A 57671-nucleotide genomic window follows, 5' to 3' on the forward strand; every position below is an offset into this window, starting at 1 on the left:
AATCCCTGCCATTAACAATTTATTAACAATAATTTGATCTTTTTCGCTACGTATCGCTGTCAGTTAATCTGTCTTACATGCAGAACCGCATAACTAAATGGACGAACATTACTACCGATTAATAGCGCATTACAGCAAGAAAACCATTGGCACAGAAGATTTAACTGATTTATTGACCTGGGTAGAAAGTAGCCGGAAGAATCAGCAGATTTTCATCGAAACCTTAAATGTATTTGAAGTAGCAGATCATTCCCTGAACAAGCCTGTAAATCAGCAAAAAAGCTGGTCGGCCATTCAACAACATATCGAAAATAACACGGAACCATCTCCGGTGATAAAAAAAATCAACTATCGCAGCTACCTTTCAATAGCTGCCGCAATTTTGGTGATTACTTTATTGCCAATATTATATTTCAACAATTTTCGCCCGAAAAAAACGGAAGCTGCCGCTTACCATGAAATTTATAATCCCCGCGGACAGAAAAGACTGGTTACCTTGCCCGACGGCTCCAACATCTATTTAAACGGCGATAGTAAAATCCGGTATGCATTAAATTTTAATACCGGTAAACGTATCGTTTATTTAGCAGGTGAAGCTTTTTTTGATGTACAGCACCGCAGCAGACAGCCTTTTATTGTACACACAGGAAAAGTAAGCACTACTGTTCTGGGTACCTCATTTAACATTAATGCTTACCCGTCTTTAAAAAATATCGCCATCACCGTGCAAACGGGCAAGGTAGGGGTAGTGTTTAAAAGTGAAGGTAAAATTGCACCTGTGCAGTTCCTTTTACCAAATCAACAACTCAGTATTAGTAAAAACAATGGACAGGCTTCTAAAAAGCAGGTAAATGCAGTTGATTTTGATAGCTGGAGGGAATATAAAATCTTTTTTTACGATAAACCCCTGAACGAAATCACCGAGGTAATAGCCCGTGAGTATGATCTTGATATTGAAATCAAAACCGAAGCTTTAAGAAAGGTTAAGCTCACCGCAAAATTTGATAAATGCCCGGCTAAGCAGATTATGGATGTAATTGCCAAGCTATCGGGTTCAAAATATACCATCTATGGAAATAAAGTAATCATTTATTAACGATAAACCGGAAACATAGCTATGATATAAAATTACTAAACCGAAAGATGGCTCGAAATGGACACATTGCAAGCCCTGAAAACTGTATACTCATTTGACAAAGTAAAACTTAGTAAAGATATGAAAATTAATATCCGGTGGATTAAAATCTTCCATCAGTATCCCTCAAAAATTATGGTAATCATGGCCATAACGATGTTGAATCTGCTCTCTTTCTCTTTATATACCCATGCACAAAGTGATAAAAAATTTTTATTTGAAGCGGATGGCATCACCCTAAAAAAGGCATTTGAAACTTTAGAAAAGCTGAGCGGTAATCATATTGCTTATAACAATAGCCAGCTCAATGATCAGAAAAAGGTTTATGTTTCCAGAGGAACAAGATCAGTATCTGAAATACTGGATCTGCTTTTGAAAGGAATGCCTTTTACCTATAAAGCCAGCGGTACAGGTAATATCCTGATTACCGCAAAAAACACCAATATAGGTCGGATTAGCGGAAGGGTTGTGGATGAAAACAATGAACCCATTCCGGCTGCAACCATTAAAATTGTTGAACTGAATACCATTGGGCAAACCAATAACAATGGCGAATATAATCTAAATGCTGCCCAAGGCATTTATACTGTTGAGGCCAGATTTATTTCTTACGAAATTGCCAGAAAGCAACAGGTAAAGGTTAATGTGGGTGCAACCACTAATGTTAACTTTAAACTGGTACAAGCGGACAACTCACTAAATGAAGTGGTGGTAACTGCTTTAGGTATTAAAAGACAGGAGAAAGCTTTGGGTTACTCTACTACTACGGTAAAAGGAGAGGATTTAACCAGCGCATTATCTAACAACTGGACCGATGCTTTATCTGGTAAGGTTGCCGGCTTAAATTTAGTCAGATCTAATGGCGGGCCTGGAGGCTCTAACAAAATAATTTTACGTGGTGAAAATAATCTGGGTGGCGGAAACGATGCATTAATTGTAGTAGATGGCGTTGTAATTAACCAGGGAAGCGGTAGAACAACCGGTTATGGCGGCTCCGGCTATCTTGCTGATGAGACACCAGTGGATTATGGAAGTGGTTTGGGTGACATCAATCCAGAGGATATTGAAGATGTTACTGTATTAAAAGGGCCTGGAGCTGCGGCTTTATATGGACAGAGAGGCGCAAACGGAGCCATCGTAATTACCACAAAATCGGGCAGGAAAACTCAAAAGGGGATTGGTGTCACGATTAATTCCAATACCATGATGGAAACGATTAATAGATGGCCTGATTTACAATATGAGTATGGTCAAGGTGTTGACGGCGATAATTATTATTCTTACAATGCGTCTGCAGATGGCCCGAGTACTCGCAGTACAAGCTCTGCCTGGGGGCCAAAATTTAATGGCCAATCTTATTTCCAGTATGATCCGGTAACCCATACACAGGCTACTACAAGGACACCATGGATACCTTATGTAAACGACTCTAGAAAATTTTTCGAAACAGGCAGGACTTACACCAATAGTGTTACCCTTTCTGGAGGTAATGATAAAACAACAGCCAGATTTTCTGCAACAAATGTAAATAATAGCTGGATTATACCTAACACTGGCTACGAAAGAACTTCAATAGCACTATCTGTTAATCAGAAGGTAACAGATAAGCTTCAAATTGCTGCTAAAGTTAATTACAATAATAAAACGAGTGATAACTTACCTTCTACAGGATACAATAATCAATCTATTATGTATTGGTATTTATTTTGGGAGCCAAATGCGACGATAGATTGGTTAAAAGATTATTGGTTACCCGGTAAAGAAAATATTTCACAGAGCTATCCTTTCAGCAGTTTTCCGGATAACCCATATTTGATCGCTAACGAGATGTTAAACGGATCAAGAAGAAATGGCTTGACCGGAAATATTTCTGCAACCTATAACTTTACGAAGAATTTTAGCTTTACAGTAAGAACATCTTTAGATTTATCTCAGGAGCAGCGTACGCAACAAAGACCTTTTGATACTGAAAAATATAAGAAAGGTATGTACCGTACCCAGAGCATCAATTCTCAGGAGATAAATAGCGATTTCTTGTTAAGGTACCAGAAAAAATTAGGGAAAGACTTTGAAGTTTCTGCCTCTGTGGGCGGAAGCATGTTAAAAAACCATTATAATAAAGATGAAAACAGAGCAGACTCTTTGCTTTATCCGGGTGTTTACTCGCTGGCAAATGCAGCCGGTGTAATTGTACCTTTTCCATTTAGGAGCCAGTATAATATCAATAGTTTTTACGGATTATTGACTGCAAGCTACAAAAACTTCTTGTATCTGGATGTTACCGGTCGTAACGATTGGAATAGTGTTTTAGCCTCGCCAACGTCGACAAAAAATGTCTCTTTCTTTTATCCATCAGTTAATTTAAGTTTTATTGCATCTGAAGTATTAAGGCTTCCAAAAGCGTTTTCATATGTAAAAATCAGGGGATCACTTGCTGGCGTAGGAAGTGGGGAAACTACACCTTACAAAACGTCATATACCTATATTCCGGTGCCTAACTATGCTGGTGGTTTAGCTAATCCAACAACTTTGCCCAATACTGATTTAAAATCATTGTTTACCACCAGCTACGAGGGAGGATTGGAAGTTAAAATGTTTAACAATAGATTAGGTTTTGATATAACTACCTACAAAGGGAAAACCAAAAACCAGATCCTGTCCTCAACGGTTGATGCTTCCTCTGGTGTAAGAAGTGTAATTGTAAATGCAGGTTTGGTTACCAACAGTGGTGTTGAAATTGCATTGGATGGAACACCTGTAAAAACCCGTAGCGGCTTTAGCTGGAATATTACAGGAACATTTGCAGCAAATAAAAACACCGTTGTAGAATTAACACCTGGATTAGATCAATACATCCTCCAAAACGGGCCAGGAAGCAGAGGCGCTATCATCGCATTTCCCGGAGGAAGTATGGGCGATTTATATGGCAGGGGTTACCAGAGATCTCCAGATGGGCAAATTGTTTATGATGGTAATGGCAACCCGATCATTACCACCGATATGCAATATATTGGTAATACCAATCCGAGATGGAAAGCCAGTATTGCCAATACTTTTAAATACAAACATTTCTCACTCAATTTCATGTTTGATACGCAATATGGCGCAGTAGGCTATTCTTTATCTGCTGCTGTATTAGCAGAACAAGGTAAAACGGTAAATACCTTGCCAGGACGTTACAATGGTATTATCGGAAACGGTGTTCAACGTAATCCTGACGGTTCTTTCCGCCCCAATGATGTGATCAGTAAAGACGCGACAACTTATTACACGGCACATTATGGTCGCGACAACGTAGAAGGGACTACGTATTCTACAGATTATTTAAAGCTAAGGGAAGCGCGTTTGGACTATACTTTTACGCCGAAGTTTTTAAGTAGAATTGGACTAACCAGAGCTGCGATAGGTATTTATGGCCGTGATTTATGGGTATTAACAAAATGGCCATTGTTCGACCCTGAATTTGGAACATTAGGAAACGGAGATATCAATAAAGGCTTTGAATATGGCCAATTCCCATCGACCAGATCATTCGGATTCAATTTAGTAATTGGCATTTAAATTTAAAACAATGAAAAGTAGAAGATACATATATCCAATAATCGTAGTTATTACAACTATATCTACGATGATGCCTTCGTGCAAAAAGGATTTTAGTAAAATAAATACTAACCCAAATACAAGCGCTTTTGCATTGCCACAGGCTTTACTGGCTCCAGCCATAACTGATGTTGTAGCTGCCAATATGAGCAGAAGCCAAAGAATTACCAATGAGTTAATGCAGGTTACTGTAAATATGGGCGATACCGAAGGAAAGATATTCAGGTACGAGGTTAGGACAGCGGAAGCAGATTATTTGTGGAACGCATGGTATACTGAATTAACGAATTTTAAAGATATCTATAAAGGTGGCGAAGATAATTTAAATACATCTTACCAGGCATTATCGCTGATATGGCAAGCCTATACTTACTCTTTATTAACTGATACCTATGGTGATATACCTTTTTTCAATGCTAATAAGGCTAAGGAGGGGATATATACACCAAACTTTGATCAACAGAAAGACATTTATCCTGCTTTATTTTTAATGCTTGAGCAGGCAAATGAATTTTTAAAAGTTGGAAATGCTACAGGGAATGCAATTACTTCAGCTAGTGATCCTATTTACGCCGGAAACAGGGATAAATGGAGAAGATTCGGAAATAGCCTTTACTTAAGGTTATTGTTAAGAGTCTCGGGAAAGGCCGAAACAAATGCAATAGCTAAAATTAAGGAAATTGTAGATACTAAAGCATCAAATTATCCGATTATGACCAGCAATGATGATTCGGCAGTTTTAAAGTGGAGTGGCACTGGAGCTTATGTATCGCCATTTGTTCCATGGAGGGATGGAGATTGGTATGGACCAAAATTAGCTAGCTTCTTTGTTGATAATTTAAATGAAAGAAGCGATCCCAGAATTCAAAAATGGGCAACTTTATATCAGGGAGATTATCAAGGGATACCTAGTGGCTACCCTCCAGGCCAGGCACCTGAAGGTAAATCTTCCTTTCCGGTTTCATTAAAAGCCGAACCGCTACTGGGTAATATCATGAATTATTCTGAGCTACAGTTTATTTTGGCAGAGGCTGCAGTTAAAGGTTGGATTACGGCAAAGACGCCACAGGCTTATTACGAGGCCGGTGCAGCCAGTGGAATAACTTTCTGGGGTTACACCTTACCTTCGAATTACCTAACATTTGAAAAAGTGAAATGGGATAACAACTATACATTAGATCAAAAAATGGAGTTGATCCATATTCAAAAATATTATTCTTTATTTTTTACTGATCTTCAACAGTGGTTCGAATTTAGAAGAACCGGCCATCCTGTATTGCCGAAAGGTGCCGGTTTAAATAATGGGGGTGTTATGCCTGCAAGGTTAAACTATCCGGTATATGTACAATCGGCCAATGGAGACAATTATAAAGCAGCTGTAGCTGTTCAGGGAGCCGATAACATTAATACTTTAGTTTGGTGGCAAAGGCCTTAAAGATTACATTTTAAAGAGATAATTTATGAAAACCAACTATTTATACATCTATTTAATCATTGCCAGTTTAGCCTTCGCCGGCTGTAAAAAGCATGATTTTGCTGCTGGAAAAGTTAGTACGATTACTTATATTGAAGAAATCAGAAGTTTGTACAAAGGATCTGACCTTATTATTCTAAAAGATGCACTTGCCGGAGCTGGCTCTATTACAGGAGTGGTAATTTCTAACATCGATTCGGGTAATGTTCCGCTAAACACAGTGGTTATACAGAGTACAAGAAAAGGAAGAACACGTGGACTTATACTTAATCTTGAGAATCCATCAGTTTATAAACCAGGCGATTCATTACTGATAAAAGTTGAAGGGAGTTCCCTTAAACGTGTTAAGGGAGCTTTACAGATTGTTGGACTTACCGATGCATCAATAGTTAAGATATCTGCCAACAACAAAATCAACGTTCAAACCGCATCCAGTTATAACATTTCGCTTAAGCCAGATGAATATGAGAGTACATTGGTACAGATTAAATCGGGTTTGATTAATCCTTTGCCAACTTTTGGTGATAATTTTATTGGAGATAAAAGTGTGGTGAACGGAGCCGATAGCCTAATCTTACATACTGAAGCAACGGCAAATTATGCAAAAACTGATCTTCCTGCCGGAGCTACATTCACCGGAATTGTATTTATTAATAACGAGATTCCAAACAGAACACCAATTCAGCTTTGGCCTAGGGTATCAACAGATATCACGGAGAGAGTGGCTCCACCAGATCCAAATGGCCCTGGTTTAGGAAAATTCCCAGTAGTGATAACCGGTATTGTTGCTGATGCCAAAGGTGGCGATGGTAATTATGAATATGTACAATTTAGAGCAACAAGGGATATAGATTTTACCAAAAACCCACTTTCGGTTATTACCTGTACCAATGGTGGTACTGCCGCTCCTTATGCGGGTACTGCGCCTGCAGGAGGTTGGGCTACAGGCGGAGGAAGAACTTATAAGTTTAATTTAACCAGCGGTACAGTAGCAAAAGGAGAATTTTTCTATGTTGGAGGCAGCAATCAACGCATTAACGGCGCAAACTCTACGTCACTGAGTACCTCAAAATGGATCAGGTCTATAGCGTATGTAACCAACGACGGCGATGGATTCGGATCTAAAAGTAGCGGTATATTTCCAAATAGTGGTAATGCTGGTGGGGTGGCTGTTTTTGAAGGAACAATTATAAATGAAACATCTGTACCTTTGGATGTGGTCTTTTTTGGCGGTTCTGGTAAAACAACGCTCTATAATGCAGTTAATAATTATGGTTATCGTGTTGTTAACAATGATCATTATAATACAATTGATCCCGCAACTGCTACAGATCAACCTTTCTTTTTCCAGGGTACTAATCAGTATATCATCCCTCATTCTGCCGTAGCAGATCTAGGTCTGTTCTTAAAGTTAGGGGGATCGTTTAATGCAACAACAAAAACCTGGACTACTGCCAGAGGAGGTATATATTATCAAATGTCGTTAACTACATCTGTAAGTGAAATCGAATCAGGAGCTGATGTTACTCAAATAACCAATTAACGCAATGGTTCTCTTGATTAGTAATTCATGAGAACCATTGATTTCAAATCCACATCGTTTAATACCATGAACAGAAGATCATTTATACAAAAATCAACTTTATTAACCTCTTCCTTATTCATTAGTTTAAAATCATTTCCTTCATCGTTGTTCGCTGTAGATGGTTTGGTAAGCGGCACCGTAACCAGCAAAGGCAAAGCCGTAGCCGGCGTTGTTATTTCTGACGGCTATAGCGTAGTGCAGACTGACAAAATCGGCAATTATGAACTGAAATTAAACGAACTGGCCCGCTTTGTGTGGATCAGTACACCATCGGGTTATGAATTTAAAACCGAAAGCAGCATTGCCCGTCACTACTATAAGCCAGATACAGCAGGTAAATTAAATTTCGATCTTAAACCACTCAAACAGAATGATAACAAGCATAATTTTATTATTTGGGCCGATCCACAGGTAAAAACCAAAAAAGATGTACAACAGATGATGGAAACTTCTGTGCCAGATACGCTTGAAGTGGTAAAAGCGATGGGTAAAACGCCCGTTCATGGTATTGGTGTCGGCGATCTGGTGTGGGACAACTTAGCTCTTTTTCCTGCCTATGATGAAGCTATTGCGCAAATCGGCATTCCTTTTTTCCAGTGTCTCGGCAATCATGACATGGATTACCGCATGGGTGATGATGACACCTCCGACCGCATTTTTCAAGCACATTATGGGCCAACATATTATTCTTTCAATAGGGGAAAGGCCCATTACGTGGTTTTGGATGATGTACGTTATTTAGGCGTAGAGCGAACTTATGATGGATACATTACGCCAACTCAGTTAGAATGGCTGGCCAAAGATTTACAGTTTGTACCAAAAGATGCACTGCTCATCATCTGTCTGCATATTCCGGTACACAACTCTGTAAAAAACAATGATGATTTTTATGCTGTTTTAAAAGATTTCAAAAACGTGCATATCATGTCTGGCCACACCCATTTTAATAAAAATGTAATTACAAATGGCATTTACGAGCATAATCATGGCACTGTATGTGGTGGCTGGTGGACGGGCCCTATTTGTGGCGACGGAACACCTCGCGGTTATGGGGTTTATGAGGTGAACGGAACAGATTTGAAATGGTACTATAAGTCAACCGGCGAAGATCGTAAAAAGCAGTTGAGTATTTATGTAGATATGCTAACCAACCAAAAAAGGCTGATCGCCAATGTTTGGAATTATGATCCGGAATGGAAAGTGGAATATTTTCTGGATGGAAAAGCAATGGGGACTTTGGCTATTCAGGACGGGTTCGATCCTTTATCGGTAAAACTTTATAAAGGTGATAAATTGCCCAACCCAAGGCCATTTGTTGAGCCGGTATCTACTGACCATCTATTTTTGGCCCATTTTGCTCCTTCTGTTAAAAAAGTAAAGGTCGTAGCCACCGATCGTTTCGGAGAAAAATTTGAAGCCGAAATTGATGCCTAATGAGGCTAAGCAATGATTGGATATTAACACTGAAGTTATTTACGCTTTGATCAAACGCGTCAGATGGAAACATCTGACGCTACAAAAAAATTGATTATCGTGCTGTAGGATGTCACCAATCTTACAGTTGACGAACGATGATTTCTAAAGACCTTTTTAAAATTAACTTTTGGATATGAAAATTAAAAAAACAGCCATAATTATTCTTTTGGTTTCATTAGCAATAAAATCGAATGCTCAGGAAATTAAATTCCCCGAATTCAGTGCCGAAGCGCACCGTGGCGGACGTGGTTTAATGCCTGAGAATAGCATTGAGGCCATGCTAAACGCCATGAAAATAGATGGAATTACTACCCTGGAAATGGATACACATATCTCAAAGGATGGCAAAGTGGTGGTTACTCATGATGATTACCTGAACCCGGTTTTTATGCTTACACCAGATGGAAAAGATATTCCGGAAACAGATAACAGGAAATACCGCATTTTCGGAATGAACTATGCCGACATTAAACAGTTTGACCTGGGCACTAAATATTACCCCCAATTTCCTCAACAGAAGAAAGAAAAAACGCATCTTCCTTTACTTTCTGATTTAATCGATGCCGTGCAGCGCGATATCAAAAATAATAAACGTAAACAGTTTTTCTATAATATCGAAACCAAGTGCAGTGAAAGTGGTGACGGGATCACCAATCCTAAACCTGAAGAATTTGTTCGGCTTTTGATGGATGTGATCATAAAGAAAAATATCTCCGATTTCGTGGTGATTCAATCTTTTGATAAAAGGACCATCCAGATCATCCATGAGAAATATCCGAAAGTAAAAACTTCTTTTTTGGTAGCCAACAAAAAAACTTACCAAGAAAATATGGCTGATCTGGGTTTCAAACCCTTTATCTTAAGTCCGGTGTGGCAAATGGTAAACGAAGAACTGGTTAAAAAGGCACATGCCGATGGTGTAAAAATTATTCCCTGGACAGCAAATACCTTAGCTGATATCCAAAAATTAAAATCGATAAATGTGGACGGTATCATTTCTGATTATCCGGATATTCTAGTACAGGCGAAATAATGGGTTATCGGAAAATGCAATCCTTTTTGTAGATCATAATTTTATCTGGTCGAGATCGCTGATCTCGACCAGCATTTATCATTTAAATTAATATGTTTTCTCCAAGTGAGGCAATATGCGTTTTATCAATCTGATTTAAGCTAGGTATATAACCTAACTTTTTTATTTTGGTATATTGAAGAATATATCTTTCGGTTTCGTTATTTTCAGTACCATTAAAAATGATTCCTTTAACCGGAATATTAAACTGTTTAAGCAGATTGACGGATAGTAGGGTGTGGTTAATACTACCCAAATAATTTTGAGAAACCAAGATCACTTCTACGCTTAATTTTTTTATCAGGTCTACAATCAGTTCGTTTTCGTTTAAAGGCACCATTAATCCACCAGCCCCTTCAATAATTAAGTTATTATCGGTTACCGGTATATTGATTTTGCGGAGATCAATTTCAATTCCATCCAGTTTGGCAGATAGATGTGGCGATAGGGGCTGCGTTAATCTGTAGCTTTCAGGGTGGATAACTGTTTCAGGATTACTGATTAAATTTTTAACCGTTAAACTGTCACTGGCCTCTAAATCTCCCGACTGGATCGGCTTCCAGTAATCGGCTTTTAGCTTCTCGGTAAGAATAGCACTTACCAATGTTTTTCCGATACCTGTTCCAATGCCTGTAATAAAATATTTATCCATCTAATTCCATTCTTTAAGGTGATTGACCAATGAGATCATTTCCTCATCGGTATTAAAAGTGTGCAGGCAAATTCTAAGTCTTTCTTTGCCTGGTGCAACTGTAGGGCTTAATATGGCCCGAACATCAAAACCTTTGCTCTGCAGGTTGGCAGCGGCCTGTTTAGTTGCTTCGTTTGATGAAAACAAAATACCCTGGATGGTACTTTCGCTATCAAGTGCTTTGATCTTCTGTTCTTTTAACGCTTTTCTGAATAACGCTATTTTTTGATTGATCAACTGATGATCAATTTTATATAAGTATTGATATGCACAGTTAACCGCAACCACATTATGGATGGGGGCGGCTGTGGTATAAATAAATGATCTGGCAAAATTAATAAGATAATGCCGGAGGTTTTTATTTCCCAAAACGATAGCCCCATGTACACCTATTGCCTTTCCAAAAGTTACAATACGTGCAAATACCCGTTCAGTTAAGTGAAGTTGATTGATTAATCCCTGGCCGTTTATACCAAAAATACCGGTAGCATGGGCTTCATCTACAATCAGGTTGGCTTCATAGCGCTCACAAAGATTTGAGATGGCCAATAATGGTGCCATGTCACCATCCATAGAATAAACGCTTTCTACCACTACAAACGTATTTCCTTTTGCCCGTTTCAGTTTGCCTTCGAGATCGTTTATATCATTATGATGAAATTTAAAACGCGTAGCATGGCTTAACCTACAGCCATCTATAATACTGGCATGAATCAACTCATCCGTAATAATGGTGTCACCCCGTTGAGGCAAGCTGGATAATAGCCCTACGTTGGCATCATAACCGGAGTTAAAAATTAATCCGCTTTCGGCCAGATGAAAATCCGCAATGAACTGCTCTGTCTCTTCGGTAAATCTGGTATTTCCGCTTAACAATCTTGAACCGCCAGCTCCATTCAGGTAATCAGGCATCGATGCCAGGCTACTATCGATCATTTTTTTTAATTCACCAGATCTGGCAAAACCTAAATAGTCGTTAGAGCAAAAATCAACAGGGGAGATGTTTGTCGATAAGTTCCTGATCGAAAGATTATCTTTCCGTTCCTGAAGCTTATCCCCAATAAACCGTTCAACTTTACGCATCGCCCAAAAGTAAAAAAGCGTCCCGAATAATCGAAACGCTTTCAAAAATATAATTAATTACTTTTTTACTATTTATCCTTGTGCAGGAGGATTAGAAACGACTGGTTCTTTATCTCTTTTACCTCTTGTGCCCATGCTTTTTCTCATTTTCTCACCTTTTTCTTTTGCCTCGGCACGGAAAGCGTCCATTTTAGTTTTTTGATCTGCAGTTAAAACCGCATCTATTTTAGCTTTTTGCTCATCCATTGCTGCTTTGCGCTCTTTCATCCTGCCTTTCATGTCGCCTTTATCAGCCGATCTCCAGGCTTCTACTTTCTTGGCATTTTCCAACTCAATGGCGTAAATCTTACTTTTTTGATCAGCAGTTAAGCTAAGCTGTTTCTCCAATCTGGAAGTTACCCTTTCTGCTCTTTGCTCAGCAGTCATTTTAGGCATTGCCCGTCTTACGTGTTTTGTTGTGTCTTGAGCAAATGCCGCAGTTAAACCCATTACTGCAATTGCTACTGTTAAAATTGCCTTTTTCATGTTACGTTTTTTTATGTGTTTGTTAAATCAATAGATATATAAAAACACAAACAGTTTAATCGGCACCTGTTAAAAAAATGTTAATTTTTAATTAGCTGAGAAATTGATTTCTGCATCTGCGCCATCATCTGTGTAAGCGTTTCCATTGTTGGATCTGGTGCAGGCTCTGGTAATGATGTAGAGATATAGGCTTTGGCTTTCCATATTTCAAGAATATCGTCTGCAGCAATGGTATAAGGATCATATACCTTATTATCTGAAATCAATTTTAAATCTTTATTTTCCCTAAAACGGTTGCCTGCTCTTTTATATACTACACCTTCATTTTTACTAATTACAATATAGGTTTCACCCGTTTTTACTTCATTCCAGTTATCCAGATATTCGCCGATAATGATACTTCCAGGCTGAACGGGCAACATACTATCGCCCATGATTTCAAAGGCCCTGAAAGTGCCCTGTCTTAATGCAGCTAACGGGAGTTGAAATTTAGGTAAATCGCTAATATATTGAGGATCTGAAAAACCGTTCAAATAACCCGCACTTGCTTTGACCGGAACCAGTTCGATGTTTTCCCGGTCATTCTGATCAACAGAAATACTCAGCACCCTCAGGTTAGATCCCTGGCTTTTTGGTTTAGGTTTCCAGCTGTCAGATATTTTTTCATTGATGAATTCGTCAATGGTTAGCTCAAAGTAGTCGGCTATTTTTTTTAGCAAATCATATTTAGGTTCCGCGCGGTCTTCCTCGTAAGCTCCGATAAGCGATCTCTTGATTTCCATGATATCAGCGAAATTCTGCTGCGTATGGCCTTTTTTCTTTCTGAGGTACTTTAAATTATTTGAAATATTTGACATAAAAATAAATTTTAAAATAAATTTGGAATTACTAAAATAGTTAGTAATTTTATGCTCATAAAGTTAGTAATATTATTTTGATTTGCAAGAAAGTATACTAAATAGTTTAGTTTTAAATTTTAAACATAAGATCATGAAAAAGTTTGTTTATATCGTTACCGACAGAAATCGTACAAGTATGCACGTAGGCATGAGTTCAGATTTGATAAAAACCCTTGATTTCTACAAACAGATGCCAAACTTGTTTTTTGATAACGGGCAGCAATTGACCCGCCTGGTTTATTTTGAAGAGTTTAAAACGGAAGCACAGGCTTTGGTACGGTTTAAATCAATTAGCCGCTTTACACGCATGCAAAAAGAACGTTTGGTCAGATCCTGTAATCCCGATTGGATTGATTTGACTATAGGCCTTGATTTCGAAAATATCCTGCTACACCGTAATATCAACAATCAGGTTAAATTATCGTTTACAAGCCTCTCTTAGTCAGTATAAGCTTTAGTGTTTACAGACTTAATATTAGAAATCATGATCTAGGAATATAAAAAAAAGCTTGAATGACGCCTGGTCATTCAAGCAATAATGGATATTTAATGATCAAAATGCTAATAGCTGTTTAATTGTTCGACCATTCAAGCAGTCTCGACACGACTCTTACCATCCTGGCGCAAATGTTAAACCGAATACTCCGGTTTTAACATCTTTTCTTTGAAAAGGTATCGCATAATAAGGTTCCAGCACAAAATAACCAAAAACGTTTACCCTTAAAGATATGCCGACACTCATTGCTGGTACACGTTCTGTTGTAGCCTGGTAGGTGACTGGGTTTCCCTTATCGTCAACAATCGGTTGTTTATTTGCATCTAAAACAGGCTGAGTGGTATAAGTGGGCTCACCTTTAAATTTTACCTGGGTATCGTTTGTCCAGGCTAATCCTGCATCGAAAAATAAATTCAGATCAGAAAATAAAAACTTAGAAGGTATAGCCGTTAATTTTTTAGGTCCTGTAAACGGCAAGCGAACTTCGAAATTGAAAACAGCTATTTTACTTCCTGTTAACTGGTTAATATCAAAAGATTCTGAAGACCGTGCGGAAGTGCTTTTGTAAATGGAGTTTGATTCATAACCCCTAATCAGATAAGGATAACCGAGATACATCGGGTAAAGTCTGTCAGCATCTTTACCAATTCTTAAGGTATTATAACTTCTCACCGCAAACGTTACCGGCTTAGCCCTCCAGTATTTACGAAGATCGGCTGTTACACCGGCAAAATTATATGTACCAAAATATTTTTCCCCGCTTACCCGGTATCTGAAACCATCGAGTGGGCCGGTAAGACCAAATATGGAGTTATCACCAATAAATCCGGCATTTAATTGATATAAGGTAAAAGAATTAAATGGAATACCATAATCATTAGATGCTACATCGTTAGAAATTCTGCTCCGGTCTGAACCGATGTAGTAACCGGCCGAATTATAATAATTGCTATATCGGTCAACCCTGTAACTATAATGTGAAAATGACCCCCCTAATTCAAAGCGGTGTATTTTACTAAATGGATAGGCCCCAAAAATCTGAAGCTGGTCTTCGAAGGTCCTGATAATGTCTGTTCGGTCTGCCAGGGCATTAATAGTAGTATTGTCTCCAGCAGGTATGTTTTGATAGCCAAACGACCTAAAACCAGATACATAAGGAATATGCGACACGGCAGCACCCCAGTTGATCCTGCTTTTCTGGTTGATATAACCAACCAACCCACCGGCATCGTAAATTTCACCATTCACAGAAATATTGGCAATAATTTGATTGGTACCTAATATATCGCTGAACATGCCTACAATACCACCGGCAACTCCAGTTCCAAAACGGCTGGTTGAAACACCCACACCACTATTTGCTAAATAATCCAACCTGAATTTGGGTTTGTAAGGTACCGTCTTCATCGAATCGGCCACTGTTTTTTCGAAACGGTCAAAATTATTTAAATTAGAATTGATGATATTCACACCAATATTTTCCATTGGCGGAAGGATAGCAGCATCAAAATTTTCCTCGTGATTACCAATTCTTTGTGCCTTAAAACTACTTAGCTTAGCATTGTATAAGGTATAACGTTGGTAGCGATAATAACTATAAACAATATCATCAGTTGTAGAAACTGAAATTGCAGGCGAAAATTCGGTAATTCCACTAATCCCCGTAAAATAATCAGTTAGCTGATCAACCGTATTATCAGCAAAGTTGTATTTATACAAATTCCTAAACCCATCTCTGTTTGACAGGAAATAGATATTTTGGCTATTGGAGGAGAACTGTGCATTCAGATTATTTGCCCCGGGAAAAACATCTAAATTGGTTATCGTTTTACTTGCAATATCATAAACAGCAAGGTTTATAGGCAACACGGCATTTATCACATTGGACTGAATGGCTGCTCTATCTGATGAAAATACCAGTTTTTTACCATCAGGCGAATAACTTGGCGCATAATCAGAGTATACATCGTCTGTAATCTGAGTAACTGTTTTGGTATCCAGATTATAAGAAAAGATATCACTCTGCCCTTCAACCATACCTGAAAAAGCAATATCTTTTCCATTTGGCGACCAGGTTAAATTACCAAACTGTTGTACCTGACCCATTGCTGTTTGAGAAACCGTTGTTCCGTTCGAAACGTTGATGATCATCATCTGGTTTTTACCATGACTAAAGATACTAAAGGCAAACTGTTTACTATCCGGCGACCATGCGCCGGCAGATTCTATAAAATTGAAATCATCAATGTGTCCATTGGAGATTTGGCTGGTGAGTTTCCTGATAATCCTACCGGTTTTAGCATCTGCCAGAAATAAATCTATACCAAAAAGGTCTTTTTCAGACATAAAGGCTACATATTTTCCATCCGGACTAAGGGCAGGGGCAACGTTCATATTACCGGCATTTTTATTATCGATAATTTTTGTACCGGTAATCTTGATCTGTGAACTATCCGCTTTTAACATCGGCTTATAATGTGCATCTATGGAATTTTTCCATAAACCCGACAATGTCTTATCATCATAGCCGAAGGTATACCTGATAGCGTTTTCATAACCATATTTTGCAGTATTCTTAAATAGCGGAACAATAGTGGTATCGCCGTATTGGGAACCGATGTAAGTCCAAAATGCCTGCCCATAACGGTAAGGAAAATATTTATTGGAATTGGTTAAATCTTTTAATGAAGGAATATCGCGGTTTAACATGGCATCGCGCATCCACATGGAAGTAAATGCATCTTTTTTTCCGATTGATAAATACTCGGCCATACCTTCAACCATCCATAGGGGTGTTTGCCCAACATTTTCTAAACTGATCGAATCTTTTTCCAGCAAAAGATGATATTGAAAAGCATGGACCAGCTCATGACCCAGAACATGTCTTGTTTGGCTATTTAATTCCATAACCGGCATAATCACCCGGTTTTTCAACGCCTCGGTAACCCCGCCTGTACCAATGCCAATTTCTCCATTAAGTACTGTTGTCTGCTGAAAATCGGGATGGTTATTGTATAGAATTATCGGATTTTTTTTCAAAAAGGTATCTCTAAAAACTTCCTGATGCATTTTATACCAGGTTTCGGCATCCTGCGAAAAGCGTTTTAAAAGTTTCTCATTTTTGATATAATAATAGATTTCAAAATGGGGCGTTTGCAACACTTTAAAATCAAGTTTCTTATATCTTACCTTATTTTGTCCGAAGTATTGGGCTTTAACCGAAAACGAAAGAATAAGCAGGAGCAATAAAGAAGAATATCGCCTTAGTAAAGTAGAGCCTATTTTCATATATGTGTGTTTAGTAATGATCAAATAATTTACGATAATGAACGGTTAGATTTCGGAAATAAAAATAGCAATTGTTTAAAAAAGTATCGAAATTTTAACAATTTTTAAATAATTGTGCTTTTTATCGGAAAAGATTGATCATATAATGGCTTAGTTGCCGGAATATAAACCTAAGGCTGATTATTCTCGTTCTTTTTTCGTTCTTTTTCTTCCCGACGCTGTTGTCTCTTTAATTCTCTTTCCTCTTTTTTGGTTAACGGAACGGTGGCTGCCTCTGGCGTTTGAACAGGATCAGCTTTCTTTTCTTCTTTTTTTACCTCAGGTTCGACAGTAACAGGTAAAGTGGTTTCTTCTGTTTCAGGTACGGCGAAGTCAGTAGAATCTACCACTGCACTATCTGTCGATGTTGTATCTCTGATAATTCTCGGGCTAGGGCAGTTGTAGGTCCTGGTAATATCGACCGTTGCTTTTGGAAATGGGCCATAAGTATAGCCTGAGTTGGGATCGAGGTAGACCTTTTCCATAAACTTTGCAAAAATGGGTAGTGCAGTTCTAGAGCCTTCTCCCTGTTCGCCATTTTTAAAGTGGGCCGTTCTTTCATCGCAACCCACCCAAACCCCGGTTACCAGGTCTTTGGTTAAGCCCATGTACCAGGCATCTACATAATCAGATGAGGTACCTGTTTTACCACCAATCTGGTTATTTTTTCTGAACAGATCCGGCCATTCCCATAATGCCTGTGAGGTACCTTCTGGTTCTTCCATACCGCCACGGAACATATAGGTCATTAACCAGGCGATTTCTTCTGTTAAAACCCTTTTTGTTTTAGGCTTAAACTCATCAATTAAATTGTTATCCTGATCGGTAATTTTTTCTACTAAAATAGGTTCTGTTTTAATTCCCTTATTCATGAAGGTAGCGTAAGCTTTTACCATTTCATAAACAGTAACATCATTTGAGCCTAAACTAACTGATGGTACAGATTCCAGGTGGCTATCAATTCCGCATTCATGTGCATATTTCACTACATTATCCCAGCCCACCTTTTCGGTTACCTGTGCAGTAATGGTATTTACCGATTTTGCCATTGCCCAGCGTAGGCTCATCTCACGGTAAGAAACACTATAATCGGCATTTTTAGGTTCCCAATATTTGGTTTCACCTTTGTCCTGATACGCAATCTTAACCGGTTTATCGGTAAACTTATCGCAAGGACTCATCCCTTGTTCCAAAGCTGTTAAATAAGCAAATGGTTTAAAGGTAGAACCTGCCTGACGTTTAGCCTGATTAACGTGATCGTATTTAAAAAACTTGTGATCAATACCACCAACCCAGACTTTAATTTTACCACTTGCAGGCTCCATCGTCATCATTCCGGTATTCATGATCTTGCCGTAATACCGGATTGAATCTAAAGTAGAGAATAAAGTATCGCGATCACCTTTATAGGTAAAAATCTGCATTCTTTTCTTTTTATTGAAATAGGCGGTAACAGAATCGGGATTGTTGGGAAACTTCTTTTGTAAAAGTGCATAAATGGGAAGGTTTTTCATTGCTCTGTCCGGATAATCAACCTTTTGTTTTTCCGAATCGTACCACGGATCTTCATTTCCCCATACGCTATAGAACCTGCGCTGCAAAATCCTCATCTGATCAGCAACCGCTTCTTCAGCATATTTTTGCAGTTTTGAATCAATAGTAGTGTAAATTTTTAATCCATCCTCGTAAAGGTCGTAACCATTATCAGTACACCATTTCTCTAAATATTTTGCCACAGCTGCCCTCAGATAAGAATCGCCGTCGCTGCCATCCTGCATTTTACCTTCTTTTAATTTAACAGGCTCCTTTGATAATTGAGTTAAGCTATCTTTGCTGAGGTAATTGTATTTGTTCATTTGCGCCAGCACCACATTTCTTCTTTCTAAAGCTTTTACAGGGTTTTTGGTTGGATTATACAAGGTTGTGCCCTTTAACATCCCAACAAGCATTGCGGCATCTGTAGTAGCCAGATCTTTTGTCTCTTTATCAAAGTAAATCCGACTGGCCGTTTTTATACCATAAGCATTGTTACCGAAAGATACGGTATTCAGATACATCGTGATGATATCATTTTTAGAATAGTTGGCTTCTAATTTTACCGCTGTCATCCATTCCTTCAACTTGATAATCAGCGTTCTTACCAAGGGTATTTTAATTAATAATCCCTGAGATTTGTTATAACGTATGCGGTAAAGGTTTTTGGCAAGCTGCTGTGTGATCGTACTGGCACCGCCATCTTTTCCTAAACCAATAACTGCACGGCCAACGGCTTGTATGTCAATACCCCAATGTTTATAAAAACGCACATCTTCGGTAGCAACCAGCGCATGTATTACACTTGGAGCGATATCATTATAATTTACGGGCGTTCTGTTTTCTTTAAAGTATCTACCAATCAGTTTACCATCTGCAGTGTAAAGTTCGGAACCTACACGCAGGGTAGGCGCTTTAATATCCCGAACGCTTGGCGAATAGCCAAATAACCATAAAAAGTTTAATTGCAGGGCGGAAAAGAAAATTATTATAAAAAATAAAAATATTGCAAAATAACGTAAGTACTTGTTTTTTATCTCTTTAAACATATTGGATAAGATAATCTTTAGGTAAAAGCTGTGGCGTTAAATATAAAAAACTCTATATGCAAATTAACGGATTTAATTTACTTATTTTTTAGTTCTATATTTAAATTATAGATGTACCTGTTTATCTGGAAATAATTTATTATGATGAAAAACGAATTTAAAGGATTAATTGTACGGGGAGACAAGAAATTTTCTTTAAAAGACCATAAAACTGATTTTACGGGCGGGTATAACAAAGAAAAAGCTAAAGATGCATTGGTAAATTCGAAAATAGCGCTCAGCCATTTACAGGAGAAATTATATGCTTCCCGGAAACATGCTGTTCTGATTATTTTCCAGGCGATGGACGCCGCTGGTAAAGACAGCGCGATTGAGCATGTAATGAGCGGACTAAATCCGCAGGGGTGCCAGGTTTATAGTTTCAAAACCCCTACACCAGAAGAATATGAACACGATTTTTTGTGGAGACATTATAAAGCATTGCCTGAACGCGGTAGGATAGGGATCCATAACCGTTCGCACTATGAAAACGTTTTGGTCTGTAAGGTGCATCCTGAATATGTTTTGAACGAAAATATTCCAGGCTTTAGTGATATTAAAAAAATAAATAAAAACTTTTGGGAACAGCGTTATCAAAGTATCAAAAATTTTGAAGACCATCTAACGGCTAATGGCACCGTTATTTTAAAGTTCTTTTTAAATGTGAGCCGGGAAGAACAAAAAAAACGCTTTTTAGAACGAATTGATGATCCGACCAAGAATTGGAAATTTTCTTCCGGAGACATTAAAGAGCGGGCGTTGTGGGATAAATATATGGATGCTTACGAACATGCTATTAATGAAACCAGTACAGTGGCATCACCATGGCACATTATTCCTGCTGATAAAAAATGGTTTGCAAGACTGGCCATAAGTGAAATTATTGAAGACAAGTTAAAAAGTCTTGACCTGAAATTTCCTGAATTAGACGAGGAAGAAGATGCTAAACTTAATGAAACCAAGCGTATTTTATTAAGTGAGTAAAAAAATGCAGGTCTATAAGCCGGGTTCTGTTTCCTGATTATTCAGAAATTCTATCATTTATCTACGATAAACGTTGCCGTTTATCTCTAACGACCTACCCACTAACATCGGACGGGCAGCCCTTTATCCCGACAGTAAGCCGGAATGTTAGCCTATTTGGTCTTTCAACTCCCGGGGTTTACAAACCACTGCAGTCACCTGCAATGCTCGTGCGCTCTTACCGCACGTTTTCACCCTTATCCCAATGTAAAATCAGGACGGTATATTTTCTGTTGCACTAATCCGTGGCCCAGGTTTTCATTCCTGAACCCCTTTCCGTTAGAAAGCGGGATGCCCTGTGTTGCCCGGACTTTCCTCTTTTTCGATTTTATTCGAAACAGCGATAGAACAACCTGCATTTTGTGCAAAGATGGAGTTTTTTAAGCACAAAGGCGAAGAATGCAAAGATTTATCTCTGAATATCCTCATGCTGAATTTATTTTACAAGTATAATAGTGTTTTCAACTGCATTGTAGCTACTACGTGGTCAGCATCTGTATTGACACATCAAAGCCCCTGAAATAAATCACCTTCGGTGAGTTCGCTTAATGTTCGGTTTACTGCGTAGCTTTCCGCTGCGCTACAGGTCAAGGGTGACGCCCTGATCATAAATATTTAAGGGATTTTACAATTGTTCAAATCTTTTGAAACCTGGGTGTAAGGGACAAATCCTTGTTTATTGCCAAACGAATTGGTAATGTAAACCATCACCTGCGCCACATCAATATCAGCAAGTTCCGGAAAAGCAGGCATTTTTTCCTTGTACGCTTTACCGTTTACAACTAAGGATTCATTTGCTCCATTTTTGATGAAACAAGCCAAACGGGATTTATTTGCCTTTAAAAATACGGAATCAGTTAACGGAGGTGCTAACTGACCCAAACCTTCACCATTTTCACCATGGCAGTTCTGACATTTAGCTTTGTAGATGTCTTTTCCATTCGACATGTAATTTTGCAAATCGATGGTTTCCTGATTCTGGCAGGAAACGATAATGGCAACCAGGGAAATAAAAAAGAGAGTATTGATAATGTACTTGCGCATGGATATTTATTGTGAAAACCGTCATTCCGATCCAATAGCTATCGGGTTGGAATGACGACTTATTATTACTTCTTATATTCCGCCAATAAAACCGGAATATCTTTTTTCAATTGTTCTACCTGATCTGCTTTAGTACCATCATAAGCACCGCGGATCCGTCTGTCTTTATCAATTAAAACCAGATAACCCTGGTGGATATAACCATCTTTGGCCGTACTGTCTTCGCCAACAGCAACCAAGTAGTTCTTTTCGGCCAGGGTGTATACACTATCTTTGGTACCATAAAGGAATAGCCATTTCGGGCCATCAACACCTAACTTCTGAGCGTATTTTTTCAACACATGAGGCTTATCATATTTAAAATCAATCGTGTGTGATACAAACATTACATCGGGATTGGTTTTGAAATCATTATAAACTGTCATTAAATTACGGTGCATGGTAGGGCAGATGGTGGTGCAGGAGGTGAAAAAGAAATCGGCCACATAAACCTTGCCATCAGTAGCCTTGTTTGTTGTGATCACACTATCCTGGTTCAGGAAAGACCAGGCTGGGATAGTTTGGTAAACGGTGTCAATTTTTTCCACACCAGCGGCATCTTTTACGGTTTCTGCATGTCGCTCGCCATAAAAAGGGAGCTTTCTTTCTTGTTTGCAGGCAGTAAATATAGAAATAGCTAGTATCGCAGTAGCTAAATAAGCAGTAATTTTATTCATGATGTGATTTTAAAATGTAAATATACAAGGTATTTTTTGTGGAGATATCGTCATGCTGAATTTATTTCAGCATCTATTTGATATGTTGGACCCTGAGATAAATTCAGGGTGACGACTGCTGGCTTCCAGCATCCGACCTCGGTCTCCTGACTTCTGACTTATTTTTTCGCATACTTACCAGGCTCAGCCACAAACTTTTGCTTACAGCTTTCTGAACAAAAATGATAAGTAACCTTATTGTAAATCGCTGTTTTTGACGCATTGGTTTTAACTTTCATTTTACAAACAGGATCTACAATCACTTTTTTTGCTGAATCGATCAGAGTTGTTTTTGGTCCGTCGATTATAGAACTGGCATTTGATTTTATCACTATTATTGATAACCCAATTAGGATTATTGCTGAGATTGATTTTTTCATTTTGAATTTGTTTTTAACATAAGGTCAGCAGTCCAAATCCTGGTTCGGCTGGTTAACAACTCAGCTCCATATCTTCGGACTTCTGACTTTCAGACTTTTGTTTCCTGACTTTTTTATTTTACATTATATATTTTTATCAATGAATCTGATGCCCTGGTTACTTTAATATAACTGTCTTCTACAGCCCTGATTTTCACCATTTCCGATTTATAATAATTAAGATCTTCCTGTTCGGTTTTCCCTCTAAAATCGTCTTTAAAGAAATGCATCCAATCCATCATTTTTTCATCTGCGGCATTTAATCGTATAATCATGTCGCTAATTTTTTGCCTTTTTACCGCTGAATCTGCAGAAAGTTTGATCTGATCCGAAACCAGGAGCGAATCTAACTTCATTTTATTCTTAATCACCTTTTCGCCATCTATCATCAATTTATCGTGGATATTTAACACTTCCTGACGTACCGCTTTTGAATCAGGGTCTGTTTTACAGGAAAAGAATAAAACAGTTACCAAACTGAATAACAACATGTTTAATCTGTTCATATGATTTGATTTAAAAATTATAAGTAATTCCGACATATACCTTTCCGGCACTCATTGGGTGATCGGTTTCAGCTTCCCAGATATTTTTCTGTATACCTGCATTTAGAGCCACATTTTTATAGAAAACATCTACACCCACACCTCCCATCAGGTTATTCATTACATGTTCTCCTGTTTTTTGACCCTGGTATTTTTCTCCGCCAGAATATTCGTAAAAGAATTGTGCGGAAGGCATAACCTGAACATCCTTTCCAATTCTTTGGGTATAAAAAATATTCAGGAAACTGGTCGTACTGTTTGCAATACCTTCATTGCGACTATTCGTACCGTTAATCTTGTACGATGTGTTTAAGCTTGCGCCAAATTTCCCCAGTCCAACCATATAATTCAGGTATACAAAGCCATCTGTGCTTCCCGTTCCGGCCTGCATGAGTGAAGAATAACGGATCCCAGCTGTATTTTTTAAATTATTATTTCCCGTGGGCAATTTTATACCAGCCCCTGCGATCAGCTGTTGCTTAAAGTTATCTTCCAGTTTCTGCACCACGTGATAACCCGCATACAAATTAATATCACCGAGGCCCGAAATAGAAGAAGTGTAGCCATTGTAACGCTCACTGTTGGAAACATAAGGCAAAATGGCGTTAACCTCCAGTTTGCTGTTGATGAAATATTTTCCCCTGATCTCTAAAGAGCGATAAAGCTCATAGTCGCTGGAATTGCCCGCATGATTTGTTAGAGGTGAATCCTGACTTCTGGCCGGGATAAAAAAGCTTCCGCCGTTAGGGAACAGGGAATGCGATTGCCCTTCATAACCGTTAAAAGAACGATAACGGTATAAAAGACTGATGCTGTTGCGGTTATAATAGGGAGTGATTCCCATAAAACAGCCACAAATATCGCAGGCAAAAACCTGGCTGCCGCTGAGTACTAAAATCAGAATTAATAATTTACGACTCACTGTATAATGTATTTTTGATAAACTCATGGTCTGTTAATGTTTTTAAAAATGCTTTAATCTGCTCTTTTTCTGTAGCGTTTAGGGAGATGCCACTTTTTAATTCAGGGTCAAGGTTGGCTGATGCTTTAACACCGGAATTATAATGTTCCAATACCTCATCCAAACTGTAAAAACGGCCATCATGCATATACGGGCCCGTATATTCAATGTTGCGTAATGTCGGTACGCGGAACTTTCCAAAGTCTGAAACTTCACCCGTAATGTGCGAACGTCCTTCATCAGTGCTCACTAAATCCAAGCCGTTACTTCGGTATGAAAAATCGGTAAAAAAGGGTTCTGCGTGGCAGGAAGTACACTTTTCTTTGAATAAATTGTAACCAGCGAGTTCTGCAGTGTTAAAAGAAATACCTGGCTCTTTGCGTACTACTTTATCGTACTTCGAATTGCCGGAAACCAATACCGCTGTAAACTGGGCAATCGACTTTAAAATGAGCTGTGAGTTTATTTCTGCAGAACCAAAAGCCTGTTTAAATAAATCAGGGTATGGCGCCGTATTTTTCAGGAAAGCGATTATGGTTGGTACATCCGTACCCATCTCGCAGGCATCGTTAATGGCATTTAAGGGTGATGTTTCGATGTTTTTTACACCACCATCCCAAAAGAAAGCCTTTTGCCAGGCCAGGTTAAAAAGTGGTGGGGTATTACGCTTTCCCTGACAGTTGTTTACGCCATGGCTTACCTTATGGTCAAGTTGAGTAAAGGCGGCAAATTGCTGATGACAACTTCCACAAGAAACACTTTTATCTGCAGATAATCTGGCATCATAAAATAATTTTTTACCTAGTGCAAATCCTGCATTGGTTAATTTATTGTCTTCAAACTGATATGCCGGAGCCGGAAAGTTGGAAGGAACGGAAAAAGTAATTTTCTTTTCTTCCGGTGTTACCTCATCTTCGCTTTTACTACAGGCATACATCAACGCAATGCTTAACAGAAGCATTGCGAAGACGGTTATTTTCCTTAACATTTAGTTGTGAATGTGATCTAAACGAAATAAGCCATTTGCATAGTTGTTGGCTACTACTACCGAATTTGCTCCACCCATTGTGAAATTAAGCGTTGCAAAACTGATATCGGTTTTACCCGTAAACAATGCAGCTGCATTGACAATGAAATGGATGTTTGGTTTGCCATCCGTACGTATGCGAAGTGGATTTGCGGCATTAATCTCGGTTGCGAACGTCCTGATGGTATTGTTTGGATCGATAACGCCTCCAATATGGAAAGTTAGTGCATTTCCTTTTGCAGATGATTGTGGCGATGTTCCTTCTAGTTTAACAAAAATGTAGCCACTGTTCCAGGTCCAGAACATGCCATTGGTTGGATCCAAAGCTCCGGTTTGTGCACCGGCAAAATTACGCGCATAATCTACACCAATAGTATATTCGATTTTGGTATAATCGCCGGTTGGTACATCTTTTAAGGTAATATTTGTTGATTCTGCCTTTGAAGCATCAATTAAAAAATAGCTTTCAGGTATAAGATAAGTCGTTCCATCGGCTTTGCTTAATTTGATGTTGCTTACATAATATTTAAATATGTTGATTTTAAAATCTTCGCCTTTGGCATTTTTGTAGGTGGTAGTATTTAACACTAAAGGACTTCCGTTGACCTGGTTTTCAAACTCGATCGAGAATGTAGATTTGGTATCTGCGGTAACCTCATTGCTTTCTTTTTTGCAGGAAGATAATAATATGATGGGGCATAACAATGCCATAAAGTATGATAATAATTTCATTTTTAGAAAATTGGATAAGTAAAAAGTATTTAGAGAAATTCTAATGCGGTCGTCGTGCTAAATTATTTACCATTAGCGCCAGCATTTTCAATTGCCTTGTAGCTACTTCGTGGTCAGCATCTCATTCACAAAACATGATAGACACTGAAATAAATTACCTTAGGTGAGCTCGTTTAAGGCTCGGTTTACTCGTAGCTTTCCGCTGCGCTACAGGTTAGGGTGACGATCGCAAAAAAAGGGTTTACTAAACCATTTTCGGTGGATGAAAAATGGAAATGGAAAGGTCTTTAACCGGTTTTTCGATATAAAGAGTCTCTGAGGTGATGATAAAATAGGGAAGATAATGATTTAAAGCTACGGTACGAAACTGAGGTTCGGCTTCAGTAACCCTTTTCAGATTTTCCTGAGCCTGTTTGTTTTTACCTTCAAGCTCTTTCAACTTTTTGGCCAGGAAACATTGCCCATCGCAATGGAGTTCCGGATGTTCTTTATTAATACAGAATACACTGGTGATGTATTCTTTATTCATTTTGTATCCCGAATAAATCGCCAATTGCATGAAACCATTAGAAACGGTACAGGTAATTAGAAGATATAGGAGGACTTTTCTGAACATTTTTCTTGCGCTGCAAAAGTATTAAAGAATTTGGTTGTAGCAAAGAAAAATAAAAAAGTGTGTGATTGACCGTTAAAGGGGAAGTGAGCATAAGAAGACTAATTCTTTAGTCCATGCAGATAGATCTTCCAAACCCGGCGCTTTTCGATCGAGATTAAAAAAACACAGATGAAGATTTTTCATCTGTGCTTAATTTTTTTTAAGCATTTAAATTACGCCTGTAAATCAGCCATCACTGCTTTAATTTTTTCTTCGAGTTGTGCGTTAACCGAATTAAAATCTTTTCTATCTGCCAAAGGTGCATTTACGCTGCAATAAAATTTAATTTTTGGTTCTGTACCGCTCGGACGGGCAGAAACGATACTACCATCTTCGGTAACAAACTGTAAAACATCCGAAGTAGGGTAATCCAATCTGGTTACTTTTCCGCTTGCCAAATCTGTTTCCTGCCCCAGTTCGTAGTCTTTTAACACCGACACTTTAGCGCCACCCAATGTTGCAGGCGGATTTTCTCTAAATTTCACCATCATGGCTTTAATTTCTTCTGCACCAGATTTACCTTTTTTGGTCAGCGAAACCAGATCTTCTTTATAAAAGCCATATTCTACATACATATCTAATAAGGCATTGTATAAACTAGCACCTTTATCTTTATAGTAAGCCGTCATTTCAGAAATGAAAGCGGCAGAAACCACTGCATCTTTGTCGCGAACCAAATCACCGATCAAATAGCCGTAACTTTCTTCACCACCACCGATAAAGTATTTTTTACCTTCCAGTTCCGTCATCAACTGGCCGATGTATTTAAATCCTGTAAGGGTATTGTAGCATTCTACATTTTTCTTTTTTGCAATTTCTTCGATCAGGTTAGAAGTTACAATGGTTTTTACAATAAACTGGTTGCCGTCTAACTTACCACTTTCTTGCCAGGCCGACAGTAGGTAATTAATTAACAGACTGCCGGTTTGATTACCGTTAAGCAGTACCCATTCGCCATCATTATCTTTTACGGCAATACCCACACGGTCAGCGTCGGGATCAGTGGCCAGAACCAAATCCGCATCGATTTCCTTCGCTTTGTTCATCGCTAACGTCAATGCATCTTTCTCTTCAGGGTTAGGATACACTACAGTTGGAAAATTCCCATCAGGTTTGCTTTGCTCTTCAACAATGGTAACATTGGTAAATCCAAACTGTTCTAATGCCTTAGGCACCAATGTAATCCCTGTACCATGAATAGGAGAATACACAATTTTCAGATCGTGCTGTCTTTTGATTGCTTCAGGAGAAATCGAAAGTGCGGCGATACCATCCAAATATAATTTATCAACATCTTCACCAATCAGCTGGATATTGGTATCAACACGGTCGAATTTAACTTCATCTATACTGTTGATTTTATTTACTTCATCAATTACCAATTTATCATCAGGAGAAGTAAACTGGCCTCCATCAGCGCCATAAGCCTTATAACCATTATATTCTTTTGGATTATGTGACGCGGTTAACATAACACCGCTTTTGCAACCAAAATGACGTACGGCAAAGGATAATTCAGGAGTTGGCCTTAATGATGAAAAGAAATAAACGTGGATGCCATTTGCAGAGAAAACATCTGCGGTAATTTTAGCGAAGTAATCAGAGTTATTGCGACTATCGTGTGCTATGGCCACGCTGATTTTTTCACCAGGATATTTATTGTTCAAATAATTGGCAAGGCCCTGAGTGGCTGTACCAATGGTATATTTATTAATCCGGTTAGAACCTGCACCCATAATGCCCCGTAAACCGCCTGTTCCAAATTCTAAACTTTTATAAAATGCATCAGTTAATTCGGTTGTTGCATTTTTATCTACAAGGGACTGAATTTCAGCCTTGGTGTTTTCATCATAATTTCCATTTAACCACTGATTAATGGTAGCTTGTGTTGATTGATCAATTGCCTGCATTGAGCTGTTTTTTTTTAATTTAATATCTGGTGTTGAACAAATTTTAAGGGATGATGTTTGGTATAAACCTATTTATTTCCACGCATCCAAATTTTATTTTGTTGAGGATGTTGCTTTTAAGCTGCTTTTGCTTAATTTCACGCCCCGATACAATAATAAAGAAAATCCAGTACTAATATGAGGCGATTGTAACTTTTTTAAAATAGTTGCAAACCAGAAAGGGTTACCGCTTTTGATCATGGATTGAAACAATTTATAAATAAATAAAATCATCATCATTTTTAAACCATAGGATGGAATAAAAACCTGATCGTTTTATTACCTTTTAAAACAATTGGCAAGTAAATGAAAATATTAAAATTTGGGGGTACCTCGGTAGGTAGTCCTGAGCGCATGACGAAGTTGTTGGATATCATTAATCCAAATGAAGAGCAGATTGTAGTTTTATCAGCCGTATCCGGTACTACAAATAGTTTAGTAGAAATTGCAACTCATTTTTTAGCTGGAGATAAGAAGAAGGGGAGTGAGTGTGTTGAAAACCTGTATCAAAAATATAAATCGTTTGTGATGGAGTTATTGCCTGCTGCCGAATTTCAGGAGCAGGGCAATGAAGTGATCGATTATCACTTCAATTTTCTGGCTGGCTTAGCAAATGATATTTTCACTTCAATCGAAGAGAAAGTGGTATTGGCACAAGGTGAGCTGTTATCTACTACCTTATACCATATTTATTTAAAATCTATCGGCGTACCCTCGGTATTGTTGCCCGCTTTGGATTTTATGAAAACGGATGAAGATAATGAACCTGATATTCCGTTTACTACGAAACACTTAATGCCGTTGCTGGAGCAGCATAAAGACAATAAACTATTTATTACACAGGGTTACATCTGTCGCAACAGTTTTGGTGAAGTGGATAACCTCCGCCGCGGTGGTAGCGATTATACTGCATCTTTATTGGGTGCCGCCATTCTGGCCGAAGAAGTTCAGATCTGGACCGATATTGATGGCATGCACAATAATGATCCACGTATTGTTAAAGGCACTAAACCAATTGCGCAGTTATCATTTGATGAAGCAGCTGAGCTGGCTTATTTTGGGGCAAAAATTTTGCATCCACAATCGGTTTTCCCGGCGCAGAAATATAAAATCCCGGTTCGCTTGTTAAATACAATGGAACCGTCGGCTGCAGGTACATTGATCACACACGATAGCGAAAAAGGCAAGATCAAATCGATTGCCGCTAAAGATGGAATTACCGCAATTCGTATCCAATCAAGCCGCATGTTATTGGCCTACGGTTTCTTACGCCGTGTTTTTGAAGTTTTTGAGCGTTACAAAACACCAATCGACATGATTACCACTTCTGAGGTTGCTGTATCGTTAACCATTGATGAAACGGCACACTTGCCACAGATTATTGAAGAACTGGAAAGTTTTGGAACCGTTGAGGTAGATACCAACCACAGTATTGTGTGCGTGGTGGGCGACTTCGGTTCAGAAAAACATGGTTTCGCCAGCAGGGTTTTAGAAGGATTGAAACACATTCCTATCCGAATGATCTCTTACGGTGGAAGTAACTATAATGTTTCGCTTTTAATATTAAGCGAATATAAAACCGAAGCCTTAAGAAGTTTGCATAACAGATTATTCGAATAACAGGAAAAAAGCGCCAATAGCAACCAGCAATCCAATCAAGCAATGAAAAGCCAGAAAGTTTGCGGGCAATAATCCGTTCCTATATTTTCTGTAAGAGTTATACAATCCTGCAGAAAGAATAAGAACAATAAATAGGGCTGCTGCTATCTTCATTTTTTGATAAATAAAAGGAATAGTACCAGGAAAAGTAACACGATAAAAAATCGGATTTTTCCATTGTATTGTTTCCGGGTAATTCTTCCATGCTTTAAATCGAGGTAGTTACCCAGATAAATTAGCCCAAAGAATAAAATTAAAATTATAATAAGGAATTTGAACATGTTCACCGATAAAGATATAGCAAAGTTTAACAATATAGAAACGCCTTTTTATTACTATGATACCGATCTGTTGCAAAAAACTCTGCGTACCTGTGCAAATGCAGCTGCTCTGTATCAGTTTCACATCCATTATGCCCTCAAGGCAAATTTCAATGCTGTTCTCTTAAACCAGATCAAAGAGATCGGGTTCGGCGCAGATTGTGTAAGTGCCGGAGAAGTAAGAAAAGCTGTTGAGGTTGGTTTCGATCATAAAAAAATTGTTTTTGCCGGGGTAGGTAAATCAGATAAGGAAATTAATGAGGCCCTTGACCTTGACATCTTCTGTTTTAACGTAGAATCTATCCAGGAATTAGAGGTATTAAACGAGCTTGCGGCAAAAAAAGGTAAAACCGCTCAGGTAGCCATTAGAATTAACCCTAATGTTGATGCACATACACACCATAACATCACTACTGGACTGGATGAAAATAAATTCGGCATCAATTCATGGGATTTACCTGAATGTGCCGAAACTTTAAAAGCTTCTACAAACCTTAAATTTATTGGCATCCATTTCCATATCGGCTCGCAGATCACCAATCTCGATGTGTATAAAAACCTTTGCGTACGCGTAAATGAATTTGCAACATGGTTTGAGGATAAAGGATTTAACCTTAAGGTATTAAATGTTGGTGGCGGCTTAGGGATCGATTACTATAATCCTGATCACCAGATTCCGGACTTTGAATCTTATTTTAAGATTTTTAACGAGTTTTTAACCGTTAAACCCGGGCAGGAAGTACATTTTGAATTGGGTAGAGCATTGGTTGGTCAGTCTGCTTCGTTGATTAGCCGTGTACTATACATTAAAAAAGGAAAGAAGAAAAATTTTGTGGTTTTAGATGCGGGGATGACCGAATTGATGCGTCCGGCGTTGTACCAAGCCTATCATCAAATAGAGAATCTTAGTCAGTCTATAGTTATCAGTCCAAAGTCCAAAGTCATAAAATACGATATCGTTGGACCGATCTGCGAGAGTACCGATTGTTTTGGCAAAGAAGTAGAACAACCTGAATCGTTCAGAGGCGATATTTTTGCCATCCGGAGCGCCGGTGCTTATGGAGAAGTAATGGCCTCCAAATATAACTTAAGAGATGCTGTAAGATCCGTATATAGTTATGAGATATCATAATTTTCAATAAGATCGTCATTTCGAGCGAAGTGCAGCAAAGCCGGGAAATCGGTTTGATAGATCTCTCGCTGCCTATACGGGCGGGCGGGCATATCACTACGTTTCAATCGAGATGACGATTTTTTTAGATCAAATCGTCTCCAGATACAATTTCTGGAGATCTACTGCCGAAATGTCCTTGGCGTCTAATGTATGCACAAGAGATCCCTGACGCATAATGCCAATCCTGGTACCCACATTAACCGCATTAAAAATATCGTGGGTAGCCATAAAAACACTACGTCCATCCCGCGACAACTGTTTGACGATTTCGCTAAATTCATCTGTTGCCTTTGGGTCGAGGCCACTGGTAGGCTCGTCCATTAAAATAACCTTGGCATTTTTAGCTACCGCAATGGCTATCCCTACTTTTTGCCGCATCCCTTTGCTGTGATTACCCACCCGTTTATGAAAAGCATCCGGTTGTAAGCCAGCCTGAAGCAAAAATGCTTCAAGCTCGCTTGTTTTATATTGATAACCTGCGATACGGCTAAAAAAATCGAGGTTTTCTATACTGCTTAAATGACCATAAAGCATCACCACTTCTGGAATATAAGCTAAAAACTGCTTTGTATACTCATCATTAGGTCTAACCAACCTACCATTTACCCTGGCTTCGCCACTGCTGGCTGCTGTAAAACCAAGAAAAAGGTTGATGGTAGTGGTTTTTCCAGCTCCATTCTGCCCGAGTAAACAAAACACTTCTCCAGCTTCTACCTTTAAATTCAGGTTATTTAAAGCGATATTTTCCCCGTATTTTTTGGTTAATCCAATGGCTTCTAACATCGTGTATAGCTTAAAATTTAACGCCTAGTGAAAGTCTGATGGTAAATGGTTCTCCTTCAACAAAGAAATAATTATTGCCCGAATACGGAAAATCCGTGGTAATGTCGCCAGATGCCATATAACGTCTGTTGGTTAAATTATCTGCAATTATCCTAAACATATATTTCGGACTGCTAAAACTCAAACCAGCATCAAATTTAGTATAGTTGGGCAGGTAAGTATCCCTTTGGCTGATTGCAGAAAGTTTGGTAATGGTGCTTTGTCCTGCGCTGATCGAAATTTTATGGTAACCGCTAAGAGGAAAGCTATATTGAAGCCAGGTATTAAATACTTGTTGAGGTACATCCGGCATCTTCTGTCCTACAATCGATGGATTATCAGGTGTTGGATCGAGGTTGTTATCTTTGGTTATTCTGGCATCTACATAGGTGTAATTTGTGATCAGTGATAAACGATCGGTGATATTCCCGATTACATCGACCTCAAAACCATCGCTTACTACCTCACCCAATTGAAGATAATAGGCTATGGCTCCGGCAGCAGCTGCATAACTTCTGAAATCTCTTGCCGCCACATTTCTTTTTACCGTATGGAAACCATTTACAGTCGTTATTAAACGGCCATTAAACCAGTTCTTTTTTATACCCAATTCATAATTATTGCCCAGCTCGGGCTCAACTGGTTTTGATGCGGTAACAGTCTTTTGCCCGGCCTGTGGCCCATCAACAGTTTCGGTAACTACCTGACCTGTTTTAGGAACAAATGACTGATCGTACAGAAAATAGATCGATGAAGTCGAATCAGGCATAAAACTTAGTGCAGCACGCGGTGAAAAAGCATGTTGCCTGTAATAATCCGGCACACGCGGACCTCTTGTAGTAGTTAAAATATTGCGGTTGCGGTAATCGGTATAACGCGCCCCAACGGTCAGCAAAAACTTGTCAAAAGCGATATTATCATAAACATAGGCTGCTGTATAGTGAATGTGATTTTCCTGTCTGATTGATCTTTTAGTGATGCCTACAGTATTTGCATCTACGTAAAAATCTGGATTATTCCTTTCGAAAGGGAAGGAGTTACTTCCGTAATAGGTTGATAGTGAATCTTTACCTGTAGTATAATCGCTACCAATCAATAGTGTGTGCTTAAATGTACCCGTTTTAAATTTACCCGACAAAAACAGGTTGGTGTTATAGGTCTCGCCCAATATATTGGAATTGCTGGCAATGCGATTGGTTTTTCCTTGCGCATTAAAACTGATTGATGTCCGGTTGTTAGCCGATACCATATACCACTGGTTGGCAGGTGCCTTCACAAAGTTCGATTGTGAGGTAAGCTGCCAGTTTTCGTTGAATTTATGAACGGCACTGAACCTGAATGTATGTGTTTGCGAAACACTTAAAGGCAAACCGATGCCGGCACTGAAATTTAAGCTGATCGGATCTTGCAATACATCTTGATCCTGACGTAATTTATTGATGGAAGAACCATTCTTCACCTCCCCACGGATGTAGTTGTATTCCGCAATTAAAAAAGTACGTGGACTAAAATTATATTGTAATACCGGCGCAAATACATATTTGGTGGTTTTCATGTAATTGAGGTACGAATCCTGGTGCTGAAAAGCCGTATTGATGCGATACGAAAAGCCATTGTTTTTCAAAGCACTCCCAATATCTGCTGTAGCACGAAAGAAATTGTAATTGCCCCCTGTGACCATTACATTGAGCAATTTTTCTTTAGGTGATTTCGTTACAATATTCAGCGTTCCGCCTGGCTCGCCCAATGCACTGATAAATCCTGCTGGTCCTTTAACAAATTCCAGGTTTTCGATAAGGGCTTCATCATCAAGCGTTGCGCCTAAAACCAATCGGTTTGGCATTCCATTAATGGTGGTTGCGGCATTAAATCCCCTCACTTTTATCGATGCCGAGTTATCGAAAGGCGAACTGTTATACCCAAAATATACACCACTGGCATTTCTGGCCATATCTTTCAATTGCAACCCGCCTTGTTGCTGTATCAGCGCAGAAGAAATGCTGATAATATTCTGTGGCATCTCTAACAGCGGAACCTGCATTCTTAAACTATTAGATAAAGTATCTTTTTTTAGTTTAATTGCTTTCTGACCATCGATACGGACTTCGTTAAGCTGGCGTACTTTGGCAGTAGAATCCTGTACCGGCCTACTCCGCTTCTCGTGCTGAGCATAAACCTGTTGTATCGAAATCAATAAGAACAAGATGATGTAAAACTTTTCCTTCATTTTTTTGGTGTGATTGATTGGTTATATGTTGTGTGATTTAAATTTTAATACGGAGTTTTGTGGCAATGGAGATGATGGATACACCGACAGCAAACAGGTATAAAATGCCCAGCAGAATTTGATGATTTTTATGATCTGCTGACTTAAATTCGAATTCAGGTAATTTTTTTAAGTCATTCAGGCTTAGTTTTTTATCTGCTATTATATAATCATTCATAAAATCAACCCATTTTTTTTGGAAATCATTTACCTGATCCTGATACGAGAGGTAATCCTTCAGTCCGCTTTCAGCGATTCCATTCAATATATATTGGGTTTTCGTTGCCGGATTAATCCAGCTTACCTGATTGGCCACAGCGTTTTGTTTTTCAGAATACCGGTTATAATTTTTAACAACCGCTGTCATTCGGCGTCCTAGAAGATCATAATAGGCTGCGAAACGCTTATTACTGTTTTCGCTCGTATCTGAGGCTGCCCTTAAATGCCTGTATTTAGGGTTATTCAGGTAAAAGGTATCAATAAGAATTTTACGTGGCAACGCCCAAACCGATTCGCTATTTTCCCTTAATGCAACAGCTGCATCGGTTTTTAAGGGAATCGGATAATATAAACGGACAATGGCATTACATAAAGCAGGCAAAAGAATTAGGAAAAAACACCATGTGCCTAAAAGATAAAGGGCGTTGTGTACGGAACTTTGACTTAATCTGATGATCAGAAAAATAACTGCAAACCAAAAGAAAAGATAAGCACTGATGCCAAGTATCCACAATATAGCTGCAACCGGATCAAAAGAAACCAATAATGCCGAACTGACAAAACCGATGATACTGAGGAGCCAGGCCATTACGCCAATCAGCATAAACCTAAAAATTAGTTTATAGCTCATTATCCTGGAAAGATATAGGCCTTGCAAAGAAAGTAACTTATCCGTTTGTTGTTCTTTCTCCTTCGATAAGATATTGTAGCTTAAGGCAATAGCGATTAAGGGGAGCAGATAGATAATCACATAAGAAAGATCGAAATTCCCTGATGCGAGCATCTCTGGGTTGGAAATTTCAGCATTCGAACCTTGAACAAAATTCCGTCTGCGGGTGATCACATCGTAATAGGGTGTTAAATCCCTTTGTCCGATCGATAAAACACTTAAGGAATGAGGTTTATGAATGGCATATAAAGGATTTTTATATTCAATTACTGAAGGGATTCCGGCCTGATTAAATAAGGTTTTTCCAGCTGCAGTAGCCGTATCTGCTGAAAAGCTGGCCACCGATTCCTGAAACTTTTTCTGATATCCGTATTGAAGGCTATCAATGGCCAATAATTGTTTTTGAGTAAAACGATAACCATCATAAATGCTGTAAAGCCCGGTTGCAAAGAAAAAACCGATTAAAATCAGTATAAATTTTTGTCTGGTCAATAGCCTGAGTTCGAATAAGAATATGGTTTTAAACAGCTGCATAATTGAGGGCTAATGAACGTGAAGCGATATACTGAAGTAAAAAAATGAGCATGATTATCCATCCAATTAAAGAAAGTAAGGCTATTTTTTCCAACAGCAATACCGTGCTAAGGGCTGGCAAGCGATAGTTGAAATCTTTCAGCTGACTGAAATAATAGGGGCCTACCACATATTCTCCTTTAACATCCTTACCATGCAGGGCTAACTGCATGTTCAGTTTTCTAACGAGTTGGTTCCGGTAAGCCTGCGCCTGTTTAAAAAATTGTTCATGATGATAAAAATCAGAACCTGCCAATGCCATCGAAAGGCGTTTGGTTGATAAAAAGGGATCAAAAATGCCAGACAGACGTAGAAAACGTTGTTGTTGGTAGAAACTATTTTCAACTGCTTTAAAATAATGATCAAAAACCATGGTGCGGTAATCTTCATTAAACTGCAGCGTTAATCCGTCGATATTAAAAGGTAAATGCTCTACGCGATCTACCTGGTATTTTTTCAATAGACCATTAATATAACGTTCGCCACGGGCCGCGTAAGGATCTTTTCCGTTTAAGCCCTTTCTATAGCCTTGTTCTACCAAATCGCTAAAAGCTGCCCTGGACATTAATGGGTAACTACGGCTGGCCACACCGGTCACTATTTTAGGAAAGATGATCCCCATGAAGATCCAGAAACATAAGGCACTTAACAATGCTTTACCGGAGTGATTGCTCACTGCCGAAATCATTGTACCTAGTAAGGCAATTAGTAGATAGTTCAATAAACAAGTCACGAAAATCCACCAAAGCCGGCCAAAAAGCAAGGCTGTATCGCCAGAGAATAGCACAGCAATAGTCATGATCATAAAAACCGGGAGTATCATCATCATAATAAGCAGGTAATTTGCCCAAACTTTAGCCCAGATCATTTTTCGGCTACTTAAACCCTGGGCCAGAAGCATTTTTAGGGTACCATTCTCTTTCTCGCTGGTAATACTGGTGGCCGTAATAAACAAAAGAAATAAGGGAACCAATAACTGTAAAATAAGCGCAAAGCTGAGGTTGCCAAAACGCATAGCCGTATCATGATGTTCCGCGTCACTGTTACTGATTTCGTGCTGGACATGGGCTTCTACACGATAAGTATTTCCCGTATAATCGTTAAGACCTGGATCGAAAACATTGAGCAGATGGATAGGTTTAAAAAGATAAGTCCCAAAATGTGCCGCATCATGCGGATTACGCTGTTGATGCGCCCATTGCTGTCTGAACAGCGCATTAGCTTCCAATCGCTGTTTATGGCCCGCATTGTAACTTAAAATGGTACAACATACAGCAGCAAGAAACAACATCCATATCACGATGGCGGAAATCAGCACAGTTTTGTTCCGGTAGCTTAACAATAATTCTTTTTTGATCAGCATCTGCAACGTGGCAAAACCTTTACTTCTCATCTAAAATTTTATGATTATTTAATGCATCAAAGTTGCATTATATTTTACATATTTGCAACTGTATTGCATTTACCTGTTTGTTTCTTTATGATTAAAGACTTTATCCGTAGAAATAAGTATCCTTTTTATAAGCAGCCTGATGCCATGGATTGTGGGCCAGTTTGTTTAAAAATGGTTGTCGCCTATCATGGTAAAAACCTGTCTATGCAGTATTTAAGAAAGTTATGTGGGATCGGAAAGCACGGAACAACGTTGCTCGGTCTCATTGATGCTGCAGAACAGCTTGGCTTTAAAACACTTGCCGCAGAATTACCCCACTCCAAATTAGAGCATGTTCCTTTACCATGTATATTACACTGGCAAAAAGAACATTATGTAGTGTTGTATGAAGTAAATGATAAAGATGTATATTTAGCAGATCCGGCTTTAAGTGGTAAAATTAAGCTTAGTATAGAAGATTTTTTAACGGCCTGGTTAATCAATACTGAAAAAAAAACAGGCCGGGTTTTGTTACTTCAGCCGGAGGAGGCTTTTACAGATCTCCAAGCTCCCGATGAGCATAAAACTTCTCTGTGGTCGCTATTGCCTTACCTCAAAATGCACCGAAAAGGCTGGCTACCCATCCTAATCAGTTTGCTTTTAGCCAGTGGATTTTCATTAATTATCCCTTTGTTGACCCAAATGGTGGTAGATAAAGGAATCAATGCAAAAAATACCAATTTACTCTTGCTCATCTGTCTCGGTCAGTTAACGCTTTTTTCAGGAAAGATGTTAATGGACTTTATGCGTGCCAGGATTTTGTTCCGTATTGGGGCAAGAACCAGTATCATGATGCTCAAAGATTTCCTGGCTAAATTGATGAAACTCCCTTTTTCTTTTTTTGATAACCGACAGGCTGGCGACAATATGCAACGGGTAAACGATAACCAGCGCATAGAAGAATTCCTCACTAATTTCCTGATCAATTTTATCCTCTCGGCCATTACTTTATTGGTGCTGGGCGGTGTACTCTTTTATTATAACTGGCAAATTTTCTTGCTGTTTATGATTGGTGCTACAATCAGTGTGCTTTGGTCTAACTCTTTTCAACAGAAACGCAAAATCATTGATCAGAAAAAATTCAAAGTCCTTTCTGCCAATCAACAATTGCTTTTAGAGATTTTTTATGCCATGCAGGAAATCAAACTCACTGGCAGCGAACAAGATAAAAAGCAGCTATGGGAAAGCCTCCAGGACCAGTCGTTTGACTTAAAACTGGAAGCACTGCAACTCGATCAACGCATGCAAGGGGTGGGTTCTTTCATTAACGAGGTCAAAAACGTGTTGATTACATATGCTGCGGCCATGTTGGTAATCAACGATCAGATTACACTTGGGGGCATGCTGGCGGTCACCTATGTATGCGGACAGCTGAATGCACCTGTAAACCAACTGGTAGAATTTGCCCGGGTATCGCAAAACACCAAATTCAGTTTAATGCGGATGGATGAAGTGCAACAGGAAGAAGATGAAGATCTGGAAGTTAAAGAACCCATAAAAAATGCCGGGCCCGTTGATATTTCATTGAGCAAAGTATCTTTTAAATATGGAAGCCGGCATGCGCCTTATGTTTTAAAAGATATTAACCTGCTTATCCCTGCTCAGAAAGTTACCGCAATTGTGGGCACAAGCGGCAGTGGTAAAACCACCCTTATTAAGCTATTGTTGAAGTTTTATGCCCCCATAGAAGGCGAAATTACCATAGGCAGGCAAAACCTTACACAGGTGAATGCCAAATCATGGCGGAAACATTGCGGTGTAGTGATGCAGGATGGTTATGTATTTATGGATTCTATCGCCAATAATATTTTTGCCGGTGCAGCCCTGAAAGATTTCGACCGTCTTTATGAAGCGGCGAAAATGGCCAATATGCACGATTTCTTCTCCTCAATGCCCTTTGGCTATAACACGGTGGTAGGAAGGGATGGTTATGGTCTGAGTGAAGGACAGAAACAGCGTCTTTTAATCGCCAGGATGATTTATCGCGATCCTGATTATGTCTTCCTGGATGAAGCAACCAATGCACTGGATGCACAGAATGAAAGATCGATTGTGAACAACCTCAATGCTTTTTTTAAAGGTAAAACCGTGCTGATTGTAGCCCATCGGCTAAGCACCGTTAAACATGCCGATCAGATCATTGTGCTGCATCAGGGCGAAATAAAGGAATGTGGTACGCATGAAACGCTATTGCTCAATAAAGGAAGTTATTATAACCTGATTAAAAATCAACTCGAACTTGGTAAATAAATAGATATGAGCTTACAGATTTTTCCTTATTCTTTGGTACGTTATGCCGGATTACCCCATCAACTATTTGATCAGCTGAAATTGAAGGAGGCAGAAAATCTTTTAGCAGGTTACAAAAAGCTTAAAGATGAGCGGGAAAGGCTGAAAAACAATATCTGCGATGCTTTATACCCCGTGATAAAACTTCAGCTAAACGATAAAGTTAGACAGCAGCTAATCGACCTTAAACGGCAGGTATTCAACAATAAAAATATTGATCAAAGCTACATTTCTCTACTACCACAAGAACTACAAAATGATTTACAGGCTTATTTAAATCTGACAGAAGAATTTAACCTTTACAAAAGAGACCAGGCCCTAAAATTCGACGGACAAAAATACATCCAACGGAAACAGGTACAGGAAATGTCAAAGCAAACTGAACTGCAAAACGGACTTTTGTTATCCAGTCCGTTGCTTTACGAGCAATTAAACAGTTTTATTAAAAAAGACATTGAGCGCTTCAAACAAAAAGAACACCGGACGGTATTCAGCTTGATGCGGTACCTCAGCAGGATGGCTTTTAAAACTTCACCTTTCAGTACTTTTACCTATACGGGTTTAGCCACATTAAATGAAGTGCAGAAATCCAGTATGCCCCACCACAAAGTCTGCAGTCGCCTGAAATTAAATAATGCCATATTCGAATACCTCAAGTCGATACTGAAAAATCATCCCTTGTTAAATAATCACTTATTGATTAAACTAAATATAACAGCGGCAATCAGAGAAGATAAAATCTGCTTCTTAAGCAATTTCAATAATATAGAATCATTTCAGCAGATTAACGCAAAAGGCCTGCAACTAATCGTTTACCAGCATTTAAGTGAGCACAAGGATCTTGTTTCACTTAAACAATTAATTTTGAACCTTCAAAAGGATATTGAAGGCCCGGATTATAAAAGTATTAAATTGTACCTGATCAAATTAGTTGAAGCAGGAATGCTTGAAATGAGCTTGGGATTTTCCGGCATGGATGAAACATGGGACAGCAAAGTATTACTTTTTTTGAAATCGTTAAAAGGTGTGGAACCATCTGTTATACCGGTTATTACACTTTTTGAAAACTTGCAGAAATATAGAGATGAGTACCCGTCAGCGGGTCCTTTTACCCGCTATAGCATTCTACAGGAAGCAGAAAAACAACTAAATGATGTTTTTTGCAAATTACAGCAAGAGGCTGGACTCCCTTTTTGTAGTAACGCATCGGATAAAAAAATAGCATTGGAAAGTCCTGAAACAGACCAATTTTCAACCCAAAAATTCATTCCTTACTATTTTTCCGCACGGCATATTTTTTATGAAGATTGCTTTACTACAGAACAACTGGAACTACCTGAATACCAGATAAAAAGTTTTATCCATCAAACAAATGAATTAATCAATTTCTTACTTCCACTTGATGTGATGCGGAAAGAGCGAAAAAAAATGTGCGATTTCTTTTTACAGCACTATCAAACTAATGAAGCTATAGACCTGATCACTTTTTACAAGGATTACTATTTCTATATCAAAAAACCTGAAAAAGAGGAAGAATCACTTAAAAGCACCGATTTTTTAGCTTTAAAGAATTGGAAAGATGCCGTTCTGATCAAATTAGCTGAAATTGAAAATACCGATGAAGATGTTATCAATTTAAATGGTAGTTTTTTTGCTGACCTACCAGGATCTTTAGATCTAGCTAAAAATGCTACAACAGGAATGTTTGTACAGTTTAGTGAAGATGAAAATGGTTTTGCCGGCGTTATCAATGCCATATTGCCAGGAATGGGTAAAGTGAGCGGCCGTTTTTTATCGCTCTTTGATCAAAAAATTACCGGAACTTTTGTTCAGCATAACGAAAACCTTTATCCTGGCAAAATTAAGGTAGAACTGAACGATGCTTCGACATTTAATGCGAATATTCATCCGCCACTACTGGCTCATGAACTTGAACTTCCAGGAGGAAATAACATTTATCCGTCAGGCAAACAGTTTAACATTGGCGATTTAAAAGTAAATTATGATCACAAAAAAAATGCTTTGAAGCTTTGTAAAGGAGATGCTGAATTATACAGTTATGATCTCAGTTTAGAGTCTTTTTATCACCGATCTAACCTTTATCAATTACTTGCACATTTCAATCCCGATGCCCGTGTATCGCTACAGCCATTTATTCAATTGGTTGATCAGTTTCATCAGGATCAACAGGCTGTTCCTTCCCCTGATTTATTTACGCTGCCGAGGATCGTTTATGCCCAGAATGTTATTTTAAGACGTAAAACGTGGCGGATAAAAACAACCATTATTCCTAAACAAGACCAGTTTGAAACAGATTTTGAATATTTCATCAGGTTGAATAACTGGCTCATTGACAACAAAATACCAAATGAAGTATTTCTCTTTTTAAGAAAACGTGCTTACCAACATCAATCGGATGACAAAAGGGAAGGCTTACACGATGATTATAAACCACAATACCTTTCCTTCCATAGCCCTTTGTTCTTAGCTTTGTTTAAGAAATTATTGTGGAGGGCCGGCAATTACATTACGCTTGAAGAGGTATTTCCGAAACCAGCACAAAATAAGGTTAGCGAATACCTGATCCAATGGTACAATAACTAATCAGGATATGGAAAATCAACAAGATAAATGGTTATCAGTATATCTATTCCATCATGGAGATGCCAATCAACTTTTAAAGCAGCTGGTTCATCCGTTTATTATGCAATGGCCTTTGCCCTGGTTTTTTATACGTTATTGGGAAGGTGGCGATCATATCCGTTTAAGGTTAAAAGCCACAGAGAAGCAGCATCATTTGATCGTTAATTCGCTTCGTGCAGAAAACCCGGTAATAAAAGCGATTCAGATCGCTGAATATGAGCCAGAGGTACAGCGCTATGGAAATTTAGAGAGTATGCCCTGGGCGGAACGATATTTTGAATGTTCTTCTGCCCATATTTTAAACTGGATTGTCAATAAGCAAACCAACCAATCGCTCATCGCACAGGCTATAAAATTACATCTGACCTTATTATTTGCTACCGGATGGAATGAAAAGGCATTAATAAAGGTATGTAATTTATTTTTAGAAGGCTGGTTACCCAAACTCTTTAACCAAACAGAATCGAAGGAAATACAAAGGTTATTTTGGCTCAACCAGTTTGAAACCATTTTCAGAAAATCAAAACCTCAGATGGTTGCAGCTGCAGACCAGTTTTGGCAAGCGCTTAAGGCAGGAGATGTAGATGATGATTTAAATACTTATTTATCTGAAACCATTAGCATATTAAAACACTATAAATCTGCTGGTTTTGAGGAACACAAGTTATTTCAGATTATATCGAGCTTTATGCATATGAATAATAACCGTTTAGGTGTTTCAAATAATGAAGAAGCCTACATCATATATGGCGTGATCTCATGTCTGCAATTTATCAAAACTCCGGCACATAGCTTTAAATGATGTTTACTGAAGAACAGACCAAAAAATTCAAAAAGGAGCTTTATCGGGTTTACGATGAATTGTGTTCGAATTTTAGAGAAACTGATCAGGAAATCTGGTGGCCAACGCCTTTTTATATCAACCTTGATGAATATGAATTTAGGGAAAGTTATGACCTCTTCAATGGCAATTGTGGTATTGTCCTTTTTTTTCTAAAACTATATGAGTTTGATGGTAATGCAGATCACCTGAGCATCGTGAATAAAGCCATGCACCGGATTTTAAATGCTGAAGAAGTGCTTCATCCTAAATTCTTTGCTTTGTACACCGGCTTGGGTGGGGTGATTTATACCTGCCTTAAAATTTTTGAAGTTACAAATGATGAATTTTATAAAGACCAGGCGCTAACACTTGCGCTACATCATGAAAAACAATTGACCGGGTTATTAAAGGCAGATCTTTTAAGTGGTTATACAGGTAATTTACTCCTGGTCAGCCTTCTTTATCACCACACAAAACACCCTAAAGTGTTAGGCATGGTAAAATCGTTGATCGATCGGTTAATTGCTGAAGCCCGGATTTCTGAGCAAGGTATAAAGTGGGATTATTCCCGGTCGAAAAAAGCCTATGATAGCATGACCGGCTTTTCTCATGGCGCTTCGGGTATTGCATGGGTATTGATGCAGGTAGGTCAGTATTTTAATGCTCCGGGACTGATTTATCTGGCTAAAGAAGCTTTAAGTTATGAAATGCAATATTTTCACCGGCCTGCTAAAAATTGGCTGGATTTAAGGCTGGGTCCATACCGTTTAAACAAACCTGATGTACATGAATGGAAATTAGAGACATTTTTACCTGATATGACGGATGTAAATTCATGGGCACATGGTGCAGCCGGAATCGGACTGAGCAGACAAATGGCCCTACAGTTTACAACAGCAAAAAAATATCAAGCGGACTGCCAAAATGCCCTTGAACGCTGTTTGGACGACATAAGAAAGCTGAATCGCACTGACTTTACTTTAGTTAGCGGTTATGGCGGGATGATCCCACTTTTGTTAAACGGTGAAAAGGGTTCGCAAATTGCTTTCATATTAGATCAGGCCAGAGAACTCCATCAAAGAACAAATTGCTATAACACTTATGTTTCATCAGGTATTGATGATTATGGCTTATTATCGGGAAAAGCAGGAATTGGCTATATCATTTTAGCTATTTTAAAGGGACAAGGCTTTGATAGCATTTTAAGTCCGGGCTTACCAAAAAATAATAATAACAAATCTATCTTTGATGATCAATATGGGGAAATTCAAATCAAAAGGTTGATTTTTTCAAAATATTACCCCAAAACATTAGCCAAATTAAATGATTTTTCTCCTTTTGAAGCTGACGATATTAATGGTTTTAAGGTAAAACTCCAATCAGCAATTCTGGAAATCCAAAGCGATGAAATTGCAGCTTCATTTCGTCTGGAAAGCGAATTAGTATATTTATGGAAAAAACACAAAGGTTATTTTAGTTTCGAGCAGAAATATAAATATTGGCTTAAAAAAGCCGAAGAAAGCCTTAAACTAACCGATCAGGAGTTAATTGACCAATTTTTCAGGTTAAGCGATCGGATAAAACTTTATCGTCCGGACCAATGGAATGAAAATAAGGTACTTTTATTAATCAGTGACGAAAACGGGATAAAAGAAATGAACGTTGGGGTATTTACAGCATTGATTTTAAATGCATTGGAGAAAGAACAGGTAAAAGGAGAGAAGCTTGTACAGTCACTTCAATTTACGTTATCTGGAAATCACTCAAGTGAAAACGCGGTGGAACTAACGGATAAAGTGCTTAAGCAGATCAGGTTATTGATTGAGGCAGGCTTTATTGAAGTAGTGTAATAAAAATGGAATTCGAAATGACCAATTGATTATACGCTAAATCCTCTCGCTCAATCCGTCATCCTGAACTTGTTTCAAGATCTATATCGAGCAATATGTTGTTGATTAATCATTAATAAATTGCTAGTTATGCCTAACTACGATGCCAAATAGTTCAGTCATGAATAGGCGCTGACCACTTATCAATAACTACCCGTTAACCAAACAAGGCGCCCTGAAGCGCCTTGAGAAGAAGATACCTGTTGTTAATTAACAGATCACGGTAGTACATCTAACAGGTGGCGTATGATGGTCATCTGTTTGTTCCGTGTGTGTTGGCTCTGATACATTACCCAAACCGCCAGATAAACGCATAGCCACCTCGCTATCGATACTGGTTACAAAACTTTCCAATTGAAGGTCTTCTAAGCTTAAAGTGATTTTTTCTGATTGATTTTTCATAAAATAATTGATTAATGTTGATGCCTACTGTGGTTACGGGGGTTCGGCTTATCCCCGGTTGCAACAGCACTAAGTTAATCAATTGCAACATAGTTGCAAAATAAAGATGGATATTTTTGCAACTATGTTGCGAAAATAAATTTTACCAGAAATAAACCCCTAAAAAACAAATACTTAAAACAAATATACGGCTTAACCGAACATGAATTATTATAAGCCTTGATTGAATTGATATACCAGAAAGATTTTGAATATCACTTCCTGTTTTTAGAAGTCACAAAAACTATCACACCTGCTATTAAAATAATACCCCCGGCATAAGGAGGCCAATTTACCGATTTTTCTTTGTCTGCAGAGATTTGAATGGGACCTGCATCCACAATTTTCTCTTTTTTAGTATAAGAGAAACCTGTCCAGATGAGCATAGCAATGCCCACAACCATTAATACAATTCCTATTGTTCTGTTCATAATATTTGATTTTATTTATAACAGAACAGCAATCGCATCGATATGTTTTTATTTGAATTTATACCCCAAAGAAATCTTATTGGCAAAATTTATATTCTCGGCTAATTCAAACAAAAGTGTAAATCTTTTTATGCTTAAAAAGTAATGATTCACACTATCTGCCTCCATCTGACGTGGCAGGTAGCCCATGTTATTTCCGGGCAAAGCTGGGGTTCTGCAAGAACTTGATAGAATAATTAAAAGCAGAAAAAGAAGTAGCGTGTTACGTTTAGTTTTCACGCAATGCTTTTTATTCTTCAAAGAAATCAAGCAATCCGCCGAGAAAATATTCCTGAATGCCTTCCGTAAAATCTTTATAGTCCTCGTCAGGAATATTGGTTTGCCGAAATTCAAGTGATGTTCCTTTTTTATCTTCGTGCAGTTTAATGGTTACGATAGAAGGTTCATTTTCTTCTCCAAAATACCATTGTTGCACAATCTGCTTCCCATAAATAAATTCAATGTTTTTACCTGTGATATCGCCATCCCAAAAAGAAAATTCGGTTCCGGGTACTTCTTCAAACTCCACTTCGGCGCCGGTCCATAGTTTAATACTGATATCTTTGGTCAGTGCTAAATAAACTTCTTCGGGCGGGGCAGGGATATAGGTGTATTTTTTAAAGTCCATTCTGTATCATGATTTAAAGATTTTAATAATCAAAGTTTGAGAAATTAATTCCGATTAATTTATTCGTTAAGATTAATGTTACTTATTCCCCAATCTTTAGGTTTTAGTCAAACCTGACCTATATTGATTGTTTATTCCAGGATTGCAGATCTTTTAAACCGGGGACTTGCTGCGCCAAAATTAATTAATATTCCGACATTGAAATTATAAGCTACAATATAATTTAGTTTTTATAAATGGTAGTTCTCTAAATTGATACAAGTCTTAAGCTTTACAGTTATTAAATTGTCGATGACAAAATCGGCACCATCAACCAAGCCTTCATAAAAAAATTTCCTGTTTGATTAAATCATCAATGTGAACGTCTCTTATTTTGCTTATCCCAGTCCCACATCATGAAAATCCTAAAACCTTTCTCATCCTGTGTTACTTAAACGCGTTTAATCCGGTTACGTCCATTCCCGTAATTAACAAATGTATGTCGTGTGTACCTTCATAGGTCACTACAGATTCTAAGTTCATCATATGGCGCATAATCGAATATTCACCGGTAATCCCCATTCCACCAAGCATTTGGCGGGCGTTACGGGCAATATCCAGGGCAATTTCTACACTGTTTCTTTTGGCCATGGATATTTGTTCGGCTGTCGCTCTGTTCTCACTTTTCAGTATGCCCAAACGCCAAACCAACAGCTGACCTTTTGTAATTTCGGTTACCATTTCGGCCAGTTTTTTTTGCTGCAGCTGAAAACCACCGATTGGTTTCCCAAACTGGATACGCTCTTTGGAGTAACGTAAGGCGGTATCATAACAGTCCATTGCTGCCCCCAGAGCACCCCAGGCAATACCATAACGGGCCTGATTCAAGCAACCCAGGGGACCTTTTAATCCGCTGATTTCAGGAAAAACATGCTCTTTTGGCACTTTAACATTGTCAAATACAAGTTCACCAGTTGCTGATGCGCGCAAACTCCATTTATTATGCGTTTCGGGCGTAGAAAATCCTTCCATACCACGTTCTACCACCATCCCCCTGATTTTGCCTGATTCATCTTTTGCCCAAACCACAGCAATATCGGCAAAGGGTGCGTTACTGATCCACATTTTTGCACCGTTTAAAATGTAATGGCTTCCGGCATCTTTAATATTGGTTACCATGCCGCCGGGATTGGAACCATGATCTGGTTCTGTTAAGCCAAAACAGCCCATTATTTCACCACTGGCTAATTTGGGGAGGTATTTTTTACGCTGTTCTTCAGTTCCATAAGCATAAATAGGGTACATCACCAACGAACCCTGAACAGATGCGGTAGAGCGGATGCCTGAATCGCCGCGCTCGATTTCCTGCATCAAAATTCCATAAGCCGTATAATCTAGCCCCGCGCCACCATACTCAACCGGAATAGTAGGACCAAAGGCGCCAATATCAGCCAGTCCCTTTATTAAATGTTTCGGAAATTCTGCTTTTTGAGCATAATCCTCAATGATTGGACTCACTTCTTTTTTTACCCAATCTCTGGCCGTAGCACGGATTAATTTATGCTCATCGGTTAATAATTCATCTAATAAATAATAGTCTGGCGCCTCGTACAGGTCTTTTTTTACTGATTTGCTCATGTAATTTCTTGTTATCTGGTTAAGAAACCGCGTTCATTTCAAAGGTAACAATTTACCGCAACGAGCATTAAATTCATGAATAAAAATTTAATTTTACAGCTTTAAGAATATAAATGAGCCATTTCAAACAGACCGTAGCTTTAAAAGATGTAAAATGTTTTGCGCTGCATGGATATTACCCCGAAGAGCAATTAACTGGAAATCATTTTATTATTGATTTAACAACTGAATTTACACCAGTGGGTTTTGAAGATGAACTGGCACAAACGGTTAATTACGAAGATTTGAACAGCATTATCAATGCAGAAATGAAAAATACCCAGAAACTAATAGAAACCGTTTTGAATAATATCATCTCAAAGGTAATTGAAAAGTATCCTTTTGTGGAAAAGGTTGAGGTGAGCATGAAAAAACTTAATCCGCCCATGCCCGGACAAATAGGCCATTCTTTTGTTAAACTTAGTTATTCAGCAGCCAATTAAATGAATTTCAACCCGATAAATACCGAAATTTTAGCAGAAATCACCTCAGCCATCGGTGCCGATAAAGTTTTTACAGATACTGAAATCCTGGAAAACTATAGTCATGACGAGACCGAAGATTTGCGCTACCAGCCAGAGGTGGTAGTAAAACCCACTACACCAGAAGAAATTTCAGCCTTATTTAAAATATGTAATACCCATCATGTTCCCGTTACACCCCGTGGAGGCGGTACAGGCTTAAGTGGCGCGGCTTTGCCGATTTACGGCGGGGTTTCCTTATCAATGGAAAAATTTAAGGCCATTCTGGAGATTGATACCGAAAACTTACAGGCTACTGTTGAGCCGGGCGTAATTACTGAAGAATTCATTAATGCAGTTGCCGAAAAAGGTCTGCTATACCCGGTTGATCCGAGCAGTAAAGGATCCTGCTTTATTGGAGGTAACGTGGCACATGGCTCTGGCGGACCAAGGGTAGTGAAATATGGCACCATACGTGAATATATTTTAAACCTGGAAGTGGTTTTACCTAATGGCGATATCATCTGGACAGGAGCTAATACCTTGAAATATGCTTCAGGATATAATTTAACCCAGTTGATGATCGGTTCGGAAGGTACCTTAGGGGTAGTAACCAAAATTGTCACCAAGCTTTTGCCAAAACCTGGTCAATCGGTTTTAATGCTAGGGTCCTTTAACACCAATGAGGCTGCTTGTGCCGCGGTTTCGGCCATTTTTAGGGCTGGCGTAACACCATCAGCCCTGGAGTTTATGGAACGCAAAGGAGTGGAGTGGGTAATTAAATTCGATGATATTAAATTTGATTTGAAGGACGATGTGGCTGCTTTACTGATGATTGAGTTTGATGGTGATGACCTGGATGATATTTTTAAAAATTGCGAAAAAACCAACATCGTTTTAGAAGAACACCATTGTACGGAAGTTTTATTTGCAGATACAGCCGCTCAAAAAGAGGAATTGTGGAGAATGCGCAGAACAATGGCCGAATCGGTTAAATCTAACTCGGTTTACAAGGAGGAAGATACAGTTGTACCGCGTGCTGCCTTACCCAAACTCGTTAATGGTATTAAAGAGATTGGGGCGAGATATGGCTTTGAGAGTGTTTGTTACGGACACGCAGGCGACGGAAACCTGCACGTAAATATTATTAAAGCAGGTATGAGTGATGAGGACTGGAAAAACAAACTCAAATCTGGTATTGCTGAAATATTTGAACTTACCACCGCTTTAGGAGGCACAATTTCCGGAGAACATGGCATTGGCCTGGTTCAAAAAGAATTTATGCCGATAAAGTACTCAGAAATTCACCTTAATTTAATGAGGGGCATTAAAAATGTTTTCGATCCTAATGGAATATTAAATCCGGGAAAGATCATGCCAGATTGATTTTTCGTTAGCCTCAACTTGTTTAAGGGGCTTCAAGAATGATCAGTAGTCGTCATGCTAAACAAGTTCGGCATGACGACTACTTATTCCTCCTTGTCCATACTGTCAGGCACAGCGGCCCTACGGATCCATGAATAAAACTGAATTTATAACTCCGTAAACAAGTCCGGTAAGCGAACTAATGATTACTCAGCTGTTCAAAACCCAGCATTTTCTGTTTTTCTTCTTCAGGGATTGCTGTGGGTTTGCCTGTGGTGTAGTCTATAGCTATACAAACTGTTTTTCCCTTGCTGCAGATTACCTCCTCACTTCCCTTTAACTTTACAATCTGGTACTCCAGGTCAAAGCTTGTATTACCGATCCTTGACGTTTTTACATGAATGGCAATTTTATCATTCATTACAATCGGTAAAATATAATCAAGTTCTGCGTGCGCAATCACGATCCCGTTTTTTTTCCAATCCCATTTAATAATTTCTTCCCAATATTTAGTTCTGGCGATCTCCAGATAGGTAAAGTAAATAGAATTGTTTACATGTCCCATCATATCAAAATCAATAAAGCGCAGATGAATATTCGTTTTATAGTTGAATTTGTCGGAAAAAGCCCTGATATCTGTCAATTTGTCTTTTGATTTCGATTTATTTTGCCAAAATGTCTTAAAAATCATAAATATTTGGATTGGTATATAAGTTGATTAAGATGAATTATCAATTTAAAAATTAAAAAAATAAAGAATAAGCGATATGACACTTGTAAATTTTAACAACAGAACCCGCAACACAGCCCCTTACTTTAACAATGTTTTTGATTCATTGTTTAGCGAGGCCGTAAGTAAAAACAAAATGGTTGATAAATCGCCAAACGTGAACATTTATGAAAATGAAGCTGCATATGTAATTGAGTTGGCCGCTCCGGGACTGAAAAAAGAAGACTTTCAGATCAATTTAAAAAAAGACACGCTTTCTGTTTGGGCAGAAATTAAAAAAGACGAAAACCAGGTGGCTAAAGATTTTACACGTAAAGAATTTGATTACAGCTCATTTGCCAGATCATTTAATTTGCCTGATGCTGCCGATGGCGACAACATTACCGCCGAATATAAAGATGGTATCTTATCAATCAACATCAGCAAAAAAGACACTGCGAAATTACAACACCGAGAAATTGTAGTATCGTAACAAAACTTTCTCACTGGAGGATTTTTCATAATAGTTTAGTTTTTCAAAATTTATGAAGCCTGCATCGGTAGGGCAGACGAAAAGGTGATTGGTGGCTGATGCAGGTTTCGTAATCATTGAGTTTAGGTTTAGGTTTTATAAGGTTAGTGCCGGATGGCATTAACCTTATTTTTTTTCCATCCTGGTTGTCATGCCGATCTCATCTATCAGATCAGGGCGACGTTTCGGATGCCGGTATTTAGATTGATTTTAAGTTACATACTTAAAATTAGCTTAACCTCAATTTTTCGTATTTTCGCGGCATGGAAAGAGAAATCCTGGATACAAAACGCAAAGCACTTAAGATAAATCTTGACCCAAGAATTTATGGCACTTTTGCTGAAATCGGTGCCGGGCAAGAAGTTTCAAGAAATTTTTTTAACGCCGGAGCGGCATCAGGAACAGTAGCCAAAACCATGTCGGCTTATGATATGACTTTCAGTGATGCCATTTATGGAGCAGAAGCAAATGGACGTTACGTTAGCCAGAACAGGCTTTTACAGATGCTTGACCATGAATTTGGATTGCTTAATGAGCGTCTATCAGGCGAAAAATACGAAAGCCGCACTTTTTTTGCCTTTGCTGATACCGTAACTACCTTAAATTATAAACGCACCAATGAACCCCACGGCTGGGTTGGAATCAGGTTCCAGAACGAGCCGGGAGGTTTCCCTAACGAAATATTCTTTCATGTCCGTTTGTTGGATACTGATGTAAATATGCAGCAACGTGTACTTGGTATTATTGGGGTTAACTTGCTTTACGCAGCTTTCTATTATTATCAGGATCCCAAAATAATGGTTGAATCACTGGCTGATAATTTAACCATCGGATCTGTAGAAATTGATTTGATATCTGTTAAAGGACCGGCATTTCCCGGAGCAGATAATATCCTGCTTAATCTGTACATGATTATGAAAGATTTTTCGGCAGCTGCCATTTTCGATGCTGATGCACATCCGCGACAAGCAAAGGATCTTTTGTACAAAAAGGATATCATGATTTTACGGACCAAATATGGCCAAAAATCATTGCCTAACTTTAACCTTTTTAATAAAGCTACCGAGCAGTTTAAGCGTACGAATAAAGTAGAAGAGGGAAACCTGGCGGTAATGATTGAAGTTCTGGCAACCAATGTTTTAACCGACGCACAGGAAACACCCGATGATATCGATTTAGAGGCGGTGGCCAAACGCACCCAGGAAATGTGCGACACTGGGAACACGGTGATCGTTTCGAATTTTACCCGTCACAACCGCCTTGCCAAATACCTGGCCAGATGTAAACCAAAAAGTGTTGGCTTAGCTACAAACATCAACAACTTAAAATTCGTATTTAATGCTAAAAACTTCACCGGCGAAAACTACTCCGGTCAACTACTGAGTTACGTAAATGATATGTTTAATACCAATGTGCGGTTATTCGCTTATCCTTTTCTCGACAAAAAAACCAATCAGGTGATTACCACCGAGAATATGCCGATTACACCAGAAGCTAAACCGCTGTTCGATTTTCTCTTAATTAATGGCTACATTACTGATATTAAGGATTATAACGAGGACGAAGTTAAAACGGCTTAATACATGGCATGTAAATGATTACAAGAGGTATGCTAAGTATTTTCAGAAGAAATTTTCGGGCTGTTACTTTTTATCTTACTTCGCTCCGTAGTGACCTAAGGCCGGGATAATATGTGCGATGATAGTCATAACCAATAATTTATAGTCAAAAATACAAAATTATTTTGACAGTAATTAGTTGCTAAAATAAAAGCCACGGACTTAGCAGTACGATAATACGATTAAATCGTTCTCAATGCCGAGCCATTTTCGTTTACCATAAAAGCATGCTTCACACCGCATTTCAGCGCAAAATTATTCCGCTGGTGCCCCACAGGAAAATCAAATGCAACAGGATAGTTGTATTCTTTTACTTTTTCAAGTACAATATCATAAATATTTTTGCCAAACTCTTCGCCGGCATCATCGGGTTTTACTTTAAAACCACCCACAATGAGTCCTTTGAGGCGCTTAAGCTTGCCACTACGTTTTAAATTCCACAACATTCTATCGATGCTGTACAGGTACTCGCCGGTATCTTCAACAAATAAAATTTTATCTTTGGTATCCAAATCCGATGGGCTGCCGGCAAGTGTTTCTATAATACTCAGGTTACCGCCAACCAATATCGCATCCGTTTTCCCATAGCGGTTATTGCTGTTTATCGGAGCAGTATAACCCAATTCTTCGCCAATCAAAGCATTTTTTATCGAGAGGATCGTCTCTACCTGTATAGGCTCAGCTTTGGCCCAATCATCAGGAAAGCTATTGCACATTTTAGAATGTAAGGAGGCAATGCCAAAATTTGCGGCCAGGTGACAATGCAGCACAGTGATATCGCTAAAGCCAATAATCCATTTGGGATTTCTTTTAAAAGCCGAAAAATCAAGCTTATCAATAATGCGTACAAAACCATAACCACCACGAGCACACATAATGGCTTTGATACCCGGATCATTCAGCATTTGCTGAAAATCAGCCAACCGTTCTTCATCCGTTCCACCATAAGTAAAATCGCGTTTACCAATGGTTTCGCCAATTTTTATATTAAAACCCCAACTTTCCATTTGCAGAACTGATGGTTGGATCTGTTCTGATGTAATGTATCCGGCAGGACTACTAATTCCAATGGTATCGCCAGGTTTTAAATAGGGGGGGATTTTAAAAGCTAAACTTTCATTTTCAATTGCTAGAGTTTTAAGCGCCGGAAGCATAGTGGTGGCCGCAATAAACGAAGAAAGGAAATGTTTTCTATTCATCTAAAATGGGGTAGTGGAATTGGTATGGCTAATATAGGATTTAAAATTATGGCATAAAAGAAAAGGGATTTATATCCATAAATCCCTTTTTAAACCAAACAAATTAATCTGTAAAAGATTAGTATAATGTGAATTATATAAACAACCACATTCGAAATAAAATGTTTTGAGATTTTAAAAATATTTATCGTGTCGGACTCCGCGAAGAACCTATTTAATTATTGATATTTTGTAGGTTTAACAGTTTGATTGCTTATAAAACCATTTTAACCACTACACTTGCCTGATAGCCCTAATGGAAACGGCAATCCTTTTTGGTTTCTCTTTATTTCATCTTTGGAAAGCTTGCCAAAAAGATTAGCGTGTACAGCAGGACCAAACCTTCGCTATAGCCACTGAAACTGCGCTTCCAAAACAACCAAAAAATTACGCTAATTTTTATGGAAATCCTTTACTGTGTCAAGGATAACAGCATGTAATTAAAAAGTAAGGCTATCCATCGCGGATAGCCTTTGCTAACAACAAAACAAATATAAGATAACCAAATCTTGCCTGATTGAGCAGAATCAGGATAAAGTGCTATGAGATACACTTTGCGGCATCGTAATGGATTCGAACCATTGTAATGAGTTTATGAAACCCCAACCTTCCAATCGGTCAACTTGCCGTGTTTTTATAATTGCTTCAGCGTTAAATAATCTCTCCGCTCCAAAATCTGTTCTTTATTTAAGCTATCTTCATGTTTTGCAACTGTCAATGCCTCAGCTTCTATTTGCAGAGGATCAATTAGTTTAGGATATTCGTCTATAGCCGGGCATTGAAAATAAGTCGACATGATTTTTAATATTAATCGTTCAACAGATGTAACACTTAGATTTAGACAAATATATAAATAAGTATATAATATCTATAGATTTAGTAGTATTTTAGATCTAAAAAAACATAAAATACTCATTTACAGCTGAATAAATTTATTTTTGTGCACTATACCATAAATAAAACCTATTGATTAAAGTATCCGCCTTTTCTTAAATAATACGGCTATAAATAATATTACATACGAACACTTTTACATGCCTTCAAATTCAATTTCAGAAAAGCTAATTATTTTAAGGATATTTGCAGTTCAAACATTAAAATAGTAATCGTGTCTTTAGATAAATTAAAACTGAGCAAGCCACTTGTAGCGGCCATGACTGATGCAGGATTTTTAACGCCAAAAGAGATCCAAAGCAGGACAATGTCGCGTATTTTAGGTGGACAGGATGTGATAGCGGTGGGACCAGAGGGTTCAGGAAAAACAACTACTTATGTTTTAGCTACTTTAATGAAGTTAAAATACGCCTTTGAGGAAGCGCCGAGAGCATTGATTTTAGTACCGGATATTGAGCATGTAGACCATGTTTTGGCGCAGTTTAAACTATTGAACCGCAACAGTACTTTCAGAATTTTAGGAATTGACAGTCGGGGCGCCATTGAAACGCAGATGAATGAGGTTACTGATGGTTGCGATATTATTGTTGCCGTACCCGATCGCGCCCGCGCATTGTATTTAAAGCTAGCGCTGAATACCAATAAAATACAACTATTTATCGTAGATAATGCTGAGCTTATAGTGAAAAAGGGATTGCAATTACCTGTGGTAGAATTAGCGAACAGCGCCTACAAATCTCAACATGTAGTATTTACAGAGGTACTGCACGATAAACTTAAACACATGATAGCCCCATTCATGAAAGATTCTGCTGCAACCATTGAGGTAGATGAGATAGGTGAAAAGCAGGCAGAAGTTTACAAGCAAATGCTTTATCAGGTACCGAATTTCAGGACAAAGCTAAATTTATTAACCTTATTATTGGATGATGCTGAAGTTTTTGATAAAGTTGTCGTTTTCGTCAATACACGTTTAACCGCACAAACCGTTTATAAAAACTTTAACCGGCACAGGGAAGGTGAGATTAGCATTTACCGCCCCTTGTTTTTTGATGATAAGGGATATGATCATATTGATGACTTTAAAGACCATTCAGAAGCCAGAATTTTAATCGTAGCCAATGAGAATTCAGGCGAAATCAATATTGAAGGGATTCCCTTTATTTTTCACTTCGAATTGCCGGAACAAAAAGAAACTTTAATTCAACGTATTGTAAAACATGGCAATGAAGATGTCGTAGCCATCACTTTTTCTACCGATATTGAATTGATTGAAGTAAAAAAAATTGAGCAGGCTATTGGCCAGAAATTGGAGATCATGGAGTTGCCTGAAAGTTTGAAAGTGGTTGAAGCTGCTGATAAACCAAAGAAAAAGAAAGGTATTGAAGACGATGAATCTTCTGAACGTGGTGCTGCATTTCACGAAAAGAAAGCCAGCAACCTAAAAAATTACAATTATAGTGCAGGTACAAAAGCCAAAATGACGTATAAGAATAAAAAAGGATTGTCTTAATTATGGGGCGTCACCTTGAACTTGTTCCAAGGCCTATTCTGCTAATGAAGATCCTGAAACAAGTTCAGGATGAAGATTTCTAATATAAAAAAGCTCCTCAGAAATTAATCTGAGAAGCTTTTTATTTAACTGTTATTTACGATTAATATAAAGTAAACTCTACACGACGGTTTTGTTGACGGCCAGCTGCAGTTTTGTTTGTTGCAATTGGTTGGTCAGGTCCGTAACCTGTAGCTTCAATTCTAGAGGCATTTGCACCTTGAGATACTAAA

46 protein-coding genes and 1 other RNA gene (1 of these 47 running past the window's edge) are annotated in these 57671 nt (G+C 38.4%); 19 read left to right on the top strand and 28 right to left on the bottom strand.

Features of this window, described 5'->3' with window-relative positions; genetic code table 11:
• Positions 1 to 97 precede the first annotated feature (97 nt).
• From ACK1I8_RS08640 to ACK1I8_RS08665, 6 genes are all read left to right on the top strand, one after another.
• Positions 98 to 1096 (top strand): FecR family protein, encoded by a 999-nt coding sequence (locus ACK1I8_RS08640; protein ID WP_412468929.1) that lies wholly within the window; start codon positions 98 to 100, stop codon positions 1094 to 1096.
• 120 nt (positions 1097 to 1216) lie between these two features.
• Entirely contained in the window at positions 1217 to 4696 is a 3480-nt protein-coding gene (locus ACK1I8_RS08645; protein ID WP_412468930.1) for a SusC/RagA family TonB-linked outer membrane protein, read from the top strand.
• Positions 4697 to 4706: 10 nt separating this feature from the next.
• A complete protein-coding gene (locus ACK1I8_RS08650; RefSeq protein ID WP_412468931.1) occupies positions 4707 to 6170 on the top strand; it encodes a SusD/RagB family nutrient-binding outer membrane lipoprotein in 1464 nt (487 codons plus the stop codon).
• A gap of 25 nt (positions 6171 to 6195) precedes the next feature.
• Positions 6196 to 7752, top strand: coding sequence for a DUF5689 domain-containing protein (locus tag ACK1I8_RS08655; protein WP_412468932.1), 1557 nt, complete (start codon positions 6196 to 6198; stop codon positions 7750 to 7752).
• Between the two features lie 66 nt (positions 7753 to 7818).
• Positions 7819 to 9228, top strand: a complete 1410-nt coding sequence (locus tag ACK1I8_RS08660; protein ID WP_412468933.1) for a calcineurin-like phosphoesterase C-terminal domain-containing protein — start codon at positions 7819 to 7821, stop codon at positions 9226 to 9228.
• 175 nt (positions 9229 to 9403) lie between these two features.
• Positions 9404 to 10303, top strand: a complete 900-nt coding sequence (locus tag ACK1I8_RS08665) for a glycerophosphodiester phosphodiesterase family protein (protein ID WP_412468934.1) — start codon at positions 9404 to 9406, stop codon at positions 10301 to 10303.
• A gap of 82 nt (positions 10304 to 10385) precedes the next feature.
• Here the strand turns inward: ACK1I8_RS08665 and bioD are convergent, their stop codons facing one another.
• The 4 genes from bioD to ACK1I8_RS08685 form a co-directional block, all read right to left on the bottom strand.
• A complete protein-coding gene (bioD, locus tag ACK1I8_RS08670; RefSeq protein WP_412468935.1) occupies positions 10386 to 10994 on the bottom strand; it encodes a dethiobiotin synthase in 609 nt (202 codons plus the stop codon).
• The gene (locus ACK1I8_RS08675; RefSeq protein ID WP_412468936.1) at positions 10995 to 12116 is read right to left on the bottom strand and encodes an aminotransferase class I/II-fold pyridoxal phosphate-dependent enzyme; all 1122 of its coding nucleotides are present in this window, start codon (positions 12114 to 12116) and stop codon (positions 10995 to 10997) included.
• Between the two features lie 72 nt (positions 12117 to 12188).
• Positions 12189 to 12641 carry a hypothetical protein gene (locus ACK1I8_RS08680; protein WP_412468937.1) on the bottom strand — a complete coding sequence of 151 codons (453 nt, stop codon included), beginning with the start codon at positions 12639 to 12641 and terminating at the stop codon, positions 12189 to 12191.
• An 80-nt stretch (positions 12642 to 12721) separates the two neighbouring features.
• Positions 12722 to 13498 (bottom strand): XRE family transcriptional regulator, encoded by a 777-nt coding sequence (locus ACK1I8_RS08685; protein WP_412468938.1) that lies wholly within the window; start codon positions 13496 to 13498, stop codon positions 12722 to 12724.
• A gap of 133 nt (positions 13499 to 13631) precedes the next feature.
• Here ACK1I8_RS08685 and ACK1I8_RS08690 point away from each other — a divergent pair, with 133 nt between their 5' ends.
• Complete coding sequence (locus ACK1I8_RS08690; RefSeq protein WP_090496344.1) at positions 13632 to 13982, top strand: GIY-YIG nuclease family protein; 351 nt, start codon at positions 13632 to 13634, stop codon at positions 13980 to 13982.
• 168 nt (positions 13983 to 14150) lie between these two features.
• Here the strand turns inward: ACK1I8_RS08690 and ACK1I8_RS08695 are convergent, their stop codons facing one another.
• Both ACK1I8_RS08695 and ACK1I8_RS08700 read right to left on the bottom strand, forming a co-directional pair.
• Entirely contained in the window at positions 14151 to 17324 is a 3174-nt protein-coding gene (locus ACK1I8_RS08695; protein ID WP_412468939.1) for a peptidase MA family metallohydrolase, read from the bottom strand.
• Between the two features lie 170 nt (positions 17325 to 17494).
• Positions 17495 to 19945, bottom strand: a complete 2451-nt coding sequence (locus ACK1I8_RS08700; RefSeq protein WP_412468940.1) for a transglycosylase domain-containing protein — start codon at positions 19943 to 19945, stop codon at positions 17495 to 17497.
• A gap of 141 nt (positions 19946 to 20086) precedes the next feature.
• Between ACK1I8_RS08700 and ACK1I8_RS08705 the strand changes: the two genes are divergently transcribed.
• Complete coding sequence (locus ACK1I8_RS08705) at positions 20087 to 20968, top strand: polyphosphate kinase 2 family protein (protein WP_412468941.1); 882 nt, start codon at positions 20087 to 20089, stop codon at positions 20966 to 20968.
• Here ACK1I8_RS08705 and rnpB read toward each other — a convergent pair.
• The 10 genes from rnpB to ACK1I8_RS08755 form a co-directional block, all read right to left on the bottom strand.
• Positions 20968 to 21367: RNase P RNA component class A (gene rnpB, locus ACK1I8_RS08710), an RNA gene on the bottom strand. The genes ACK1I8_RS08705 and rnpB overlap by 1 nt on opposite strands.
• Before the next feature lie 255 nt (positions 21368 to 21622).
• Complete coding sequence (locus ACK1I8_RS08715; RefSeq protein ID WP_412468942.1) at positions 21623 to 22051, bottom strand: c-type cytochrome; 429 nt, start codon at positions 22049 to 22051, stop codon at positions 21623 to 21625.
• Positions 22052 to 22116: 65 nt separating this feature from the next.
• Complete coding sequence (locus tag ACK1I8_RS08720) at positions 22117 to 22767, bottom strand: SCO family protein (protein WP_412468943.1); 651 nt, start codon at positions 22765 to 22767, stop codon at positions 22117 to 22119.
• Between the two features lie 158 nt (positions 22768 to 22925).
• Complete coding sequence (locus ACK1I8_RS08725) at positions 22926 to 23186, bottom strand: YHS domain-containing protein (protein ID WP_412468944.1); 261 nt, start codon at positions 23184 to 23186, stop codon at positions 22926 to 22928.
• 113 nt (positions 23187 to 23299) lie between these two features.
• Positions 23300 to 23731, bottom strand: coding sequence for a hypothetical protein (locus ACK1I8_RS08730; RefSeq protein ID WP_412468945.1), 432 nt, complete (start codon positions 23729 to 23731; stop codon positions 23300 to 23302).
• Between the two features lie 10 nt (positions 23732 to 23741).
• On the bottom strand, positions 23742 to 24719 hold the full coding sequence (locus ACK1I8_RS08735) for a transporter (protein WP_412468946.1): 978 nt from the start codon (positions 24717 to 24719) through the stop codon (positions 23742 to 23744).
• On the bottom strand, positions 24682 to 25692 hold the full coding sequence (locus ACK1I8_RS08740) for a cytochrome-c peroxidase (protein ID WP_412468947.1): 1011 nt from the start codon (positions 25690 to 25692) through the stop codon (positions 24682 to 24684). The genes ACK1I8_RS08735 and ACK1I8_RS08740 overlap by 38 nt, the downstream gene beginning before the upstream one ends.
• A 27-nt stretch (positions 25693 to 25719) precedes the next feature.
• Positions 25720 to 26490, bottom strand: coding sequence for an MbnP family protein (locus ACK1I8_RS08745; protein ID WP_412468948.1), 771 nt, complete (start codon positions 26488 to 26490; stop codon positions 25720 to 25722).
• A gap of 244 nt (positions 26491 to 26734) precedes the next feature.
• Positions 26735 to 27106: a hypothetical protein gene (locus tag ACK1I8_RS08750; protein WP_412468949.1), complete on the bottom strand. Its 372-nt coding sequence runs from the start codon at positions 27104 to 27106 to the stop codon at positions 26735 to 26737.
• Between the two features lie 212 nt (positions 27107 to 27318).
• On the bottom strand, positions 27319 to 29055 hold the full coding sequence (locus ACK1I8_RS08755) for a phospho-sugar mutase (RefSeq protein ID WP_412468950.1): 1737 nt from the start codon (positions 29053 to 29055) through the stop codon (positions 27319 to 27321).
• A gap of 345 nt (positions 29056 to 29400) precedes the next feature.
• Between ACK1I8_RS08755 and ACK1I8_RS08760 the strand changes: the two genes are divergently transcribed.
• Together ACK1I8_RS08760 and lysA are read left to right on the top strand one after the other, a co-directional pair.
• Positions 29401 to 30714 carry an aspartate kinase gene (locus ACK1I8_RS08760; RefSeq protein ID WP_412468951.1) on the top strand — a complete coding sequence of 438 codons (1314 nt, stop codon included), beginning with the start codon at positions 29401 to 29403 and terminating at the stop codon, positions 30712 to 30714.
• A 318-nt stretch (positions 30715 to 31032) separates the two neighbouring features.
• On the top strand, positions 31033 to 32205 hold the full coding sequence (gene lysA / locus ACK1I8_RS08765) for a diaminopimelate decarboxylase (RefSeq protein WP_412468952.1): 1173 nt from the start codon (positions 31033 to 31035) through the stop codon (positions 32203 to 32205).
• A gap of 129 nt (positions 32206 to 32334) precedes the next feature.
• Here the strand turns inward: lysA and ACK1I8_RS08770 are convergent, their stop codons facing one another.
• The 4 genes from ACK1I8_RS08770 to ACK1I8_RS08785 are packed head-to-tail and all read right to left on the bottom strand — an operon-like array spanning position 32335 to position 38190.
• Positions 32335 to 33030, bottom strand: coding sequence for an ABC transporter ATP-binding protein (locus tag ACK1I8_RS08770; protein WP_412468953.1), 696 nt, complete (start codon positions 33028 to 33030; stop codon positions 32335 to 32337).
• 10 nt (positions 33031 to 33040) lie between these two features.
• Positions 33041 to 35296 carry a TonB-dependent siderophore receptor gene (locus tag ACK1I8_RS08775; RefSeq protein ID WP_412468954.1) on the bottom strand — a complete coding sequence of 752 codons (2256 nt, stop codon included), beginning with the start codon at positions 35294 to 35296 and terminating at the stop codon, positions 33041 to 33043.
• A 37-nt stretch (positions 35297 to 35333) separates the two neighbouring features.
• Positions 35334 to 36758 (bottom strand): DUF3526 domain-containing protein, encoded by a 1425-nt coding sequence (locus ACK1I8_RS08780; RefSeq protein ID WP_412468955.1) that lies wholly within the window; start codon positions 36756 to 36758, stop codon positions 35334 to 35336.
• Complete coding sequence (locus ACK1I8_RS08785; protein WP_412468956.1) at positions 36745 to 38190, bottom strand: DUF3526 domain-containing protein; 1446 nt, start codon at positions 38188 to 38190, stop codon at positions 36745 to 36747. Before ACK1I8_RS08785 ends, ACK1I8_RS08780 begins: the two co-directional genes overlap by 14 nt.
• A gap of 87 nt (positions 38191 to 38277) precedes the next feature.
• Here ACK1I8_RS08785 and ACK1I8_RS08790 point away from each other — a divergent pair, with 87 nt between their 5' ends.
• The 4 genes from ACK1I8_RS08790 to ACK1I8_RS08805 are packed head-to-tail and all read left to right on the top strand — an operon-like array spanning position 38278 to position 45834.
• Positions 38278 to 40479 carry a peptidase domain-containing ABC transporter gene (locus ACK1I8_RS08790; protein ID WP_412468957.1) on the top strand — a complete coding sequence of 734 codons (2202 nt, stop codon included), beginning with the start codon at positions 38278 to 38280 and terminating at the stop codon, positions 40477 to 40479.
• 6 nt (positions 40480 to 40485) lie between these two features.
• Positions 40486 to 43122, top strand: a complete 2637-nt coding sequence (locus ACK1I8_RS08795; protein WP_412468958.1) for a lantibiotic dehydratase — start codon at positions 40486 to 40488, stop codon at positions 43120 to 43122.
• A 7-nt stretch (positions 43123 to 43129) separates the two neighbouring features.
• Complete coding sequence (locus tag ACK1I8_RS08800) at positions 43130 to 43963, top strand: thiopeptide-type bacteriocin biosynthesis protein (RefSeq protein ID WP_412468959.1); 834 nt, start codon at positions 43130 to 43132, stop codon at positions 43961 to 43963.
• Positions 43960 to 45834 (top strand): lanthionine synthetase LanC family protein, encoded by a 1875-nt coding sequence (locus tag ACK1I8_RS08805; protein WP_412468960.1) that lies wholly within the window; start codon positions 43960 to 43962, stop codon positions 45832 to 45834. Before ACK1I8_RS08800 ends, ACK1I8_RS08805 begins: the two co-directional genes overlap by 4 nt.
• Positions 45835 to 46083: 249 nt before the next feature.
• Here ACK1I8_RS08805 and ACK1I8_RS08810 read toward each other — a convergent pair whose 3' ends face one another.
• From ACK1I8_RS08810 to ACK1I8_RS08825, 4 genes are all read right to left on the bottom strand, one after another.
• A complete protein-coding gene (locus tag ACK1I8_RS08810) occupies positions 46084 to 46275 on the bottom strand; it encodes a pinensin family lanthipeptide (RefSeq protein ID WP_088302624.1) in 192 nt (63 codons plus the stop codon).
• A 254-nt stretch (positions 46276 to 46529) separates the two neighbouring features.
• Positions 46530 to 46745 (bottom strand): hypothetical protein, encoded by a 216-nt coding sequence (locus tag ACK1I8_RS08815; RefSeq protein ID WP_412468961.1) that lies wholly within the window; start codon positions 46743 to 46745, stop codon positions 46530 to 46532.
• 289 nt (positions 46746 to 47034) lie between these two features.
• Entirely contained in the window at positions 47035 to 47412 is a 378-nt protein-coding gene (locus ACK1I8_RS08820; protein ID WP_412468962.1) for an SRPBCC domain-containing protein, read from the bottom strand.
• Between the two features lie 426 nt (positions 47413 to 47838).
• Positions 47839 to 49029 carry an acyl-CoA dehydrogenase family protein gene (locus tag ACK1I8_RS08825; RefSeq protein WP_412468963.1) on the bottom strand — a complete coding sequence of 397 codons (1191 nt, stop codon included), beginning with the start codon at positions 49027 to 49029 and terminating at the stop codon, positions 47839 to 47841.
• Positions 49030 to 49142: 113 nt separating this feature from the next.
• On the opposite strand from ACK1I8_RS08825, the gene folB reads away from it, so the two are divergent.
• Positions 49143 to 49511, top strand: a complete 369-nt coding sequence (gene folB, locus ACK1I8_RS08830; RefSeq protein ID WP_412468964.1) for a dihydroneopterin aldolase — start codon at positions 49143 to 49145, stop codon at positions 49509 to 49511.
• On the top strand, positions 49512 to 50915 hold the full coding sequence (locus ACK1I8_RS08835) for an FAD-binding oxidoreductase (protein WP_412468965.1): 1404 nt from the start codon (positions 49512 to 49514) through the stop codon (positions 50913 to 50915).
• Positions 50916 to 51093: 178 nt separating this feature from the next.
• Here ACK1I8_RS08835 and ACK1I8_RS08840 read toward each other — a convergent pair whose 3' ends face one another.
• Positions 51094 to 51585: an acyl-CoA thioesterase gene (locus tag ACK1I8_RS08840; protein ID WP_412468966.1), complete on the bottom strand. Its 492-nt coding sequence runs from the start codon at positions 51583 to 51585 to the stop codon at positions 51094 to 51096.
• A gap of 76 nt (positions 51586 to 51661) precedes the next feature.
• Between ACK1I8_RS08840 and ACK1I8_RS08845 the strand changes: the two genes are divergently transcribed.
• Complete coding sequence (locus tag ACK1I8_RS08845) at positions 51662 to 52096, top strand: Hsp20/alpha crystallin family protein (protein ID WP_412468967.1); 435 nt, start codon at positions 51662 to 51664, stop codon at positions 52094 to 52096.
• 302 nt (positions 52097 to 52398) lie between these two features.
• Entirely contained in the window at positions 52399 to 53715 is a 1317-nt protein-coding gene (locus ACK1I8_RS08850) for a nicotinamide mononucleotide adenylyltransferase (protein ID WP_412468968.1), read from the top strand.
• Positions 53716 to 53936: 221 nt separating this feature from the next.
• Here the strand turns inward: ACK1I8_RS08850 and ACK1I8_RS08855 are convergent, their stop codons facing one another.
• Together ACK1I8_RS08855 and ACK1I8_RS08860 are read right to left on the bottom strand one after the other, a co-directional pair.
• Positions 53937 to 54953: a S66 peptidase family protein gene (locus ACK1I8_RS08855; RefSeq protein WP_412468969.1), complete on the bottom strand. Its 1017-nt coding sequence runs from the start codon at positions 54951 to 54953 to the stop codon at positions 53937 to 53939.
• Between the two features lie 673 nt (positions 54954 to 55626).
• Positions 55627 to 55788, bottom strand: a complete 162-nt coding sequence (locus tag ACK1I8_RS08860; protein ID WP_412468970.1) for a hypothetical protein — start codon at positions 55786 to 55788, stop codon at positions 55627 to 55629.
• 312 nt (positions 55789 to 56100) lie between these two features.
• On the opposite strand from ACK1I8_RS08860, the gene ACK1I8_RS08865 reads away from it, so the two are divergent.
• Positions 56101 to 57399 carry a DEAD/DEAH box helicase gene (locus tag ACK1I8_RS08865; protein ID WP_412468971.1) on the top strand — a complete coding sequence of 433 codons (1299 nt, stop codon included), beginning with the start codon at positions 56101 to 56103 and terminating at the stop codon, positions 57397 to 57399.
• 142 nt (positions 57400 to 57541) lie between these two features.
• Here ACK1I8_RS08865 and ACK1I8_RS08870 read toward each other — a convergent pair whose 3' ends face one another.
• Positions 57542 to 57671, bottom strand: the 3' end of a protein-coding gene (locus ACK1I8_RS08870) for an OmpA family protein (protein ID WP_412468972.1). It continues 1154 nt past the right edge of the window; 130 of the gene's 1284 nt are visible here — the last part of the coding sequence; the start codon falls outside the window, past its right edge; the stop codon is at positions 57542 to 57544.

This window comes from Pedobacter sp. KLB.chiD (assembly GCF_047040275.1).
Taxonomy (GTDB): domain Bacteria; phylum Bacteroidota; class Bacteroidia; order Sphingobacteriales; family Sphingobacteriaceae; genus Pedobacter.

Excerpts from the sequence above, each read along its gene's own strand:
- ACK1I8_RS08640 (WP_412468929.1), top strand. The coding sequence starts at position 98 with ATGGACGAACATTACTACCGATTAATAGCGCATTACAGCAAGAAAACC.
- ACK1I8_RS08645 (WP_412468930.1), top strand. The coding sequence starts at position 1,217 with ATGAAAATTAATATCCGGTGGATTAAAATCTTCCATCAGTATCCCTCA.
- ACK1I8_RS08650 (WP_412468931.1), top strand. The coding sequence starts at position 4,707 with ATGAAAAGTAGAAGATACATATATCCAATAATCGTAGTTATTACAACT.
- ACK1I8_RS08655 (WP_412468932.1), top strand. The coding sequence starts at position 6,196 with ATGAAAACCAACTATTTATACATCTATTTAATCATTGCCAGTTTAGCC.
- ACK1I8_RS08660 (WP_412468933.1), top strand. The coding sequence starts at position 7,819 with ATGAACAGAAGATCATTTATACAAAAATCAACTTTATTAACCTCTTCC.
- ACK1I8_RS08665 (WP_412468934.1), top strand. The coding sequence starts at position 9,404 with ATGAAAATTAAAAAAACAGCCATAATTATTCTTTTGGTTTCATTAGCA.
- bioD (WP_412468935.1), bottom strand. The coding sequence starts at position 10,994 with ATGGATAAATATTTTATTACAGGCATTGGAACAGGTATCGGAAAAACA.
- ACK1I8_RS08675 (WP_412468936.1), bottom strand. The coding sequence starts at position 12,116 with ATGCGTAAAGTTGAACGGTTTATTGGGGATAAGCTTCAGGAACGGAAA.
- ACK1I8_RS08680 (WP_412468937.1), bottom strand. The coding sequence starts at position 12,641 with ATGAAAAAGGCAATTTTAACAGTAGCAATTGCAGTAATGGGTTTAACT.
- ACK1I8_RS08685 (WP_412468938.1), bottom strand. The coding sequence starts at position 13,498 with ATGTCAAATATTTCAAATAATTTAAAGTACCTCAGAAAGAAAAAAGGC.
- ACK1I8_RS08690 (WP_090496344.1), top strand. The coding sequence starts at position 13,632 with ATGAAAAAGTTTGTTTATATCGTTACCGACAGAAATCGTACAAGTATG.
- ACK1I8_RS08695 (WP_412468939.1), bottom strand. The coding sequence starts at position 17,324 with ATGAAAATAGGCTCTACTTTACTAAGGCGATATTCTTCTTTATTGCTC.
- ACK1I8_RS08700 (WP_412468940.1), bottom strand. The coding sequence starts at position 19,945 with ATGTTTAAAGAGATAAAAAACAAGTACTTACGTTATTTTGCAATATTT.
- ACK1I8_RS08705 (WP_412468941.1), top strand. The coding sequence starts at position 20,087 with ATGATGAAAAACGAATTTAAAGGATTAATTGTACGGGGAGACAAGAAA.
- ACK1I8_RS08715 (WP_412468942.1), bottom strand. The coding sequence starts at position 22,051 with ATGCGCAAGTACATTATCAATACTCTCTTTTTTATTTCCCTGGTTGCC.
- ACK1I8_RS08720 (WP_412468943.1), bottom strand. The coding sequence starts at position 22,767 with ATGAATAAAATTACTGCTTATTTAGCTACTGCGATACTAGCTATTTCT.
- ACK1I8_RS08725 (WP_412468944.1), bottom strand. The coding sequence starts at position 23,186 with ATGAAAAAATCAATCTCAGCAATAATCCTAATTGGGTTATCAATAATA.
- ACK1I8_RS08730 (WP_412468945.1), bottom strand. The coding sequence starts at position 23,731 with ATGAACAGATTAAACATGTTGTTATTCAGTTTGGTAACTGTTTTATTC.
- ACK1I8_RS08735 (WP_412468946.1), bottom strand. The coding sequence starts at position 24,719 with ATGAGTTTATCAAAAATACATTATACAGTGAGTCGTAAATTATTAATT.
- ACK1I8_RS08740 (WP_412468947.1), bottom strand. The coding sequence starts at position 25,692 with ATGCTTCTGTTAAGCATTGCGTTGATGTATGCCTGTAGTAAAAGCGAA.
- ACK1I8_RS08745 (WP_412468948.1), bottom strand. The coding sequence starts at position 26,490 with ATGAAATTATTATCATACTTTATGGCATTGTTATGCCCCATCATATTA.
- ACK1I8_RS08750 (WP_412468949.1), bottom strand. The coding sequence starts at position 27,106 with ATGTTCAGAAAAGTCCTCCTATATCTTCTAATTACCTGTACCGTTTCT.
- ACK1I8_RS08755 (WP_412468950.1), bottom strand. The coding sequence starts at position 29,055 with ATGCAGGCAATTGATCAATCAACACAAGCTACCATTAATCAGTGGTTA.
- ACK1I8_RS08760 (WP_412468951.1), top strand. The coding sequence starts at position 29,401 with ATGAAAATATTAAAATTTGGGGGTACCTCGGTAGGTAGTCCTGAGCGC.
- lysA (WP_412468952.1), top strand. The coding sequence starts at position 31,033 with ATGTTCACCGATAAAGATATAGCAAAGTTTAACAATATAGAAACGCCT.
- ACK1I8_RS08770 (WP_412468953.1), bottom strand. The coding sequence starts at position 33,030 with ATGTTAGAAGCCATTGGATTAACCAAAAAATACGGGGAAAATATCGCT.
- ACK1I8_RS08775 (WP_412468954.1), bottom strand. The coding sequence starts at position 35,296 with ATGAAGGAAAAGTTTTACATCATCTTGTTCTTATTGATTTCGATACAA.
- ACK1I8_RS08780 (WP_412468955.1), bottom strand. The coding sequence starts at position 36,758 with ATGCAGCTGTTTAAAACCATATTCTTATTCGAACTCAGGCTATTGACC.
- ACK1I8_RS08785 (WP_412468956.1), bottom strand. The coding sequence starts at position 38,190 with ATGAGAAGTAAAGGTTTTGCCACGTTGCAGATGCTGATCAAAAAAGAA.
- ACK1I8_RS08790 (WP_412468957.1), top strand. The coding sequence starts at position 38,278 with ATGATTAAAGACTTTATCCGTAGAAATAAGTATCCTTTTTATAAGCAG.
- ACK1I8_RS08795 (WP_412468958.1), top strand. The coding sequence starts at position 40,486 with ATGAGCTTACAGATTTTTCCTTATTCTTTGGTACGTTATGCCGGATTA.
- ACK1I8_RS08800 (WP_412468959.1), top strand. The coding sequence starts at position 43,130 with ATGGAAAATCAACAAGATAAATGGTTATCAGTATATCTATTCCATCAT.
- ACK1I8_RS08805 (WP_412468960.1), top strand. The coding sequence starts at position 43,960 with ATGATGTTTACTGAAGAACAGACCAAAAAATTCAAAAAGGAGCTTTAT.
- ACK1I8_RS08810 (WP_088302624.1), bottom strand. The coding sequence starts at position 46,275 with ATGAAAAATCAATCAGAAAAAATCACTTTAAGCTTAGAAGACCTTCAA.
- ACK1I8_RS08815 (WP_412468961.1), bottom strand. The coding sequence starts at position 46,745 with ATGAACAGAACAATAGGAATTGTATTAATGGTTGTGGGCATTGCTATG.
- ACK1I8_RS08820 (WP_412468962.1), bottom strand. The coding sequence starts at position 47,412 with ATGGACTTTAAAAAATACACCTATATCCCTGCCCCGCCCGAAGAAGTT.
- ACK1I8_RS08825 (WP_412468963.1), bottom strand. The coding sequence starts at position 49,029 with ATGAGCAAATCAGTAAAAAAAGACCTGTACGAGGCGCCAGACTATTAT.
- folB (WP_412468964.1), top strand. The coding sequence starts at position 49,143 with ATGAGCCATTTCAAACAGACCGTAGCTTTAAAAGATGTAAAATGTTTT.
- ACK1I8_RS08835 (WP_412468965.1), top strand. The coding sequence starts at position 49,512 with ATGAATTTCAACCCGATAAATACCGAAATTTTAGCAGAAATCACCTCA.
- ACK1I8_RS08840 (WP_412468966.1), bottom strand. The coding sequence starts at position 51,585 with ATGATTTTTAAGACATTTTGGCAAAATAAATCGAAATCAAAAGACAAA.
- ACK1I8_RS08845 (WP_412468967.1), top strand. The coding sequence starts at position 51,662 with ATGACACTTGTAAATTTTAACAACAGAACCCGCAACACAGCCCCTTAC.
- ACK1I8_RS08850 (WP_412468968.1), top strand. The coding sequence starts at position 52,399 with ATGGAAAGAGAAATCCTGGATACAAAACGCAAAGCACTTAAGATAAAT.
- ACK1I8_RS08855 (WP_412468969.1), bottom strand. The coding sequence starts at position 54,953 with ATGAATAGAAAACATTTCCTTTCTTCGTTTATTGCGGCCACCACTATG.
- ACK1I8_RS08860 (WP_412468970.1), bottom strand. The coding sequence starts at position 55,788 with ATGTCGACTTATTTTCAATGCCCGGCTATAGACGAATATCCTAAACTA.